Raw genomic sequence first — 52,536 nt, forward strand, 5'->3', positions numbered from 1 at the left:
TCCCCGGCAGCGGATGCGTACTTTACGCACGATCCGGGCTGAGCACAAGGGCTTTCTGGCCAGATACCGCAATTCATTCAAACACGCTCATGCTGGTACGGCATGCTCCAGCATCAGCTGCAGCGATTCTCTCCCCCGCCAGCGATTGCGCGACAGCTTGTAAGCACACTTCAGAGCGGCCCCCACGCCGAATGCCGGCGATTCCCCCGGCGACAGCGCCCGGAACCAGATCGCCTTGAGGCGTGTACGCCCGAGCGAGAGCTCAAGCGACAGATGTGTGCCATCGGCACCTACCGGTCGCAGACTCTCGACCAGGAAACTGCCCTCGAACAGCGGTGCCTCGAACTCACGCCCGAAAGGTGCCAGACGCTCGAGTTCATCCAGGGTCTCCAGGCTCAACTGCCCTTCTGCCAGTTCACCATCACTGAGAATCAAGGGGTTGAGCGCCCTTTCACCCAATTGCTCCGCGGCCGCCTGTTGCAGAGCACGAGTGAAGGTATCCTTCTCCGCCAGGGGCAAGCCCACCCCTGCCGCACCTCTGTGCCCACCGAAACGCGGCAGACACTGCGGTGCCAGGTCATGCGCTCGCTGCAACGCATCCCGAAGATGCAATCCTTCGATGGAGCGACCGGACCCGGTCAACATGCCGGGCACCGCGGCTGGTGTCAGCACGACGGTCGGACGCCCGAACTGCTGCACGAGACGTGAAGCGACGATGCCCTGCACTCCCGGGTGACCATCTTCCAGATGCACCACGATCACCTGATGCCCTTCCCGCAACGAGGCGAGCGCCAAGGCGCGCGCCGACTCCACCATCTCGGCCTCGATCGCCTTGCGCGACTGATTGTCCTGATCGAGCACCTCCAGCGCGCGCTGAGCAGCCTCATCTTCACGCGCCAGCATGAAATGCAGTGCGGCGTAAGGATCATCCAGTCGTGAGCGGGCATTGATGCGCGGCCCCATCTGGAAGGCCAGCGTCTCGGCATCGAAGGGCACGCTATCGGCCCCGAGCCGCTCTGCCATGGCTCGCCAGCAGGGCTCCTGCATGCGATTGATCAACGTCAGACCCAGATTGACCACCGCACGATTGATCGCACTGCCCCCCAGTGACACACAGTCCGCCACCGTCCCCAGCGCCACATATGACAGCCATGGCGACAACTTGGGTGCATCCCCCGGCAATCTGCCTTGCTCGATCAGCACATTGCGCGTCAATGACATGGTCAACCAGGCCACCATGCAACCGGCGATGGTCGCATCCGGATAGGCACAATCGTCACGTGTCGGATTGACGGTCGCGTAGGCGGAAGCCGGCGGCCCTTCCTGAGGCAGCGCATGGTGATCCGTCACCACGACCTCTATCCCCGCTTCCTTGAGCAGCGCCAGGCGCGCCTCATCACTGGAACCACAATCCGCGGTGACGATCAGGCTCGGGCGCGGCGACAGTGTCATGATGCGCTCGACCAGCGGCAGACTGATGCCGTAACCATCGTGGATGCGATGACCGATCAGACTGTGCACCCGGTCGTAGGGCACATCGAACAGCTCCGTCAGCGTGCGCAGCATCACCACATGCGAGGTGATGCCGTCCACGTCATAGTCCGTGAGGATGCCGATGTGCTCACCCACGGCGACAGCACGCGCGATGCGCTCTGCCGCCCGCCGGCCATCCGCCAGCCGCTCGGGATGCTCGATGTGCCGGAGCGCCGGCGTGACCAGCGCCTCCAGCGGCGCCTTGCAGCTCTCCAGCGTCAACCGCCCTGCCAGTACTCGTGCCTGCAGTTCGCTGAGCCCCGTCGCGATCCCCTGCTGGTAGAGGCGCTCATCTCTGACGCGAGGCTGGATGACCCGCGCGATGCTGGCCGCCAGCGTACGCTCATCAGGGCGCGATGCGGTGCCTTGTGCCAAGGAGGGTGACAAGGAGGGAGTGACAGACATGAAGAACTCCTGACAAACGACATGGCCGTCATTTCGACAGCGGACTGCGAAAATGACGGCCATGAAAGAAGGACGACGACTCAGCCCCGGGGGCCTGAGCCGTCGTTGATGCGATCACCCGCGGCGATTCTCGCGCACGAAGTCCTGCACGGCGGCCAGTTCGGCCGGCAGCACGCTGTAGCGCTCTTCGCGCTCCAGCAGGTCATGCAGATGTGGCGGCAGATCGACCCCCGCGAAACCAGCACGCGCCACCGCTTCGGCGAACTTGGCCGGATGCGCCGTCGCCAGCGTGATCATCGGCGTCGCGGTATCCGTCCGGCAGACTTCTGCCGCGCGATAGCCTGTCGCCGTATGCGGATCGAGGATCTCGCCGGTGCGCTGATGCGCTTCACGGATGACCTCGAGAATCGTCTCGTCGTCGACACTGTGGCTGGAGAACAGCTCCCGCAGCCTGGCCAGCGGGGCATCTGCCAGCGCCGCCGGTTCGCGCGAGAAGTGCTCGAGCAGTTCACGGATCGCCTGACCATCACGGCCATAGGCTTCGAACAGCAGACGCTCGAAGTTGGAGGACACCACGATATCCATTGACGGTGCCAGCGTCGCCTTCAGCTCCTGACGCGAGAAGTCGTTGGAGGAGATGGTGCGATGCAGGATGTCGTTGGCGTTGGTGGCGATCACCAGCTGACGTACCGGCAGCCCCATGCGCGAGGCCAGATAGCCGGCAAAGATGTTGCCGAAGTTGGCCGACGGCACCGTGAAGCTGACCTGACGCGCCGGAGCGCCCAGCGCCACACCGGCGGCCACGTAGTAGACGGTCTGGGCCATGATGCGCGCCCAGTTGATCGAGTTGACCGCGACCAGACGCGTGCCATCCAGGAAATCCTGATCGGCGAAGCTGGCCTTCACCATCGCCTGGGCATCGTCGAAGTTGCCTTCGATGGCGACGTTAAAGACATTGGGCGCCAACACGGAGGTCATCTGGCGGCGCTGTACTTCGGAGACGCGGTTGTGCGGATGCAGGATGAAGATATCCACGTGATCGCAGGCACGGCAGCCCTCGATGGCGGCAGAACCGGTATCACCGGAGGTCGCGCCCATGATCACCGCACGCTCGCCGCGCTTGGCAAGGAAGTGATCGAGCAGGCGACCCAGCAGCTGCAGCGCGACATCCTTGAAGGCCAGCGTCGGGCCGTGGAACAGCTCCAGCAGGTAATGGTTGCTGTCGAGCTGATTGAGCGGCACGACCGCATCGTGACTAAAGGTCGCGTAGGTCTCGCGCACGAGTTCACGGAAGGTCTCGTCATCGATGGCACCATCGACGAAGGGCTTCATGACACGGAAGGCGATTTCCGCATAGGACTCACCGGCCATCGCCGTCAGTTCTTCGGCGCTGAACTGCGGCAGGGTTTCCGGCACATACAGGCCACCATCGCTGGCAAGCCCCGTGAGGACCACATCTTCAAAACCGAGCGCCGGCGCCTGGCCGCGCGTGGAGATATAACGCATGTCGTGTCTTCCCGTGGCGTTCGCCACCGTTATGATTCTTGCTCTTCCGGCCTGCGCCGGCTGCCCAGCGGTACCGAGCCATCAACCTCGATGACCCGGTACCGTTTGCCCGCGATCAGGCGTTGTCGTCGAGATCCTCGACGCGAATGCGCACCACGGAACCGGCGACATCCACCAGCGCTTCCAGCTGGCGAATCGCTTCGTTCATGTGCAGTTCGCGCGCGCGGTGCGTGAGCAGAATGATCGGCACCAGCTCGCCTTCGGTGGCCTCCTTCTGGATGATCGCCTCGATGGAGATGCCCTGTTCGGAGAGAATCGACGCGACACGCGCCAGCACGCCCGGACGATCCACCGCATGCAGACGCAGGTAGCAGGCCGTCTCGATCTCTTCCATCGGCAGGATCGGCAGGGTGTCACCGTGCTGATTGATCTCGGCGAAGGCCAGATACGGCACGCGGTAGCGGTGGTCGGTGGCGATATCGCGCGCCACATCGAGCAGATCCGCCACGACGGCAGAGGCCGTCGGCTCGGCACCGGCGCCGGCACCATAGTAGAGGGTGGGGCCCACTGCATCGCCCATCACCTCGATGGCATTCTTGACGCCATGCACGTTGGCCAGCAGGCGCTCCTTGGGAATCAGCGTCGGATGCACACGCAGCTCAAGGCCCTTGGCCGTGGCGCGGGTGATCCCCAGATGCTTGATGATATAGCCCAGGTTGTCGGCCTGCTCGATGTCATCAGCCGTGATGCGCGAGATGCCTTCGGTGTAGGCCTTGTCGAACTGCAGCGGCACGCCGAAGGCAATGGAGGCCAGGATGGTCAGCTTGTGGGCAGCATCGATGCCTTCAACGTCGAAGGTCGGGTCCGCTTCGGCATAGCCCAGCGCCTGCGCCTCGGCCAGCACGTCATCGAAACTGCGGCCTTCATCGCGCATCGCGCTGAGAATGAAGTTGCCGGTGCCGTTGATGATGCCGGCCAGCCACTGGATACGGTTGGCGCCCAGGCCTTCCCGCAGGGACTTGATGACCGGGATGCCACCGGCGACCGCTGCCTCGAAGGCCACCATCACCCCTTTCTCGGCCGCGGCGCGGAAGATCTCGTTGCCGTGCACGGCGATCAGCGCCTTGTTGGCGGTCACGACATGCTTGCCGTTGGCGATCGCTTCCATCACCAACTCATAGGCCACGTCATAGCCACCGATCAGTTCGACCAGCACATCGATCTCGGGGTTGCGCGCGACCTCGAAGATGTCATGCGTGCGGCTGACGCCGGTGATATCGCAGTCAGGGTTGTCACGACGAGCGCCAACCTGTTCGACGATAATCGGGCGTCCAGCACGACGCGCAATCTCATCGGCATTGCGTACCAGCACGTTGAACGTGCCGCCGCCTACGGTACCCAGACCACAGATTCCTACTTTCACCGGTTTCAACGTCGCTTTCCTCTCTTGTTACGGTATCCAGCCTTGGAGGCCGCGCCGGAGCGCCATGGCCTTGCCGACCTGTCGTCGGTCTATTATCCAGACGGCTCGCGTCTGTGTCTTTCGTGACCACGGTAGCAAGGCAGGACGCCCTGTCAACGCGCAGCCACTCTGAGGCGTCACGCCATCAGCCATCCAGCCCCAACATGGTGGTCAGGCGATCCACCGGCAGATAGCCCGGCACCATCTTGCCATCCGGCATCACGATGGCCGGTGTGCCCTGCACGCCCATGCGCGTACCGAGCTGATACTGGCTTTCCACCGGGGCATCACAGCTGGCTTCCTGCTTGGGCGCCTGCCTCTGATTCTTGATCTGGTTCATCGCCTCGGTGCGATTCTCGGCACACCATACCTGAGCCAGTTCGCGTGCGCCCTGCGAGCGCAGACCGCCACGCGGGAAGGCCAGATAACGCACTTCGACACCACGCGCATTGAGCTCCGGCACTTCCTCATGCAGCTTGCGGCAATAGGGGCAGGTGGTGTCAGTGAAGACGCTGATCACCGCCTTGACCTCACCCGCCGGGCGGAAGATGACCATGTCGTCCTCACTGACCTCGGCCAGCAGCTTCTGGCGCTCGCCATTGGCCTTCTGCTCGCTGAGATTCACCAGCCCCTTGTCACCGTCGTTGCGGTACATTTCCCCGACGATCAGGTGCTTGCCCGTCGCATCGGTGAAGAAGGTCTCGCCGCTGGTGAGCTTCACCTCGAAGAGACCCTCGATCGGACTGGAAGCCAGCGACTCCACCGGCAACGGCTGGCCATTGACTACCAGCTTGTCACGCAGGTCATCCAGCGCGTCAGCCTGGGCGAGCGGTGCCATCACGCTCAGCAGGGTAGCAGCGCTCAACAGACGCAACGCCTGTGGCAGGCGCTGCGGGCGGCGGGTGAACTTGCTCATCAGACTCTCCTTGGCGTCCGCGGGGCGAAGTGCCTGGTATCAACCACGCGGATGATGTTCGGCGTGCAGGCGTTCCAGACGCGCCTGAGCCACATGGGTATAGATCTGGGTCGTGGATAGATCACGATGACCCAGCAACAGCTGCACGACACGCAGGTTGGCACCATGATTGAGCAGGTGCGTCGCAAAGGCGTGGCGCAGGGTATGCGGTGACAGGGGCTTGTCGATACCGGCCGTGACGGCGTGGCGCCGGATGCGGTGCCAGAAGGTCTGCCGCGTCATGGCCTTGTCATGCCGACCGGGAAACAGCGCCGGGCGCGTCTGGTCGGCCATCATCGCAGGTCGGCCAGCCGACAGCCAGCGTGACAGCCAGTCACAGGCCTCCTCGCCCAACGGCACCAGGCGCTCGCGATCGCCCTTGCCGATCACTCTGACCACACCCTGGCGCAGATTGAGCGCATCGACCCGCAGACCGACCAGTTCACTGATGCGCAATCCCGCGCCATAGAGCACCTCCAGCATGGTCCGGTCGCGCAGGCCGATGGCCGTCTCGAGATCCGGCGCCTCCAGCAGGCGCTCGACTTCCTCCTCGTCGAGCGTGCCAGGCAGGCTGGGGATTACGCGGGGAAGGCGCACCTCATGCACGGGATCCGCCTCGATCATGCCCTCGGCCAGCGCCCAGCGATAGAACCGCCGCAACGCAGACAACAGTCGCGCGGTGGAGCGCAGCGCATGCGATTCACGTCGTGAGTCACAGAATGCCTGCACCTGCACAGGGGTCGCCTCCAGCAATGGCGTGGCTTCGCCTCCGGACTCCTGCTGCTCCAGCAACCACCGCTGCCAGCTCTCGAGGTCACTTCGATAGGCACCAAGCGTGTTGTCACTGGCGCCGCGCTCCAGCCACAACGTATCGAGAAATGCCGCGACCAGCGTCTCGTCATCCTTCATGCCTGCTTCCTCCTTCCCGATGCGCGCAACCGACACCTTCCGGCGCGACGACTGCCGAATTCTACCGTGACGCCCTGACGTTGAAATGAATCCGACGGTCACTGCGGCAACTTTCCCTCATCCACAGACACAAAGACCCCGCCATGCGAGGCATGGCGGGGTCTTTGTGTGGCGGAGGAGCAAGTGGCAATTCGCTCCTCCGCCGTACTGCCGAGTTCTGCAGTCAGGGAATGCGGAGCGCTTAGCCCAGCTTTTCCTTGATGCGTGCAGACTTGCCGCTACGCTCACGGAGGTAGTACAGCTTGGCCTGACGGACGTCACCACGACGCTTGACGTCGATGGCAGCAACCTGCGGGCTGTAAGTCTGGAAAGTACGCTCGACGCCCACACCGTGGGAGATCTTGCGGACGGTGAAGGCGGAGTTCAGACCGCGGTTACGCTTGCCGATCACCACGCCTTCGAAGGCCTGCAGACGCTCGCGGGTACCTTCGACGACCTTGACCTGGACGACGATGGTGTCGCCCGGTGCAAAGGCCGGGATTTCCTTGGCCATCTGCTCGTTTTCGATCGCCTGGATCAGTTTGTTCTTGCTGCTCATCGCTAGCTCCAAATTCGTTAGCATCAACCCTGAGGCTGATGTTCGTCATGACCCCGGCACCGCAAACGGCCTTGAACACGGGGATCGACCTTGTGTGTGACGCGCCACGGGGCTCCCGCAAGATGACTCCGGGCCGTGCCGCACCTCCGCCACGGTGGCGGCCTTCTCCTGACAGCGAACGCGAGGTCCGCGAAGGTCAGGCCTTGCCTTTCCGGGCGTGCTGCGCGATGAACTCGTCGAGCAGCTTGCGCTCCTCACGAGTCAACGTGCGGCTCTCCAGCAGATCCGGACGCCTGAGCCAGGTACGTCCCAGAGACTGTTGCAACCGCCAGCGCTTGATCAGGGCATGATTGCCACTGAGCAGCACTTCCGGCACTCGCTTGCCGTCGATGACTTCGGGGCGAGTGTAGTGCGGACAATCGAGCAGGCCGTCGGTGAAGGAATCCTCCTCCGCACTGGCTTCATGCCCGAGTACGCCCGGCACCAGGCGCGCTACCGTATCGATCAGGACCATGGCTGGCAGCTCACCGCCAGACAGGACGTAATCGCCGATCGACCATTCCTCGTCGATCTCCTCTTCCACCACGCGTTCGTCAATGCCTTCGTAGCGTCCGGCCACCACGATCAGGCGCTCATTCGTCGCCAGTTCGCGGGCACCGGCCTGATCCAGCTTGCGGCCTTGCGGGGAGAGATAGATCACGCGGGCGTCGTCACCGCCAGCGGCACGGGCGTCACGAATGGCGCCTCGCAGGGTCTCGACCTTCATCAACATGCCGGGACCACCGCCGTAGGGACGATCATCGACCGTACGGTGCCTGTCGGTGGCGTAGTCACGCGGGTTCCAGAAATCGACCTCGAGCAGGCCCTTGTCGACCGCTCGGCCGGTCACGCCACTGGCGGTGATCGCCGTGAACATTTCCGGAAACAGACTTACTACACCAATCCACACAGGCGTCAGCTCTCTGTGCTTTTCATCAGAATTCGGGATCCCAATCGACGCTCATGCGTCCATTGACGAGATCCACATCGCGAACCACCTGATCGGGCAGGTACGGCACGAGCCGTTCCTTCTCATCGATGCTGTCGTCGTTCGGCTTGATCACCAGAACGTCGTTGGCACCGGTTTCCATCAGGGTGTTCACTTGTCCGAGGCGCTGGCCATCCAGCGTCACCACCTCGAGACCTTCCAGTTGATGCCAGTAGTACTCACCCACCTCGAGCTGCGGCAGTTGCTGCTTGGGCAGGAGAATCTCCGCCCCGGCCAGCGCCTGCGCCGCTTCGCGATCGTCGACACCTTCCAGCTGCGCCACCAGACCCTTGCCATGACGACGTGCCTGGGCAAGTCGCGCGGGAATCTGCTTCCCGTCAAGCTTCAGGATCCAGCCGGCGTAGTCGAAGATGCCATCGATCGGGCTGGTGTAGGAGTACACCTTGAGCCAGCCTTTCACGCCATAGGGGCTGGTAAGCTTCCCCATGACCACCACATCATCGCCATGCGAGGTGTGTGCGGTCGGCTGCGGGTTGTTCGAGTGAGTAGGCATCCTGGAAATCAAGCCTGCTGCTTGCCAGCTTCCTTGATCAGCTGAGCGACACGGTCAGAGACCTGTGCGCCCTGCTGCTGCCAGTGAGCGATGCGCTCGAGATCGATGCGCAGACGCTCTTCCTGGCCGCGAGCGACCGGGTTGAAGAAGCCGACGCGCTCGATGAAGCGGCCATCACGGGCTGTGCGGGAATCAGCTACAGCCAGGTGGTAGAAGGGACGCTTCTTGGCGCCACCACGTGCCAGACGAATGGTAACCATTGCGTAATCTGTCCTTCGTGTTGAAGTGAAAATCGTGCCACAGAACTCGGCTTCGCATGGAGGGTCCACACGAAGAGGCGACATTCTACGGAAAATGCCAAGCCTTGGAAACCTTTTTCCATGGCCATACGCGCGCCCCGCGACACGAGCCGTGTCACGGGGCGCGATTCGTGACTCTGACGCCACGAAATCCTGTCGGCGAGAACCTCAGTGCCTTGCCGGAGACTCAGCGACGCGGGAAGCGTCCGCCGCCCGGGCCACCCATGCCTCCCATCCCGCCGGGACCGCCCATGCCGCCGGGGCCACCCATGCCACCGGGACCGCCGCCGCCCATCATGCCGGACATGCCACGCATCATCTTCTGCATGCCACCTTTCTTGCCGGCCTTCTTCATCATCTTGGCCATCTGCTTGTGCTGCTTGAGCAGACGATTGAGGTCCGGCACCTGGGTACCGGAGCCCATGCAGATGCGACGCTTGCGCGAGCCATTGATGAGATCCGGGTTGCGACGCTCCTTGGGTGTCATGGAGTTGATCATCGCCTCGAGCTTGCCCAGCTCCTTCTCGCTGGCCTGGCTCTGAGCGACTTCCGCCAGCTGCCCCATGCCCGGCAGCTTGGACATCAGGCTGCCCATGCCACCCATGTTCTTGAGCTGCTGAAGCTGATCGCGGAAGTCCTCGAGATCGAAGCCCGAGCCTTTCTGGACCTTCTTGGCCAGCTGCTCGGCCTTGGTCTTGTCGACGCTGCGCTCGGCTTCCTCGATCAGCGACAGCATGTCGCCCATGCCGAGGATGCGCGAGGCGATGCGGTCCGGGTGGAAGGGCTCGAGGGCATCGACCTTCTCCCCCATCCCCATGAACTTGATCGGCTTGCCGGTGATGTGGCGAACGGACAGCGCCGCACCACCACGCGCATCACCATCGGCCTTGGTCAGCACGACACCGGTCAGCGGCAGGGCTTCATGGAAGGCCTTGGCGGTATTGGCGGCATCCTGACCGGTCATCGCATCGACGACGAACAGCGTCTCATCAGGATTGACGCTGCGATGCAGCGCCGCGATCTCGTCCATCATGTCGGCATCGACATGCAGACGGCCGGCGGTATCCACCAGCACCACGTCGTGGAACTGGATACGCGCGTGCTTCATCGCCGCTTCAGCGATGGCGACAGGCTGCTGGGAGGAGTCGGAGGGGAAGAAATCCACCTCGACTTCCCTGGCCAGCGTTTCCAGCTGGTCGATGGCGGCCGGACGATAGACGTCCGCCGAGACCACCAGCACCTTCTTCTTCTCGCGCTCACGCAGATAACGCGCCAGCTTGGCGACGGTGGTCGTCTTGCCCGCACCCTGCAGGCCCGCCATCAGAATGACGGCCGGGCTGCCCTTGAGCACCAGACCTTCATTGGCTTCGCCCATGATCGCTTCCAGCTCCTGCTGGACGATCTTGACGAACTGCTGACCCGGCGACAGGCTCTTGGACACTTCCTGACCGACGGCACGTTCGCGCACGCGGTCGATGAAGGCCTTGACCACCGGCAGTGCGACATCCGCCTCAAGCAACGCACGGCGCACTTCACGCAGCGTGTCCTTGATGTTGTCTTCCGTCAGCTTGGCCTGGCCGGTAATCGACTTCAGCGTCTGCGACAGGCGATCACTCAAACTTTGAAACATGGGCCTCTCCGGCTAGGGACGTCTGGGGGCCGCTCGCAGCGGCTCGAGAACAGTGCTGTCCTCGATTCCGGGGGTCACGGCATGACGCCCCAGCGCGTGAATGGTTCATCCTGTGGCGCATTATACGCACAGGGCGGGTCTGTCTCCATGATGGGGACACTCAAGCGCCGACCAAATCCTCTCTCGCCGGGAATTCTCTCCCCGACACGGCTCCGCCAGCCTCCTCAAAGCGCGTGGCGTGGATGCAATCACATGAGTGCATTCGGTATAGTCACATCATATAGGCAGCGTCTCGTACAGGACCTGCCTCCTCGTACATCCTCGGCACCTGGACAACAGCACATGCAGGCTCTGCCCTTTGCCTTTCTGGCCATCATCTTCTATCTCGGCGCCGGCCTGTGGCAGGGCCTGACGCTCATCCGCCGGGTACCGTCCAGACCACGTCTGGTACGCGGCCTGGCACTGGTAGCCGTCGCCTGCCATGCCGTGATCGTCTGGCTCACCATCAGCCATGGCGGCGAGCTGCACCTCGGACTGTTCGAGAGCGCCTCGCTGGTCAGCTGGGCCATCAGCCTGCTGCTGATCCTGGCCAGCATGTTCAAGCCGGTGATTGCCGGCGGTGCCGCCCTCTTCCCCGTGGCGGCCATCTGCGTCCTTGGCGTGATGAATCTTCCCAGCGCCAATACCGAGAATCCACTTTCCGCGGGGCTCATCGCCCACATCCTCACCTCGGTGGCGGCACTGGCCTTCTTCAGCATCTCGGCCATGCAGGCCGGTCTACTGTCATTGCAGCAACATGCGCTGAAGAAGCGTCACACCCGCGGCATCGTCCAGGTACTGCCCGCGCTGACCAGCATGGAGCGCGCACTGTTCGAGCTGATCTGGGCCGGAATGATCCTGCTCAGCGTGTCGATTCTCAGCGGCATGATCTACCTCGACAACCTGTTCGCCCAGCACCTCGCGCACAAGACGGTCCTGAGCTTCGGCGCCTGGGTGATCTTCGCCGTGCTGCTGTTCGGCCATCATGTCCTGGGCTGGCGCGGACAGCGCGCGGCGCGCTGGACGCTGGGCGGCTGCCTGGTGCTAGCGCTGGCCTTCTTCGGCACCAAGTTCGCCCTGCAGGTCGTGTTTTCCCACTGAGCGTCGCTGTCGTGACGGGCAGCACCCGCAGCAGCTGGTGCATTGCCGTCACGGCAGCAGTATCATGCGCGTAAATCCGCCACCGAGGACCCTTCACTCTTGAGCGACGACACCCCGCTGGGGCTGCTGTTCGGCCTGCTGGTCATCCTGATCTTCCTGTCTGCCTTCTTCTCGAGCTCCGAGACCGGCATGATGTCGATCAACCGCTATCGCCTGAGCCACCGCGAGAAGAGCGGTGAGCGCGGCGCCAAGCGCGTCACCCGCCTGCTATCTCGCCCGGACCGTCTGATCGGCGTCATCCTGATCGGCAACAACTTCGTCAACAATCTGGCAGCGTCTCTGGCCACCATCATTGCCATCCATTACTTCGGTGATGTCTCCGGCCCTGCCATCTCCACTGCCGTCCTCACCATCGTGGTGCTGATCTTCGCCGAAGTGACGCCCAAGACCATGGCCGCCGTGAATCCCGAGCGTATCGCCTATCCGGCGTCGGTGATTCTCGAACCCATGCTCAAGCTGCTCTATCCGCTGGTCTGGCTGGTCAATGGCATTTCCAATGGCCTGCTGCGCCTGTTCGGCGTTCGCGATGTCAGCGGCGGGGCCGACAGCCTGACCCGTGACGAGCTGCGCACCGTGGTCCACGAGGCTGGCAGCATGATCCCGCGCCGTCACCAGGGCATGCTGCTGTCGATCCTCGACCTCGAGAACGTCACCGTCGATGACATCATGGTGCCGCGTCAGGAAATCTTCGGTATCGACCTCGATGATGATCTCGACATCATTCTCAGTCATATCCGCGCCAGTCAGCACACGCGAGTGCCGATCTACAAGGGTGACATCAACAACATCATCGGCATCCTGCACCTGCGAAATGCGGCCCGTTTCCTGTCACTGGACGAGGTCACCAAGGCCTCCATCATCCAGGAGGCCCGCGAGCCCTACTTCATTCCGGAATCCACCCCGCTGCATACCCAGCTGCTCAATTTCCAGAAGCAGAAGCGCCGCATCGGCATCGTGGTCGACGAGTATGGCGATGTGCAGGGGCTGGCGACACTGGAGGATATCCTCGAGGAGATCGTCGGCGAGTTCACCACCGACGTGGCCGGCACCCATCAGGAAATCCATCCCCAGGACAACGGCAGCTACGTGATCGAGGGTACCGCCAACATCCGCGAGATCAACAAGGCCATCGGCTGGCAGCTGCCGACCGATGGCCCCAAGACGCTCAATGGTCTGATCCTCGAGCACCTGGAATCCTTCCCGGATGCGCCAGCCAGTCTGGCCATCGGCACGACCCGCATCGAGATCCAGCAGGTCAAGGACAACCAGATCACCTCGGCACGCTGCTGGCAGGCCTCGCGCACCACGCGTACCTGATCCAGCGCCTGCTGGGTAACGTTGCAGCGTCATGCGCGAAGGGCCCGCCATCTGGCGGGCCCTTCGCGTTCACGTCCATTGCAATGCGGTGTTGCACGCCACGGGGCGGCCAATGCCGGAGACACACGCTATCCTGTGCCTGCCCGGATCGCCGGGCCGCCGGATCGCCGGATCGCCGGATCGCCGGACCACCTTTTCCTGCACTGCCCACTACCCGCAAATGGCCCTCATGACCCAAGCCTCTTCCCCGACGACTGTCCTGCACCACCACCCCGTACGCTTCACGCTGATGCTGGCACTGATGGTGGCGCTCGCGCCTCTGGCGACCGACGCCTATCTACCCGCCATGCCTTCCATGGCAGGCGACTTCGGTGTGGACGAGCATCGCATCGGCCTGACCATCACCATGTTCTTCTTCGGCTACGCGATGGGTCAGCTGGGCGGTGGCCCGCTGTCCGACAGTCTCGGACGCCGCCCCGTCGCCCTGACTGGTTTCGTGCTGTTTCTCGTCGCCGGACTCGGTTGCGCACTGACACGAGACTTCCACTGGCTGCTGGTCTGGCGAGTGCTTCAGGGCATCGCCACCGGCATGACCGGCGGTGTCTCGCGCACCGTGGTGAGAGACGTCGCGACCGGCAAGGACGCCGCGCGCCTGATGACCAACGTGACCATGGTACTGATGACGGCGCCACTGATAGCGCCGTCCCTGGGCGCCCTGGTGATCTCGCTGAGCCACTGGACAACGATCTTTTTCACGCTGGGAGTCTACGGGCTGATAGTCGGTCTGATCATCCATCGCTGGCTGCCGGAGACCCACCCCGCCAGCGAGCGCACGCCCTTCAGACCACGCAACGTGCTGCGCAGCTATGGCGACGTCCTCACCACCCGGGGAGTCCCGGGGCACCTGATGCTGATCCTGTGCGGGCCCGGCATCATGTTCACCTTCATCACCAATGCCAGCTACCTGTATCAAGGGCTACTCGGGATGACACCACCGCAGTTCGCGCTGGCCTTCGGCGCCAATGTGGTCGCGATGTTCGTCGGCAACCGTCTCAATCACCTCGGCCTCAAGCACCTACGCACGCGCACGCTGGTCAAGCTGGCATTGAGCGTCCAGCTGACCGGCATCACCTGGCTGCTGGGACTGGGCCTCACTGGCACGATCAGCGCCGCCACCCTGATTCCCGGCATGCTGGTGGTACTTGGCGCAGGCGCCATGATCACCCCCAACGTGATGGCGGACTACCAGTCGCTGTTCACCCGCGGCCACGGGGTCGCCAACGCCATCTCGGGCACCGCGCTCTTCCTGGGCGGCGGACTCTACGGTGCGATTGCCAGCCTGTGGCTGAACGGCTCCAACATGCTGCCGGTACCGCTGGTCATGCTTGCCGCATGCCTGGTGGGCGGCATCGGCTTCTGGGTCACCCGCCACACCGCGCCATCCAATCAGCCTGCCGTCCACGGCAGCAGCTCCAGCGCCGCCGCGTAAGCGCCATCACTGTCCACAGAACGTGAACCGCATACGCAAAGACGCCGCCCGTGAAGCCACGGACGGCGTCTTTTTTTCAGGGAACGCTCTTGCGCTCACCACGTGAGGGGGCAGCCACCCTCGACCAGAGCAGCTTCACCCTGTCATTGGCAGTCCGCCAGGCGTGTCGCCTTGCGATGCAGATCGCGCACGGCCTCTTCCAGCTCCGCAGCCTTGACGTTCTCCGGCGCGAAGGTGCGACCGACGCACAACTCCACCCGACCACGCAGGCGACGCGGCCACTTGGCAAAGGCCGGCCCGCCGCCGTGGGAGAACCACGACCCCCACAAGCCCCCCAGAGCCATCGGGATCACCGGCGCCGGATCACGCGCGAGGATCAGCTCCAGCCCGCGCCGGAAGCGTCCCACTTCCCCATCTCGCGTCAGCTTGCCTTCCGGGAAGATCATGACCACCTCGCCCTCGCGCAGCGCCTTGCCGACCTCTTCCAGTGAACGACGCACACCGGCGGGGTCCTTGCGCGAGGAATCCACCGGAATGGCCCCCGCAATGCGGAAGAACCATTTGAGCCAGGGAGAGTGATAGATCTCGGCATCCATCAGAAACCGCAGTGGGCGCGGGCTGGCGCCGCCGAGTATCAGCGCATCCATGAAGCTGACGTGGTTGCACACCACCAGTGCCGCGCCTTCCGCCGGTATCCGCCAGCGCCCCTTGAGGTGCAGCCGATACATCAGGTGAATGAGGATGAAGATGATCAGCCGCAGGAAGGGCCGCGGGTCACGCAGCATGCAGATCACCGCGATCAATCCACTGATCAAGGACAGCAGCAGCAGGAAGTCCGGAATATCACGCCCCATCACGCCCAGCACCAGAATGCCGGCACCGGCCGAGAGCACCATCAGCAAGGCATTGAGCACATTGTTGGCCGCGATCATGCGCGCGCGATGGTCCTCGGGGCTGCGCAGCTGCAACAGCGTGTAGAGCGGCACGATATACAGGCCGCCCCCGAAGCCGATGACGCCGAGATCCAGCCACATGCGCCAGAATCCGGCGATGCCCAGCAGCTCGATCAGCGGCGTGGCCATCTGGGCCTCAGCCAGCGCCGGGCGCAAGGCAAGGTCCAGCCCGCCGGCAAAGATGATCAGCGCCCCGAAGGGCACAAGCCCTGTCTCGAGTCGTCCGCGCGAGACACGCTCACAGGCCAGCGACCCCAGGCCGATGCCGATGGCAAAGGCCGCCAGCAGGGCCGATGTCGCCCCTTCGGCCCCATGGACGATATCCCGCGCATACGCCGGCAATTGCGTCAGATAGCTCGCGCCGAGGAACCAGAACGCACTGATGCCGAGCAGCGCCCAGCGTAGCCGACGATTGCTCAGCCCCTCGCGCATCACCGCCACGCTGCCGGACAGCGGCCGCCAGGGCACCGGCCCCGGAGAAGCGGAAGGCGCCGGAGGAATGCGCATGGCAGCCAGTACGCCCAGCACCGCCAGCGACACCAGCGATGCCGACAGCGCCCAGCGCGCCAGCTCACCGCCCAGCGCCATCAAGGCCGCAGCCGCCAGGGTACCGACCAGAATGGCGAGGAAGGTACCCAGTTCGACCCAGGCGTTGCCACTGACCAGCTCATCGGCCTTGAGATGCTGAGGCAGGATGGCGTACTTGACCGGGCCGAACAGCGCGGACTGGGTGCCCATCATGAACAGCAGCGCCAGCAAGAGCTCCCAGGCCTCGAAGATCAAGGCACCCGCCGCCACGCTCATGGTGGCAAGCTCCAGCCACTTGAGCCTGACGATCAGCCGCTGCTTGTCGAGGCGGTCCGCCAGCAGGCCGCCCCAGGCGGAAAACAGCAGAAAAGGCAGGATGAACAATCCGGCGGCCAGATTGTTGACGACGCCGGTGTCCCAACCGCGCTGCTCGATGACCACGAAGGTCAGCAGCAGCAGCAGCGCGTTCTTGAAGAGATTGTCATTGAAGGCCCCTAGGGCCTGGGTCCAGAAGAAGGGGGCAAAGCGTGGCCGCCGCAGAAGGTCTCGACTCATCGCCCTGCTTCCGTGGCATCCCCCGAGCCTGCAGCCTCGCTGCGCACCTTGAGCCCCGCCAGCATGGTATCCAGCAGCTGGTCGAGCAGTTCCGTGACTTCCAGCGGCTGTCCTTGCCACAGACCCAGGCGTTCATTCATGCCCAGCTGGACCAGGCCATGCACGCTGCCCCACAGGGTTCGCGCCATGCGCTTGGCTTCCACTGACTCCACCTTGGGAGCGTACTCGACCAGAGCCAGCTCCACTCGCTCGAACAAGCCTTCGATCATGGCGTTCTGACGCTGATCGAGCTCCCCTTCCTGAGCCAGCGGGAAATCGAACAGCAGCTGCCAGCGATAGGGGTCGCGCTGGGCAAAGCCCCAATAGGCTCGCGCCAATGCCTTGAGACGCTGGGAGGGGCTCGGGGTCTCCTGCCCGGCAATCGCATCGCGCAGACGGTCCAGGGTCGTCAGATTGACGTGCTGGAGCAGGTTGCCAAAACTGCCGTAGAGCTTGAGCAGGGTACTGGGGGCGCAACCGACTTCGCGAGCCAGGTTGCGCAAGGACAAGGCGTGAACGGGCTGCTGCTTGAGCCATTCATCGCATGTCTCCATTACCCGCGCATGCAGCGCTTCCGGTGCATGCTGACGTGGACGGGCCATCGAATTCCTCTGGTGCTGAGATGCGTTACCGCGCAGCGAATCTGGCGCGGTGTGTGTCCGGACTGCGCGGGTTGGCAGAGAGAGTCACGATACCTGAGCATCCTGCTCTTGAAGCGCCCCGTGTCAGCCATTGAATCGAACAGTGTTTCCGTCCAGCATATCGAGACTGAGCACAAACGCAAGCGCCACCAAGGTGTGGCATGCTGGCGACTGCCGCGTGCAGCGGGGCTCTCGCGCTCATGATTGGGCAATGCGTCGCCCTGCATGTTCCCCCCCTGCCCTTCATCTCAAAGGATTTCCGTGGCCGGACGCCTGTACCTTCCCCCGTTTCCCGAAGACCTGCCGCCCAGTGAACTGTTCGGATCACTCGCGACGCCTGCCCTCACGCGTCAGCTGCGGGAGGAGCGCCTGGTGAGCGCCAATCGCGCTCCGCGCCTGCCGGTCTCGATGCTGCGCCTGGAAGGCCCGAGGCTTCGCCAGGTGCCAGCGCTCTGGGGGCTGACGCCCAGCTGGCTGGAGGTCATGGACCACGCGCCCCACGTGGCGCGCGCCGAGTCGCTGGAAACGCGACGCATGTTCCGCGAATCCTTTACCAGTCAACGGGCACTGATTCCCGTCGGTGGGGTCTATGTCTGGAAGGAACAGCCGCGCATGAAGCAGCCCTTTCTGGTCACGCACGCCACCCGCGCTCCGCTGTTGCTCGCCGCGCTGTGGACCCGCCACTTCAGCCCCCCGCTGATGGAAGGACTGCCCCCCGAGGGGCGCGACAGCTTCGCCTTGATCAGCGTGGCGTGCGCGGGTGTCACCGCACGTCTGACCGACCGCATGCCGGCAGTGATCGCACCGCATCAGGTGCGGGAATGGCTGAGCGCCGATACCCCGCTGGACAGGGTACGTGCCATGCTGACACCGGACGCCAGCCTCGCGGCCTTCCCCGTCGCTCGCCGGGTCAATGATCCCGCGCACCAGGAATGGAGCGTCGCGCACCCCACCGGCCCGATGCTGAGCTGAGAGACGCCACTCGGCGCCCGGACAGCATGCTCAGATCGGGAACGCTGAATCCAGGCCGGTCAGACACGCGTATCGCTAGAAGGGGAGCACATCCTCGGACCTGCGCTGCTTGTGAGGCGTTGCTGATCTACCTGCGCGCTTGCGACGCATGAATCGCCCTTATCGAACCACCATGCCAGTGTCATCGGTGCCGTGAACCAGGAGAGAAGATGTCCTTGCCATCAGGATTCCGTCCGCTCGCTTTGAGCGCTGCCATTGCCGCCATCGTCATCACCGGCCTGTCGCCCGGCGTCAGCCTGGCCGATTCATCCACGCCCCCCGCACCGTCCTCCATGACGTCAGCCACCTCGGCCTCTGCCATCACCCAGGCAGGCCCGGTGATCAAGAGCGCCAATGACCAGCGCGACTATCGCAGCCTGACGCTCGACAATGGCCTCAAGGTGCTGCTGGTGAGCGACCCGGCGGCTGACAAGGCTGCCGCTGCCATGGACGTGGAGGTGGGCAGCGCCCAGGACCCCGATGACGTTCCCGGACTTGCTCACTTCCTCGAGCATATGCTGTTCCTCGGCACCGATCGTTATCCAGAGCCTGATGCCTATCAGGAATTCATCACCCGTCACGGCGGACAGCACAACGCCTTCACCGCCAGCCAGGACACCAACTACTTCTTCGATATCGCACCGGATGCCTTCGCCGAGGCCCTGCCGCGCTTTGCCCGCTTCTTCGTCGCACCACAGTTCAATGCCGACTACGTCGACCGCGAGCGTCATGCCGTGCATTCCGAATATCAGGCACGCCTGCAGGATGACGGGCGGCGCGTGAATGAGGCTGTCGAGCAGGCACTCAATCCAGATCACCCCTTCAACCGCTTCAGCGTCGGCAGCCTCGAGACACTCAAGGACAGCGAGGCCGGCAGCCTGCGCCAACGCCTGGTGGACTTCTATCAGGCGCATTACGGCGCCGGCGTGATGCGCCTCACCCTGGTCGGCCCCCAATCGCTGGACACGCTGGAGTCACTGACGCGCCACAACTTCTCCGATGTCCCGAATCGCGAGCTCTCACGGCCACAGATCGACGCGCCGCTGGTCACTGCCGATGAGCTGCCCGCACGCGTGGAGGTCAAGGCACTCAAGCAGGAGCGCGAGCTCGACTTCATGTTCCCCATCGAGGACCCCGTCGCACAGTATCGCGTCAAACCGGTCAGCTACCTTGCCAATCTCATCGGACATGAAGGGGAAGGCAGCCTGCTGGCGGTGCTCAAGGACAAGGGCTGGGCGGATGGGCTCTCGGCCGGCGGCGGCCCCAGCGATGGCGAGAATGCCCTGCTCAGCATCAATGTCACCCTGACGCCCGAGGGCGCCCGGCACCAGCCGGAAATCCGCGCCGCGCTGTTCGACTATCTGGCATTGATTCGCCAGCAGGGCCTGGAGGAGTGGCGCTACAAGGAGCAGGCGGCGCTGGGCGAGCAGGAATTCCGCTTCCAGCAGCGCAGCTCTCCCGTGGACCTGGCCAGCAGCCTGGCCATGATGATGACGCGCTATCCGGTCAAGGATGTGCTGGCCGCGCCCTACCTGATGCAGGACTATGACGCCGAGCTGATCGAGTCGACCCTTGATCGCCTGACGCCAGAGAATCTGCTGGAGGTCTACTCCGGCCCTGATGTCACGGGAGAGCAACAGGGCAAATGGTTCAAGGCGCCCTATACCCTGACGCGCCTCACGGACGATGCCGTCGCCCGTGCCGGAGACGATCCCTCGCTGGCCGCCCGGCTTGCCCTTCCGGCTCCCAACCCTTATCTGGCCAGCGACTTTCAGGTCCTGAATCTGCCCGATGCGCCGCCACGTCAGCTGATCGACGAGCCCGGTGCCGAACTCTGGTATCAGGGTGATGACAGTTTCGGGGTCCCGAAGGCCGAGTGGCGCTTCGGGCTGCTCAACCCCGCCGTGAGTGCCTCGGTCGAGGATGAAGTCATGAGTCGCGTATTGGCGGCATGGCTGAACGACAGCCTGAATGCCCGCCTGTACCCGGCACGTCTGGCCGGACAGGATGCTCTGGCCTATGCCCATGGCCGCGGCATCACGCTGCAGTTCAGTGGCTGGCGCGACGGCCAGCAGCCGGAAATGCGCGAGGTGCTGGATCAACTGGTCAATGGTGACATCGACTCTCAACGACTGGCACGCATCACGCAGCGCATGACACGCAGCCTGAGCAATCGCGCCCAGGCGCCCCTGTATACGCAACTGGGCCGCAGTCTCAGTGAAGCGCTGGTCGGCCAGCCCACCACCGTCTCGCAGCAGCAGGACGTGCTGGCGCAGGTCACCAGCGAACGTCTGGACGCCTTCCGCAAGCGCTTCCTGGCACGCCTGCATGTCCAGGCCATGGTGACAGGCAACCTGAGCGACACTCAGGCACGCGAGACCGGTCAGCTGGTGATCAATGGCCTGGCCCCCCACGTCACGCGCGACGGCATCCCGGAGCTTGCCATCCACCGGGTGGACCAGCCCCTCGCGTTGCGACCGGAGAGCTCACGCGGCGATGCCGGCGCACTGCGCTACCTGCAGGGCAAGGATCGCACGCTCGAGAGTCAGGCCAGTCTGGCCGTGCTGGGCCAGCTGATCGAAGCCCCGTTCTACAGCCGGCTGCGCACCGATGAGCAACTGGGCTACATCGTCTCGGCCAGCTACTCCCCCATGCTGGATGCCCCGGGCCTGAGCCTGCTGGTCCAGTCGCCTTCCAAGGACAGCAAGACCCTGCTCTCGCGCATGGATGCCTTCTTCACGACCTTCGATGAGCGCATCACGGCGCTGGATGAGGCCACGCTCGCCAGCTATCGCAGCGCAGTGATCGATGGTCTCGAGCAGAAGCCGCGCCGCCTCTCCGAGCTTGCATCACGCAACTGGAGCGAACTGAGCTTCGGCTGGACCGACTTTGATCGCCGCCAGCAGCTGATCCACACCGTGGAGCAGGTCAGCGTCCAGGATATCCGTGACGCCTGGCAGCAGGTGACTCAGGCGGCGCCGCTGGAACTGGCCTTTGATCCCGAGATCCCCAGCGACTTCGATCAGCGCCTGCCGACGCTCGCGCTCCCCCTGCTGCCGGAGGCGCCACGTGCCGAGCACGGTGCCACCAACGCCGCTCCCTCGGCGCAACCTGCGGGCAATGCCCAGCATTGATCGCGCCACGCGTGCATGCCCGACGGCCAGGCGGGTCAGTCAGAACGCTTCCGTGAAGGACGGAGCCGTGAAGGACGGAGCCGTGAAGTGAAGGGCAGATCAGAGACGAGTGGAGCGTCAGATTTTTCTGAGAGATGAACGACACGACCCCGGCGAATTCGCCGGGGTCGTGTCGTTGTGGCTGCGAGAATTTCGAGAATCAGCCAAAGGCCTGTGGCGGCATGATGCCTTCCACATACATCGCCAGTTCTTCCAGAATCTGCACGCGCGCCGGATCCTGCTCGTTCTGGGCCAGACGCTGGATCTCGCTGACGAAGCCCTTCACGGTCAGGCTGGCGACCTGCTCGTCATTCATGCGCTCCCAGCGCCACTGCTCCCAGCGCTCCCGCTCGGCTGAATCAAGCGTGTAGCCGTAGCTGCGTGCGCGGTAGCGGAACAGCATCTCCTCGAGCCGCCCATCCTGGAAGGCGAAGGGCGTGTCATCCAGCGCCTCGGGGTGAGAGGCACGCACGCGCTCCATCTCCTTGCGGTCCGCGGGCGAGAAGAAGCCTCCCGAATAGAGCATCAGGTCCGGGTCAGCCGGGCCGGCCGGCGGCGTCTCGGCAAACACCTGGGCGACCTTCACGCCGACCCCCGCATTGTCCTTGAGCCACTTCCAGTGCTCACGACATCGTGCAGGGTCGAGCTTGAGGCGCGCGACGATCTCGCCGTATTCCCCCTGGTGAGGGCCGGAGACATCCTTGAGCGCCGTCGCCGGCATCAGCACCGGACTCTTGTTGAGATGAATGACCTTGAGGGGGATGCGCTCCTCACCTTCCGCCAGGTCATCCGCACTGGCGAACACCCGCGCCCGAATCTCCTCGGGAGTGAGATCCATCAGCGGTGCCGGGTCCACCGACAGGTCATAGACGATGACGCCATTGGCATTGGAGGGGTGCTCCGCCAGCGGCACCACCAGCGCACCGCATGCTCGCGAGGCCGGATAGCGACGTGAGATGTGCAGCATCGGCTTGCGCGCACCGATGTCCAGCAGGCTGGCGACATGACGCTTGTTGCGCAGCTTGAGCAGATACTCGAACAGCCGCGCATTGCGTGACTTGAGCAGACGCGCCAGGGCGATGGTGGCCCGCACATCGACCAGGGCATCGTGCGCGCCGGCATGCTCGATGCCATTGGCGGCCGTCAAATCTTCCAGACGGAAGCTGGGGGCTCCGTCCTCGCGCCGCGGCCACTCGATCCCCTCGGGGCGCAGCGCATGGAAGGCACGCACCACATCGATCAGGTCCCAGCGCGAATTGCCGTTCTGCCACTCACGCCCGTAGGGGTCGAGGAAGTTGCGATAGAACAGGTGACGGCTGACTTCATCATCGAAACGCAGGCTGTTGTAGCCCACCGAGCAGGTGCCCGGCACGCTCATCTCGTCGTTGATGCGCCCGGCGAACTCGGCCTCCGGCAGGCCGCGACGCTCGGCCTGCTGCGGCGTGATCCCCGTAATCAGGCACGCCATCGGATGAGGCAGGAAGTCGTCAGCGGGCTTGCAGAAGAGCGTCAGCGGCTCACCGATCTCGTTGAGCTCCGCATCAGTACGAATGGCGGCAAACTGCGATGGACGGTCGCGGCGCGGGTCGGCGCCGAAGGTCTCGTAGTCGTGCCACAGGAAGGTGGGCTCTGCCACAGGAAATCTCCACGCGGACGGTCAGAAAATGCACATGCCAGAACATCGCGCCCGAGGGGGGGCGATGTTCTGGCAGGAAAGTCGTACGAATCAGCGGTTGTCGAGTCTGCTCATGCCTCGCCGGGGCGCGGCAGAGTGACGTTCAGCTCGAGCACCGAACAATCATCCTCGCGGTCCAGCGAGATGTTGATGGCATCCTGATCGACCTGAACGTACTTGCGAATCACCTCCAGCAGCTCACGCTCCAGCATCGGCATGTAATCCGGCTGGTCACGCTGACTGCGCTGGTGAGCCACGATGATCTGCAGCCGCTCCTTGGCGACATTGGCCGTCTTCTTGCGCTCTCGCTTCAGAAAATCCAGTAATTTCACTTGCGCCCCCCTCCAAACATTCTGGCCAGCAGACCGCGCTTCTCGACTTCATGGAAGCGCAGCTGGACTTCCTCGCCCAACAGGCGGGAAACGCAGTCCACATAGGCCTGACCAGCATCGCTCTTCTGGTCGTGGGTCACCGGCACCCCCTGGTTGGAGGCGCGCAGCACGGCCTCCGACTCGGGAATCAGGCCGATCAGCGGGATCGACAGGATTTCCTGGATGTCCGTCAGATTCAGCATGTCACCCCCGGTCACGCGCGCCGGATGGTAGCGGGTGATCAGCAGGTGTTCGCGCACCGGAGAATCGCCGTTCTCGGCACGGCGTGTCTTGGAAGACAGCAGACCGATGATGCGATCGGAATCGCGCACCGAGCTGACTTCCGGGTTGGTGACCACCACCGCTTCATCCGCGAAGTACATCGCCAGCTGGGCACCGCGCTCGATACCGGCCGGGGAGTCACAGATGACGTAGTCGAATTCTTCCCGCAGGCTTTCGAGCACCTTCTCGACGCCTTCCAGCGTCAGCGCATCCTTGTCACGGGTCTGGGAGGCCGGAAGGATATGCAGGTTGTCGATGCGCTTGTCGCGGATCAGCGCCTGCTTGAGATTGGCCTCGCCCTGGATGACGTTGACGAGGTCGTAGACCACGCGCCGCTCGCAACCCATGATCAGATCCAGGTTGCGCAGACCCACATCGAAATCGATCACGACGGTCTTGTTGCCGCGCAGAGCCAGTCCGGTGGCAATGGCGGCGGCGCTGGTCGTCTTGCCGACTCCGCCCTTGCCTGACGTCACTACGATAATCTTGGCCAAAGGTATCTTCCTTGCTGAGAGTCCCCCGTGAAACGGGGATCACCGGTAAATATTGGATATCGTTCGAGGCACGCCGGCATCACTCAACCGAGGCGTGCGATACAAAGCTGGTCGTGTTCGAGCACGACTTCGACACTGGCACCCAGCAGACGATTGTCGATGTCGTCCAGGCGCTTGTAGGTTCCCGCTACCGAAAGCAGCTCGGCATGCAGTTCCTTGCAGTAGATGCTGGCGTTGCGATCGCCATGGATGCCGGCCAGCGCCCGGCCGCGAAGGGCGCCATAGATGTGCACGCTGCCGGCGGCCAGAATCTCGGCACCGGCATTCACGGCACCGATGATCACCAGATCACCCTCTGGCGCGCTGACCTGCTGCCCTGAGCGCACGGTACCACGGTAAACCTTGCTGGCATGGGCCGGCACCTCAACGACCGCGGCTTTTTCGTCCGCGACAGTCGCCTCTGGCTCGTCGGCGGGAGTCGCTTTCGCCTCAGGCTCGACAGTCGTGACCGGCGGCACGGACTCCAGCGTCCGGCCGCGATTTTCCTGGGGCGGGAACCACCCGAGACCCAATGCCCAAGCAGACTGGCGCACCGGGTCGCCACCACCGCGCACCGCCACCGGCAACAGCTTGTGGCCGCGACACACGGCGCAGATACGCTCCAGCGCCAGGTGCGGCTCGTCGAGCTTCTCGACGCTCAACACCACCGGCGTGTGCTGAAAGAAGGCGGGGGACTGGCTGAGTTTGCTGACCAGTTGGGCACGGATCTGCTCCGGGTCTCCACTGACCAGTTCCATGACCGTCATCGGCAGCATGCCGCCTTTGAAGGTGAAGGCCTGGGAGGCCCTGTCCGTACTGAGACTCATGACCTGACTCCGGGTTGCGTGAGGGAAGTGACACCCTCCGACACTCGTGAAAGAAGCTCGTGACGCTCGAGACATCCCTGGGATGGCATCCCGAAGCAGAAGGCCATCTGCCCGGCAGGCAGATACCTGCCCGACGACTCATGCGGTGAAACGCCGAGGCCGGACGCCCCATCTCCCCGCGACGCAGTGCGACTTATGCAGGAAGCGAGCTTCGTGATGACGTATCACCCGAGCGAGGAATGACCTTTCATGAACCATCGCTCTGCTGAACAAAGCTATGTGAGCTGACACGGCGCTGCAACTGATGATACGGCCAGCAGTCCACACTGTCAGGTGTCGCGAGGCCACGACGCACGAAAGAGTCATCTCATGATGACCTGACTCATCCCGCGCGAAGGCGCTCGGCATACACTCTCCCCCGGTTTCCCTGCACCGATGGGCGCGTGAGACCACACAACATGGCCTCGTGACTGATAAGATAGCGGGGTGACGAAATTCATGCGCCGTCACCCCGGTTCACCGACAGACCCGAGTGTCCTGGTCCTGTCCGAGTGACTGGCCGCTGTTGCGCCCCTCTATTTTTTTGCCTGGATAACCGCTCTCTCATGACCGGACTGCTTTCCCGCCTCACTGGCCGCCTGTTCGCCCCTCGCTGGCAGCATGCCAACCCGACCATTCGCTCCGCTGCCGCGGCCCAGCTGGACCCTGAAACGCCGGATCAGCGCCAGATACTCGAGTCTCTGATTCTCGAGGACCCTGCGCTTGAGGTGCGTCATGCCGCTCTGGCACGCATGGCGACACCGGAGCGACTGCTGCCGCTGCTGGACCGGGCCGACGGGCTGGTACGCGAGCGACTCGTCGAGCTGCTGAGCGGTGGTCAGGATGCCCCCTCCCTGCTGGATCGCGAACAGCTGGTCGCACGCCTCGATGACAATGAGCTGCTGGCCGCCATCGCGGCGCGCGGGGACAATCAACAGTTGCGTCTGGTCGCGCTGGAACGTCTCACCGATGAAGCCGCCCTGATCCATCAGGCCTGCCACAACAGCATCGCGGCGGTGCGCCATGCCGCCGCCGCTCGCATCACCAGTCAGGACGGGCTGGAGCAGCTGGTGCGCGGCGCCAGACGCGATCGTCACGTCCAGCGTCAGGCCCGCGACACGCTCGCCCAGCGCCGCGCGGATGCCCAGCAGGCAGACGCTCTCAATGCCAGCCGTGACAACCTGCTGCGCCAGATGGAGAAGCTGCCGCGTCAGGCCTGGGAAGACAGCGTGCCATCACGCTATCGCTCACTGCTGCGCGAGTGGGAGCGACTGCCGGCCGCCGACCACGACGTCCAGCAGCGTTTCGAGGAAGCGCGTCTGCAGGCGTACAAGGTCATCAGCGATCACGAAGCCCGTGAACAGGCCATCCGTGAGCATGAACGCCTGAGTGCCAACCTGAGCACCCACCTGGAAGAGATCCTCACGGCCCTGCACCAGGCGCGCGCGGACCTCCTCAGTCGCGAGTGCGTCAATGATCACGACTTCGCCAGCCTTCAGGCTCAGCGTCGTCTGCAAGGCGAACGCTGGCGCGAGCTGACCGACCAGTTCTCGGCCCCTGCCGAGCTGCTCGAACGTCATCAGCGCCTGCAGCAACAGCTGCAGGACCCGCTCGATGCCTGGTATCGCCATCAGCTGTGCCAGGGCGAGATGGACGCGGCGCTGGTCGACAATGACCTGGAACAGATGGCACGTCTCGAGCGCGAGATCGCCTGGCCAGCAGAGCTGCCGCTCACCAGAACGCTGCATGCCGTGCGCCAGGCGCTGGAGGCAGCTGCACCGCCGGCGACGACCGATGAAGAGAGTGCCGACGAGGCCGCCGCGACCGATGAGCCCGCCACGGACAGCAGCGACAAGCCCCGAACGCTTGATCTGGAAGCCATCAGCGCCGAACTGGATCAGCTGGACACCTACCTGGAAGCCGGCAAGCTCAAGCCCGCCAGTCGCCTGCATCGTTCACTGCGCGACCGCACCGAAGGCCAGCTCGACAGCGAGCGTCAGACGCGCCTTCGTCAATTGGGCGCTCGCGTCGCGGAGCTGCGTGACTGGCAGAACTTCGTCGCCGCTCCCAAGCGTGAACAGCTGCTGGAAGCCATCACCACATTGGCCGAGCGCGAGGACCTCAGTGATGAGCAGCGCGACCGCCAGCATCAGCAACTGATTCAGCAGTGGCGCAGCCTGGGCGATGCCGCTGCCAGCCGTGAGTCCAGCCAGTCCTTCCGCAGCGCCTCGGACAGCATCAAGCAACAGCTGCAGGATTACCGCGAAGCGCGCAAGCAGGCACGCGAGCACAACCTTGCCATGCGTGAGGCGCTCTGTGAGCAGCTGGAATCGCTCAATGGACACGCCATGGGCGATGCGGACCCGGACGCCCTGCGCCAGATCCGCGACCGCGCACGCGAAGAGTGGCGCCGTCACACTCCGGTACCGGCAGGCCCGGGCCGCCAGCTGTCGCATCGCTTCGGTGAAGCGCTGACCGCGCTGCAAGGCTTGATCGACCAGCGCGCCGGCGAGATCGCCGCGGCCAAGCAGGCATTGGTGGACGCCGCCGAAGCGCTGGCCGATGAAGACGCTCCGGCACGTGCGCGCGCCGAGCAGGCCAAGGCACTGCAGACCCGCTGGCGGGAACTGGGCCGTGCCCCCAAGGGCGAGGAGCAACGCCTGTGGTCTGCCTTCCGCGCCGCCTGCGACCGCATCTTCGCCGCACGTGATCAGGACCGTGAAGCGCGTGACACGCGCGAGCAGGTCCGCCTCGAACAATGGCAGGCTCTGATCGAGCGCCTCGATAGCTGGGAACCGACGACCCTGGAAGACGCCGCCCAGCTGGACGACGCCCTCAAGGAAGCCGACGCGCTGGGTGCCCTGCCGCGTGGCAAGCGCGGTGACGGCATGCGTCGGCGCTGGAATGGCATTCTCAAGCGTCGCGAACAGCGCCTGGATGAACTCCATGCCCAGCAGCTGCGCCAGGAATGGCAGCAGTGGCGCGACCTGCTGGAGCAACATGCCGTCGCCGATGCCAGTGCACGCCAGGGCAATATCGAGGATGTCGAACTCCCCGAGTCATCGGCGTTCGACGATGCCAGCCGCCAGGCCAATGCCGCGCGCAACCAGATGCGCCGTGCCGAGCCGGTCAGCGCCAACGCCGCCAATGAGCGCCTCGCGGAGCTGCGTGTCCATCTGGCGATCCTGTTCGAGGCGCCGCTAGGTGCGGAAGACGAATCGCGGCGCCTGACCGTTCAGGTGGCCCGCATCAATCAGCAACTGGGCGAGCGCCTTGAGCGTGATGAGGAACTCGACGAGGTGCTGGATGCGCTGCTGGCCAATGGTCCGCTGGACTGGGAAGCCTGGCAGGCCGAGTTGCCGCGCTTCGATGCCCTGTTCAACCACTGACGGCGTCGGGTCGGCATAGACAGTCAGCTGACCGGCACCCTACGACGACGAAGCCCCCGTCTCGAGAGAGACGGGGGCTTCGTGGTGTTCACGACAGGAAAAGTGCGCTTGCCCCTCTCCTGTCAGATCCTGGTTCCTGTGAGTGCGCTCTGCGGCCTCTTGTACGCTTGATGGCCTCTTCCGCCCTGCCGGGTTCTGCCACCCTGCGGGTACGTCGCGAGACGCCGGGGCACATGAGCACGAACGGACATCAGCCCATGAACTGGCCACCATTGATGTCCAGATTGGCACCGGTGATGAAACCGGATTTCTCGTCCGCGAGGAATGCCACCGCGCGAGCGATCTCGTCCGGCTGACCATAACGCTTGACCGGAATCGTCTCGCGGATGGATTCACGAATCTCTTCCGGAATCTTCATGATCATGTCGGTGGCGATATAGCCCGGCGACAGAGTATTGACGGTGATGCCCTTGGTCGCGGTTTCCTGTGCCAGCGCCATGGTCAGACCATGCATGCCCGCCTTGGCGGCCGAGTAGTTCACCTGACCGAACTGGCCCTTGCGGCCGTTGATGGAGGAAATGTTCACGATGCGGCCGTACTTGTGCTCCAGCATGTCATTGATGACGGCACGGCAGGTATTGAAGACGCTATCGAGGTTGCAGTTGATGACTTCGCGCCACTGCTCGTAGCTCATCTTGCGCATGGAGGTATCACGCGTGATCCCTGCGCAGTTGACGAGCACGGCCACCGGCCCGAAGCGCTCGCGAATTTCATTGACGCCTGCCTGACAGGCTTCGAAGTTGTCCAGCTCGATACCGGAAAGCGCGATGTTCTCGAACCCGGCAGCACGCTGTTCCTGCAACCAGCCTTCTGCCTTTTCCTTGTTCCTGTAACCGGCAATCACCTGGTACCCCTGGCTCGCCAGCTCACGACAGATGGCGGAACCGATGCCACCGGTGCCACCGGTGACCCATGCAACGGGTGCTGTTTGCGTCATGTTATTGTCTCTCCCTGTTCCTGGAACGTCCTGTGCCCGCAAGGGAGCACAGCATGGCATTTCGCCGTTGATCGCTCATCGACTGGCTGGCGATCTTCCGGTAACGACAAACACTGACAGGCGTCTCTGACAGCATGGCGACAACCGTGCGCTCGGTGAAGACTGTCACCGCCCTGCGCGAGGCGTGTCACTCTCAGTATGGACAGGATTCCCACGGAAAGTATGTAGCAGATCTCTCACATTGATTGAGGTCAATTCCATCACCCTTGCTCCCCCCCATCGCCTGGCCGCCTCAGGAAAGTCTTCCGGCTGATTACGGGATAACGGTTGACTCAGCACTGTATATCCTTATACTACGCCCCACGTTGATGCGGGGTGGAGCAGTCTGGTAGCTCGTCGGGCTCATAACCCGAAGGTCATCGGTTCAAATCCGGTCCCCGCTACCAGCAAGCGCCAGCAGTTTCGGCACTTGGGAAACAACGTGATGTTGCGGGATGGAGCAGTCTGGTAGCTCGTCGGGCTCATAACCCGAAGGTCATCGGTTCAAATCCGGTTCCCGCTACCAACCTCTGATACGTCAGAGTTGGAGCAAAGGCAGTACCCAGTGTTGCGGGGTGGAGCAGTCTGGTAGCTCGTCGGGCTCATAACCCGAAGGTCATCGGTTCAAATCCGGTCCCCGCTACCAAGAATTCGAAAGGCCTGATGCCCTGCATCAGGCCTTTTTCGTATGCGTGACATTCCTGTGCGAGGATATCGACGAGGCCAGCGCCCGGACCTCATTCCTCCCATTCTCCACGCCCATCACCTTCACACTCATCACGTCAGTCTCGAAGGAGTGCCTGCATGCGCCACTGGCTGGTCAAGACCGAACCCGACGCCTTCTCGCTGGAAGACCTGCGCCGCGAGTCGCCGGCACTCTGGGATGGCGTGCGCAACTACCAGGCGCGCAACTTCCTGCGCGAGATGCAGCTCGGGGATGTCGTGCTCATCCAGCACTCCAGCTGCAAGGTACCTGCAGTGGTCGGGCTGGCCGTGGTCAGCGAGCTCGCCCTGCCGGACCCGACAGCCAGCGACCCCGAGCACAAGGGCTTCGACCCTCGCCAGATGGCGGACCTCGAGGCCGGCAAGACGCCGCGCTGGGTCGCTCCGCGCCTGCGCTATCTGCGTTCGCTGCGCAGTGCACTTCCCATCGCGCGCCTGAAGGCGAAGCCCGAGCTGGCCGACAGTCACCTGGTCCGCCGTGCCCGCCTTTCCGTCATGCCATTGAGTGAGGACGAGATCCAGTGCATCGCCCGCCTGGCCGGGGACGACCTCAAGCCTTGAGACCCCCGCCCGCGCCAGATGACCCCTGCACATCTTGAACTCGCCCGCCGCGGCCCGCATCATCAGGCCAGCCGGCTCGCGTGCGAGCCTTGAATCGCAGACACTTCCGGGGCATGCATCATGATCATCGATCCCAATACCGGCCAGCCACTGACCGGCAATGACACCACCGCCGCCCAACCACAAGGCGTGGTAGGCGGAGCTGCTGCCAGCGCCCCCCGCCAGGCAGAAGACGCCAACACCTACATCATCGATGTCGACATGAGCAATCTGCAGCAGGTCCTCGAGGCCTCGCAGCAGGTACCGGTGCTGTTGGACTGCTGGTCTCCCCAGAGCGAGCATTGTCGCGTCCTGACGCCTATTCTCGAGATGCTGGCCCGTGAGTATGCCGGTGGCTTCATCCTCGCCAAGCTGAACGCCGAGGAACAGCAGGACATCGCTGCCCAGCTGGGAGTGCGCTCGGTACCCGACGTCAAGCTGGTCATCCAGGGCGGTCTGGCAGGCAACTTCACCGGCGCCCGTCCGGAAGCCGAGATTCGCCAGTTCCTCGAGCAGCACAAGGTGATGCCTGCTGCCGGTGCCGGCCCCAGCCTCGTCGAGCAGGCCGCCAGCGCACTGGAAACCGGCGATCTGGCGACCGCCAAGGCGATTTACCAGCAGCTGGCGCAGGAATCCCCCGAGACACCGGACTACCGCATCCAGCTCGCCTCGGTCCTGGTCGCCGAAGGCAACGGCGAAGAGGCCCGCCAGCTGCTGGACTCTCTCAAGCCGGAAGACCGTGATGGCCCGAAGGCGCGTGGTGTGCGTGCACGCATCGATTTCATCGCCGAGGCGCCGAGCCCGGAAGAGGTCCAGGCCATGATCGAGCGGGATGACAGCGAGGCCCGCTACCAGCGCGCCATGCGTGATCTTGCCGATGGCCACTACGAGCTGGCGCTCGATGCCCTGATCGGCCTGATGAAGACCGACCGCCAATACGGGGATGATCTGGCTCGCAAGACGCTGCTGCGTGTGTTCGATGCCCTCGGCGCGACCCATGAGCTGACCGTGCGCTTCCGCCGCCAGCTGTTCGCCCTGATGTACTGAGTCGCAGACGGCAACCACCTTCCCACGACAAGGGGCCCCGAGGACGTGAGCTGTCCTCGGGGCCCCTTGTCGCAGATAGCGGATGAATGTCGTGAAGCGTGTGCGTGCAGCAGGGTGGGAAAGGATGCGGATGAGCCCTGGATTCAGCCGCCCCGACGCGTCCACCCTTTCAGCAGTGATGGCCTCGCACGCGCTTCACGGGCGCTGAGCGGACAGCCAGGCGGGAGCTCTTCCAGCGCGGGCGTGATGGCCCCCGCCTCCTTCGCCCTGGCCAACCGGAGACTCCCGCCCCTGCAACACCATTCTCGACATGCCATCACGCCGGACGACTCAACATCGGCTCGCGCCCAACGAGATGTCTCTGCCAGCTCATGTCTCATCATCATCCCTCCTGAGGATGCCCGCTCACGATGAACGGCCTGCCCTCAGAGTTATCGATAATGATTCTCAATTCAAGGTTTCGCTCGCCACTTCCTGCCAGCATCTCATCGGCGCTTGATCCAGATCAGACATCAGACTACCCCTGCAGCGCACCTTTCAGGCGTTCATCGAGACGCTGCAATGCCTGCTCAAGCTGCTGACGTGTGGTGGCGTAGTTCAGGCGCACGAACCCCGGCCAGCCGAAGTCGGCCCCATCGGAAAGCGCGACACCGCACTCCTCCAGCAATGTCTGCTGAGGCGAATCGCCCAGGCCGGCCTCACGCATGTCCAGCCAGGCCAGATAGGTCGCCTGAGGGCGCGTCATGCGAACGCGCTCCCAGCCGGCCACATGCGCTTCGAGCAGATCGAGATTGCCGCGCAGCACCTCCAGCAGCTCCTGACGCCACGGCTCTCCCTCACGCCACGCCGCTTCCGTCGCCACCATGCCCAATACATTGGTATCCGGCATCAGGCCACGGGTCGCGGCGACGAAGCGCTGACGCAGGTCCGGATCGGTGATCACCGCACAGGCAAAGGTCAGCCCCGCCGTGTTGAAGGTCTTGGAAGGCGCCCACAGTGTCACGCAGCGCGCCGCCAGGCGCGGATTGAGGCTGGCCAGCGGGATATGCCGCGATGCGGGGTCCACCACCAGGTCGGCATGCAGCTCGTCGGACACCACCAGCAGATCATGACGCTCCACCAGTGCTGCCAGCGCCTCGAGCTCTTCCTCGCGCCAGACACGGCCGGTAGGATTGTGTGGATGGCACCACAGCAGCAGTTCCGTCTCGGGAGTGATCGCGGCTTCCAGTGCCTCGAGGTCCAGCTGCCACAGGCCACCTGGCTCGGCAGGCTCCGCCAATGGCGCCATCTGCGCGATACGCCCCGTCTTCTGCGCGACCTGCAGGAAGGGCGGGTAGATTGGCGTGGTCGTCACGACCCCCGCCCCTTCTGACGTCAATGCCAGGCTGGCGAGATGCAGTGCCGGCACCACGCCGGGCAGCCAGACGATGGCCTCACGCGGTATCTCCCAGCCATAGTGCTCACGGCTCCAGTCGCGCAGACTGTCGTCGAGCCCCTGAGAGGGCTTGGCATAGCCGTAGATCGGGTGAGCAACCCGCTCCGCCAGTGCACGCGTCACGGCCGGCGGCGCGCTGAAGTCCATGTCGGCGATCCACAGCGGCAGGACATCCGCGCCGTAGCGCTCCCACTTCTGGGAGGGATACTGACTGCGGTCAATGGGGGTGATGAAATCGTGCTCCATGTAGAATCTCTCCCGGTGCTGGCCCATGCGAGCCATGAAGACATGAGGCACCACCTGCCGCTCGAACCGCCGGCAACAGGCGGACAACCCCGTGGAATGACTACAGCATAAGGCTTTGTGCATGTCCGAAGACACCTTTTACCCGCAAGCACAACGCGGTCTCCCCGGCCTGTTGCGTGCCTGGCTGACCCATGGAAGAGGCGACAGCCAGCGCCTGGCGGTATTGCTGGCCGATACGGCCCGCGTGGCGAAGCTGGGGCAACCTGAGAGCAATCCGGAAGGCGAGCAGCTGGAACGCTGGGCCCATGACGGCGGCGCCCCACTGTGGGCTCCCAAGGCCGCCCTGTTTCTGCTGATGCAGATGCCGGCGCGCCCGCTGCCGCAGGATGAGGACGAGGCATGCGCTTGGGCGTACTGCTGGATACGCATGCGTGAGCACGAAAGTCCGGATGCCGCACTCATGGCACTGCCCGACCACCTCAGAAAGCCGCTGGCCTGGCCCATGGAAAGCGCCTGGAAGGATCTGACCCACCAGCGCCTGATCTAGCGCTTGTCCCGGTCGTCCCTTGACACATGGGCGCATGCCCTTCCCCGCTGCGACAACGACACCTTCCCCTGCCCCACCTCTGGCGCTCACCACCCGGCCACAAGCGTGGTGGGGCACTCCAGGCGAACCTCGTTGCCAGCCTGACTGGTACGGCTCGTCTCTGCGGGCACGGCTCTCCTCCACATGCCTCCTCCTGCGTGTCTGCCTGACTCCTTTCCCAGGCGCCTCCTGCCGCCCTTTTACGTTTAATCACCGTTTCATGAAGCATGATAAACGCAGGGATTTCTGCACCTGCCGAGGAGTAAAGTGCTTTCAACCGTCCAAGAACGGTAATTCAACAAGAATCCGCTGGCCGAGTCGCCGAGACACAGTGACCGGCAAGCTTCTGGAGAGCTCTCAATGACCACCTCCCTGATTGTCGGACTGGATGGAACGCCGGGCGGCGACAGTGCCATCGCACACGCCAAGCGCGTCGCGACGCTGGTCGGCCCCGAAACCCGCATCATTCTCTGCTATGTCGTCGAATGGTCGCCCTACAGCTTCAACACGCCGGAAGAGAACGCCCAGCGTGCGAGTCGCCGTGAAAGCGAGATCAAGCTGGCACGCGAGCGCGTTCTCGCGCCTGCCATCACGGAGCTCGAGAAGGAGGGGTATCAGGTGGAAGGCCGCGTTCGTCACGGTGACGCCGCCGAGATCCTGAGCCTGCTGGCGCGGGAAGTGAATGCCGAGCAGATCATCGTCGGTCGCAAGGGGGAGAGCATGCGCTCTCGTATCTTCGGCAGCGTGACCGCGCATCTGATCCAGGAAGCCTCGGTCCCCGTCACCGTCGTGCCCTGATGGATGACGCCAGGCGTCCGCAGACTGATCCCACAACAATGACAACATGCTCCCGAGGTCCCTTCTCATGAGTCGATTCCGCTCCCTTGCCCCCTGGGCTGCTGCCATGGCAGCGCTCATGGCCGCAGGCTCTGCCCGTGCCGAAGGCATGGATCAGGCCATCAGTGACATCGTCGGGCCGATCGTCAATCCGATCGTCTCCACCATCTTCTATTCCGTGCCGGTGGCAGGCACCCAGTTCCCGCTGATCGTCGGCTGGCTGATCATCGCTGCCGTCGTCTTCACGCTCTATTTCGGCTTCGTGCAGTTCCGTCTGTTCGGGCATGCCGTGCGTCTGGTCAAGGGCGACTACACCGACCCGAAGGATGAAGGCGAGGTGTCCCACTTCCAGGCACTGGCCACCGCGCTTTCCGGCACGGTCGGGCTGGGCAACATCGCCGGTGTCGCGGTCGCCGTCTCGCTGGGGGGACCGGGCGCGACCTTCTGGATGATTCTGGCCGGCCTGCTCGGCATGGCCTCCAAGTTCTGCGAATGTACCCTTGGCGTGAAGTACCGCAACGTCAATGCCGACGGCTCCATCTCCGGCGGCCCGATGTACTACCTGTCCAAGGGCTTCGCGGAGAATGGCAAGGCCGGGCTTGGCAAGATCCTGGCGATCTTCTTCGCCATCTGCGCCATCGGCGGCTCCATCGGCGGCGGCAACATGTTCCAGGCCAACCAGTCCTATCAGCAGGCCGTCAACGTCACCGGCGGTGATGCCAGCTTCCTGATCGGCTACGGCTGGCTGTTCGGTCTCGTGATGGCCGCCATCGTCGGCATGGTCATCATCGGCGGCATCAAGTCCATCGCTCGGGTCACCGAGAAGCTGGTGCCGATGATGGCGGTCATCTACGTGATCGCGGCGATCATCATCCTGGGCTTCAACTTCAGCGCGATTCCGGCGGCCTTCGGCGCCATCATCGAAGGTGCCTTCGCACCGGTCGCGGTCGGCGGCGGTATCGTCGGCGTACTGATCCAGGGCTTCAAGCGCGCCGCCTTTTCCAATGAAGCCGGTATCGGCTCCGCCGCCATCGCCCACTCTGCCGTGAAGACTTCCCAGCCGGCCACCGAAGGCATCGTCGCGCTGCTCGAACCGTTCATCGATACCGTCGTCATCTGCACCATGACCGCACTGGTCATCGTCATCACCGGCGCCTATCAGGTCGAAGGCCTCGGCGGCGTCCAGCTGACGTCCTACGCCTTCGAGACCGCCTTCCCGTGGTTCCCGTATGTGCTGGCGCTGGCGGTGCTGATGTTCGCCTTCTCCACCATGCTGTCCTGGTCCTACTACGGCCTGAAAGCCTGGACCTACCTGTTCGGTGAGAGCAAGGGTGCCGAGATCGTCTACAAGCTGATCTTCCTCGCCTTCGTGGTCATCGGCTCCTCCATGAGCCTCGGTCCGGTCATCGACTTCTCCGACGCCATGATCTTCGCCATGTCCATCGCCAACATCATCGGTCTCTACTACCTGATGCCGGTCGTGAAGCGCGAGCTGAGCCAGTACCTCGCCAAGCTGAAGTCCGGCGAGATCGCCCCGATCGACAAGGAGACCAAGCGCCAGAACGCATGACACTTCTCCCTCTCAGGCGGGTCTGACGCAGTCGTCACCCGCCGCATGACCCAAAGCCTCTGCCCTTCGGCAGGGGCTTTTTCGTTGTCGATCATGCAATTCCGTCACCAGGACGGCGGAAACCACCCAAGTCGCATTGCCGCGGCGCAGCGCAATGGGTAGGGTGTGGCGCTCACTGGCCGAACTGGCCGGAATTCGTTTCAACGAGGACGTCTCATGCTCGCTTCCATGCACGCCATGGTGCTGCGCAACCCCGGCCCGGATGCCGACTTCGAATGCACGCAATGCCCACTGCCGGAACCCGGCCCCGGACAGGTGCGCATTCGCGTCGCCGCTTCCAGCGTCAACCCGCTCGATCTCAAGCTGGCCAGCGGGCAGGTCGCCCTTCTCCCCCCCGAACCCTGCATCCTGCATGGTGATGTCGCCGGCATCGTCGATGCCGTCGGAGACGATGTGCTGACCTTCTCACCGGGCGATGAAGTGCTCGGATTTGCCGGGGGTGTCGCGTCTCACCCCGGGGCGCTGGCGGATTACATGATCGCCGATGAGCGTCTGATCACCCGCAAGCCGCGCCGCCTGAGCTTCATGGAAGCCGCGGCATTGCCTGCAGTGTTCATCACCGCCTGGCAGGCGCTGGTGGAACGTGGCCAGCTGGAGGCGGGGCAACGCGTACTGATTCACGGCGGCGCCGGCGGTGTCGGTCATGTCGCACTGCAGATCGCCCGTTGCATCGGTGCGGAAGTCGCCACGACCGTCTCCACGGATGACAAGGCGCAGCTGGCACGTGCCTGTGGCGCGGACCACGTCATTCGCTACCGCGAGGAAGCGGTGGCCGACTACGTGGAGCGCCTGACGGCTGGCCAGGGCTTTGATCTGGTCTTCGATTGCGTCGGGGGTGACAACCTGGCCGCCAGCTTCGCCGCCAGCAGGCTGGGCGGGCGCATCGTGACCATCAATGCGCGCACCACGGCAGATCTCTCGCCGCTGCATGCCGGTAGTCGCAGCCTGGAAGTGCTGTCGATCCTGCTGCCGCTCAGCGCCGGCATCGGTCACGAGCAGCAGCGTCAGGCACTGGGCAAGCTGGTGGAACTGGTCGAGGAAGGCGAGTTCAAGGTGCGCCTGGACGAGCGCCAGTTCGACTTCCGTGAAGTCGCCGAGGCACACCGACATCAGGCCTCCGGCAAGGCACTGGGCAAGATCTCCCTGCTGCGCCGCCAGTTCTGGGACGCCACTTGATGACAGCGGTACTGCATGGCGAGCTTGGCCTGCAGCTGCTCAAGCTGCTGATTTCGGTCGCGGTGGTGATCGGCCTGTCGTTGATCGCGGAGCGTCTCTCGACGCGCATGGCCGGGCTGCTGTCCGGCTATCCGCTCGGCACGGCCATCACGCTGGGCTTCATCGGGGTCGAGATTTCCCCCGAATTCGCCGGTGAGAGTGCCATCTACACGCTGGCCGGATTCTCCTCGACCCTCGCCCTGGGGGTCGGCTACTGGCTATGCGGACGTGCAGAGGGGCTGCGCGGCGTCATCAACGGTACTCTGGGTGGCCTGCTGGGCTGGCTGGCGGCCAGCGTGATCCTGGCGCAGTTCGAGTTCACCCGCGTCAGCGGCGTGATCGTGACGCTGATCGCCATCATGCTGTGCATGCGCCTGTACCGCGACGTACCGGAAACCCGCAGTCGCAAGGCCCCGTTCTCGTGGCCTTCGCTGCTGGCGCGTGCGGGCCTCGCGGCCGGCATCGTGTTCGGCATCACCGCGCTGGCCCATCTGTTGCCACCGTCCTGGGCCGGGCTGGTGGCGGCCTTCCCTGTCACCATGTATCCGCTGTTGATCATTCTGCATCTGACTCAGGGGCCGGCCGCTGTCGCCACCGTGATCAAGCACTACCCGGCGGGCCTTGGCTCGCTGCTGTGCTATTCACTGGTGGTCTCGCTCAGCTACCCGAGCATGGGGGTCGCGGCGGGCACCCTGCTGGGGTTCGTGATCGCGACGGCATGGCTGGGCGTGTTCACGCCGCTGCAACGGCGACTAGCCGCACGGCGTACAGCCAGCGTCTGAGCTTCCTGATAGGCTGAAAAGCCCGCAAGGACGCACAGGAGCGATGACATGTACTTCAAGACGCTGGAGCCGGCCTTCTTCGATACCGATGCCCTCGGACATATCAACAACACGCGCCTGCCGGCCTGGTTCGAGTGGGCGCGCAATGACCTGTTCCGCGTCTTCGTGCCGGATCTCGACCCGCGCAAATGGCCGCTGATCATGGCGCGCATCGAGGTCGACTTTCTCGCCGAGCTGCAATACGGCCAGGATGTCGAGATTCGCACCTGGCTGTCGCGGCTTGGCGGCAGCTCCTTCACCGTGACCCAGGAAGCCTGGCAGCGCGGTGTCTGCGGGGCGCGTGGCCACTGCGTGCTGGTGCAGTTCGATCATCACGCCAAGCAATCGCAGCGCATCGAAGGCGAGCTGCGCACGACCCTGCTCTCCCACCTGCACGAACACACTGACAGCGCCGAGCTGGATCTCCCTGCCCTGCGTGAGAAGGCCCGCGCGCTCGGCACGCACAGCACGGCGCCCGCCGGGAGCGTACCGGCATGACACCCGCGCTCAAGCTGCTCAAGGGCAAGCCTCACCGTACCCTGGAATATGCCCATGACCCTCGGGCGCCTGCGTATGGCGAAGAGGCTGCCCAGGCGCTGGGGCTTGAGCCGGCACGGGTCTTCAAGACACTCGTCTGTCAGCTGGAAGGCAGCAGTGCCCGCCAGTCGCTGGTGGTCGCCGTGGTGCCCGTCACCGGCACGCTGAACCTCAAGGCACTGGCGCGTGCCTGCCATGCCCGCAAGGCAGCCCTGGCCCCCCACGAGGCCGCCGAGCGCGCCACCGGCTATGTGGTCGGCGGCATCAGTCCACTGGGCCAGAAGAAGCGGCTGCCGCTGTGGGTGGACGACAGCGCCGAGGGGGTGGAGGAGATGTTCATCAGCGGTGGACGCCGAGGACTGGAGATCGGTCTCGCTCCCGCGCTACTGTGTGAACTGGGCAATGGGCAGTTCGCGCCGCTGGCGCGTGAGGACTGAGGCTCTCGCCACCTGTCACCCTGTCGCTACCTGCCGCCACGCCAGCGAGGAGGCCCGATGGGCATTCGCTACAGCAAGTGGATCTATCCGGACATGACCGAGCTGCATGCGCAGGTCGAGGCCTCGCTGGAGCAGTGGTTCGGCGAGCGCTTCGCCGACTACCCGCACATCAGCTTGCCGGGCCTTGACCCCTACGATTATGATGGCTGGTTCAATCGTCTGGCCCCGGAGCTGATGGCGCGCGGCAGTGACTACTGCGAGCGCGAGTGGCATGGCTATGTGCCGAGCCCCCAGCAGCTCAACCAGGCGTTCTTCCGGGCCGTCTCTCGGTCCAACAAGTGTGTGCTGGAGCCTGACTGCAAGCATGGTGATCCTGACCAATCATAGTCCCGACGCGCGTGAGCTCGAGATCATCGAGCGCCAGCTCGGGCGCAAGCCGCGCGGCATCCAGGCCGTGGCCGCCACCGATGGCGAGGGCACCCCGCTGGTGCTGCGCATGCATTCGCTGGTGGATGGCAAGCCCTTCCCGACCCTCTACTGGCTGTGCGACGAGCGCCTCAAGATCTCGCTGTCACGCATCGAGGCCGAAGGCGTGATCAAGGAGCTGGAAGAGAGCCTCAAGACCGACGAGGAACTGCTGGCGCGCTATCGTGCCAGTCATGAAGCCTATGTCGCCGAGCGCTGGAGCTTCATGAGCGAGGCCGAGCGCAGCGCCATCGAGTCCCAGGGCTTCGCTGAGCTGATGCGTGAGCGTGGCGTCGGCGGCATCCGCGACTGGAATCAGGTGCGCTGCCTGCACACCCAGTACGCCCAGCATCTCGCCTATGCCGAGGGCAATGCCATCGGGCACTGGGTCGATGCCCACTACGACGTGCTGTCCGAGCTGCCCTGAGCCCTGCCTGCGATCTAGCCGACACTCAGTCCCTCGAGCAGAGGCCGTCGGCCAGGAGGCACAAGACGAAGAAGCCCGCCAATTGGCGGGCTTCTTGCGTCGTGCAGGGGGCGTTTCGGCTTACAGCGAGTGCGCGAACACCAAGGCGATGCACAGCGGGCAGATCAGGCGCACGTACCACGGCCAGATCTTCCAGAACAGGCTGGACTCGATGTCCGGCGCCCCGCTCTGGATCTCCTTGAGCAGCGCATGGCGCGACATTGCCCAGCCGACCAGCAGACACATCACCAGCGCGACCAGTGGCTGGCTGTACTGGGTGGTCAACATGATCACCAGACCGAACAGCGCCCCGAAGTTGGCGGCGATGGTCAGACTGATGGCCATGATGGCGGCCCCGACGGCCAGGGTGGCGGCACGCCGTCCCAGCCAGCCACGCTCGACCACGAAGGATACCGGCACTTCCAGCATCGAGATGGAGGAGGTGATGCCCGCCACGCTCATCAGCGCGAAGAACGCCACCATCAAGACGTCTCCCGCGCCACCCATCTGACCGAACAGCGCCGGCAACGTATCGAACAGCAGCGTGTCGGAGCTCTTGAGCAGGCCGTCGGCATCGAAGATCTCGACGCCCAGATGACGCGCGGCATACATGGCCGGAATCACCAGCAGGCCGGCCAGGAAGGCGATGCCGACGTCGATCAGCGTCACCAGCACGCCGAGACGCGGCAGGTTCTGCTCCGGCCCCAGATAGGAGCCGTAGATCAGCATCGCCCCCACGCCGAGCGACAGCGAGAAGAATGCCTGGCCCATCGCGCTCAGCATCAGGTCAGCATCGAAGATGCGATCCCACTGCGGGGTCAGATAGACACTCAGGCCTTCATCGGCGCCCGGCAGGGTCAGCACGTAGCCGATCAACCCCACCAGCAGGGCCAACAGCAGCGGCATCAGACGTGTGGACCATTTCTCGATCCCGCCGCGCACGCCACCGACCACGATCGCCATGGTCAGGGCGAGGAAGACCGCCGTCAGCGAGACATTGCGCGTGAAGTCGAAGGTGGTCAGCCAGCTGGCGGCGGACGACATGCCCAGCGCCGCGCTGACCGGCGCGGCGGTATAGCCCAGCAGCCAGCCCGCGACGATGGCGTAGAAGGCCAGGATCAGGCTGGCGGTCAGCATGCCCGCCCAGCCCGCCAGCGCGCCGAAGCGCTTGGTGATGCCGCGCCCCAGACTCATGCTGGTGACGATATTGGCCTGACCATGCCGCCCGATGACCAGCTCGGCCATCAACGCCGGCCACGCCAGCAGGAAGGCCAGCACCAGATACATCACCACGAAGGCCCCGCCTCCGTTGTTGGCGGTCTGGGACGGGAAGCCCCAGACGTTGCCAAGCCCTACTGCCGAACCAGCGGCGGCCATCAAGAAGCCCAGCCGACTGGCGAAGCGTCCGCGCACCTGCGCCATCTGTCTCTCCTGCCTTGTTGTCCCGCGCCCGCCGTCAGGACGTCGCGTCATGTTGGAGTGCACCCCGATGAAAAGGCTCATGGGCGTCAGCGCCCGCCAGCCGTCGCCTGCGGGGGCGGCAAGGGTAGCAGAGCAGGCCCGTGAATGCAGGTACCACGCCGAGCATGCTCTCTCACTCTGCAAGGCAAGGTTGCGCCAAGGCGTCATGGCCCCGCCGCACAACTCGGGTAGGATGGAGACCACGACATTCTGGCGTGGCACTCGACCTTGCGTGCCACAACACACCTTCAGGAGAGCAACATGCATCGCATCTGTGTCTATCTGGGTTCCCGCGAGGGGGCCTCCCCGCATCACCGCCAGCAGGCCGAGGCACTGGGGACCGCGATCGCCGAACGTGGCTGGGGACTGGTCTATGGAGGAGCACGTGCCGGACTGATGGGCGCTTTGGCAGATGCCGCGCTGGCCGCAGGCGGTGAGGTGGTCGGCGTGATCCCGCAGGCGCTGGTGCGCAACGAGAAGGCACACACCGGGCTGACTCGGCAGATCGAAGTGGCGGACATGCATGAGCGCAAGGCCCAGATGGCCGCGCTGGCGGATGGTTTCGTGACCCTGCCGGGCGGGATCGGCACGCTGGAGGAGCTGTTCGAGACCTGGACCTGGCAATACCTGCGCTTTCACGCCAAGCCGATCGCCGTCCTCGACAGTGACGGCTTCTACGCGCCGCTGCTGGAATTTCTGGATCGCACCGTCGAGGCGGGCTTCCTCGACGCGGATACCCGCGCCCGCCTGATCAGCGAACGCGAGATCACTCCCCTGCTGGACCGCCTGGCCCCCTCGTCAGGCGAGCAGGCCTGACGGCAAGCAGCATGGGTCAAGCCTCCGTGACGGGGTGTCGTGCACCGGCCTGATCGCGACAGGCCGGCTCCCCGAGATAGCGGCTGCGCTTGCTGGCGGTGATGCGTCGGATATCGACCATCACCAGCCCATCGATGCAGTAGCCGAAATCGGCATCGACGCTGAAGTCGAGGAAGCGAGTGCCACCGGGCTCGGTGACCTCGGCGTACTGCTTGTAGAGGGTCGGCACCGTCACGCCCATCGCGTCCAGCTGGGCGCGCAGGCGACGAAAATCACCCTCGGCATCCTGACCATCGAACAGACGCTCCGCCTCATGGGCGGCACTGCCCGGTGCACTCTGCGCGACCGGTGCCCGTGCACGTGCCAGCCCCTCCTCATCCCCGTAGTAGTGGCGGTAATAGCTGACGATCAACGCCCGAGCAGCCTCCGGGTAGCTGTTGGAGAGCGTGACCGGGCCGAACAGCCAGCGAATCTCGGGGTGACGGCGCAGATAGGCACCCAGCCCCTGCCACAGGTAATCGAGACTGCGGCGCCCCCAATAGCGTGGCTGCACGAAGCTGCGCCCCAGCTCCAGGCCCTCCTGCATATGCGCGAACATCTCCGGCGTGAAGCGGAACAGGGTCGGACTGTAGAGCCCCTTCTCGCCATGCGCCGCCATGATCTTGCCCACCTCACCGATGCGATAGGCCCCGGCGATCTCGAGATCGGCGTCATCCCACAGCACCAGATGACGGTAATGCGCGTCGTAACGGTCGATGTCACGACGCTCTCCCGTCCCTTCGCCGACGCGGCGGAAGCTCAATTCGCGCAGCCGACCGATCTCGCGCATCACGCTGGAACCGGGAAAGGCATCGAACAGATAGATCTTCTTGCCGTCGCGGGTCTCACCCAGCAGCTCACACGGCGTCAGTTCCTCACGCAGCGCCTGGCGCTCCTCCGGATGACCGATGGCCTTCTCGGTCACGAACAGCCCGCGCTTGCCGCGTCCGATGCGATAGAGATGCTTGCGCAGCAGGCGTGTCTTGGCATTGGTGCTCAGGGCATCACTGTCGAGACGCGCCAGCGGAATCAGTTCCCCGATGCGCAGCTTGAGCTGACGTTCGCGCTGGCGAAACATCTCGTGGGCCAGCAGCGGCGTGCCAAGGCCACGGTTGATCGATGACAGGGTGTAGAAGAGCGTCGAGTTGCGACCACTGACGTGAATCGGCAGTACCGGCGCGTTGGTCTTGCGCGCGAAATGCAGGAAACCCGACAGCCACTTGCCGTCACGCGGCCCGGTCGGTCCTGCGCGCGAGACCTCTCCGGCCGGGAAGATGATGACGGCCTCTTCATTCATCAGTGCTTCGCAGATCTGGGTACTGCTTCTGCGATACCCGCGGCGACTGAGGTTGTCCAGCGGCAGCAGCAAGGGCGCCAGCGGCTCAACCTTCATCAGGATGTCGTTGGCGACGATCTTCACGTCACGCCGCACCTCCCCGACCAGCTTGAGCAGCGCGAGCCCGTCCAGCGAGCCCAGCGGGTGGTTGGCGACGATCACCACTCGCCCGTAGGCAGGGATGTTCTCGCGCTCCCGCGAGGAGACGGAGTAGGCGAAGGAGAAGTGATCGAGCACACGGTCGATGAAGTCGAAACCGCGCAGACCGGCATGCTCGGCGAGGAAGGCATTGATCTCGCTCTCGTGAACCAGACGCCGCAGCAGCGCCAGCGCCGGGCGACGAATCAGAGGGTGGCGCCTGGCAAAGGCGGGATACTTGGCGGCGATGACACGGGCGGTATCGATCATGCTCACTCCTTTGCGCAACGCGGTGCGTCACTCGCAGTCTGAAACAGAGGCTTGATATCACGTCAGAATCGCGCCACTTCATGACAGGTGCGTCACAGTCCCCGTACAGTGAGATGACAGACATCCGTCTGAGGACGGAGCGATCACAGCAAGGCAGCCACGATTGCCAAGCCAAGGAGATAGCGAATGTATGCGATAGCCGTCGAGAACGAGGCGCTGGTCTGGCAGGAAACCGAGGCCCCTTCAGGTATCGCCTCGGATGAGGTGCGTATCCAGGTGGCCTGGACCGGCGTCAACCGCGCGGATCTGATGCAGCGCGCCGGGCTGTATCCGCCCCCGGCCGGGGAAAGCGAGATTCTCGGTCTCGAGGTCAGCGGCACCATCCTCGAGGTGGGCAGACACGTGGAACGCTTCCAGGTGGGGGACCCGGTCTGTGCCCTGCTGGCAGGCGGGGGCTATGCCGAAGAGGTGGTGGTCAATGCCCTGCAGGTACTGCCGGTGCCGGAGGGCTTCGGCCTGCGTGAGGCGGCCGCCCTGCCGGAGATGTTCGCCACCGCCTGGCTGAACCTGTTCATCGAGGGCAACCTCAAGCACAAGGAACGCGTCCTGCTGCACGCCGGGGCCAGCGGTATCGGCACCACTGCCATCCAGCTGTGCGGCCTGTTCGGCCATCCCTGCTTCGTGACCGTCGGCAGTCAGGAGAAGCTGGACACCTGCCTGCGGCTGGGGGCCGATGCCGGCTGGAATCGCCACGATGGCAGTTTCGTCGATGCCGTGAACGAATGGGGCGGCGCCGACATGATTCTCGACCCGGTCGGCGGCGGCTACCTGTCAGGCAATCAGCAGGTTCTGAATCAGGATGGCCGCATGGTATTGATCGGCCTGATGGGCGGACGCATGGACGAGCTGGATCTGGGGCGCATGCTGATGAAGCGCCAGCGGTTGATCGGCTCGACCCTGCGTTCCCGCTCGCCCAAGGGCAAGGGCATGGTGCTGGATGCACTCTATGTCCACGTCTGGCCACGCCTGGCGCGAGGCGAGATACGTCCGCATATCGACAAGAGCTGGCCGATCCAGGACGCCGAGGCTGCGCATGCCTATGTGCAGGACAACGCCAGCACTGGCAAGGTGCTGCTGGCGGTAAGCGGGGCCTGAGTCCGTCGTCGACTGGCAGAACGCAAGAAGGCAGCCCGATGGGCTGCCTTCTGCAGGGGCTTTCACGCCGGTCATCTTTCGCCGGGCTGAACGCTCAGTCGTTGCGCTCGATGGCCTGGGCCTTCTGCCAGGTCAGTTGCAGCAGACGGGCATCATCTCCAGCGCGATGGCGCTGGATGCCGCCTTCGGCGATCACGGCTTCCTTGAGCTCGGCCCAGCGATTCAGCTGCTCCTCATCCAGCAGCCGGCGCAGCGCTTCCAGCCGGAAGTGCGGCAGCATGCCGGCATGATGGAACAGCAACGACAACCAGGTATTGTCGTAGCCCCAGCTGTCGCTGTACGCGATGCGTGTCTCGCTCAGCTCATCATTGATCCACTGCGCCACTTCCCGCACCGGGCGGCCTTCACGTGCCAATCGGGCGCGTGAAATGCCATGCAACAGCTCAGCCTTGGGATCCCAGTGCACCCACTCTTCCAGCGGCTGGATGAGGAAGGCACAGCTGCTGCCATCGGTACGCGCCAGACCGATCTCGATCGGGTAGCTGCCGCGGCCAAAGCCGGAGGCTTCAATATCGAGCAGAATAGGCAGCGTCACACGCGTCTCCCACGGTATCTCAGGCAGCCAAGGACCAGGCAAGAAGGGGTTGAATGTCTTCAGGTTACGGGAATTGCCCCCCGTTTGGCGAGTCCTGCTCATCCGGTTGGCATCAGAAGAGACGGAGACGACAGCGCCCTCACGAGGAGGGCGCTGTCAGAGGAGGCGATCGACGACGGCAGCAGCCGTCGGATTGGCTCAGTGGAGGGCGGCTTCGTCACCGCTGCGTGCATGCGCTTCCCAGTGCTCCGCCTTGTGCGGGCAGACCGCCAGCCCCAGCGAGCCTTCACGATAGGCACGTGCCAGACGCTGCGCGGCAAGCGCATGATGACGCTCTGCCGCACGTGCATACCAGGTCACGGCCTTGGCCGGGTCACTCTGGTATTGCGCGCAGCCATGCTCGTAGATGCACCCTGCCTGGTACTGGGCATGGATGTCACCCGCCTGTGCCGCCTTGACGACGAAACGGGCACCCTTGGCCTTTTCCTGCGCCGAACTGCCGCGCTGGAACAGCATGTGGCCGTACAATGACAGCGCACCGGTATGACCGGCCTTGGCGCAGTGATTGAACAGACGCATGGTCAGACGATGCTTCTGCTGAGAGCCGGAAAGCCAGGAGGCGTGGAACAGACGCTCCGCCAGGCGGTATTTCAGTCCGGTCATCAGGGTTGAGGCCTGCGGCATGACGAGTAACCTTGAAACAGATAAGAGGGATGACGCCGTATCTGGCCCTTTCCTGAGCCTGCGACGCTGTTCTCCTTGCCAACGCTGTCAGTTTGCCCATGCGGGCGGCCTCGCGAGGCTGCTCCCCTGACAACGGGGCGCCAAGCATACTCGCGCAATCAGGGGGACTCAAGCCCGCCTTGTGGGTTTTTGTTACGCTGCTAATATGTGCGCCGTCCCGCGAGTGAAACCGCCGCCGCACCTGCCCTGACACACGCAGGCGACGCACGCTCGCCTTACCCGCTTTTGCCAACCACCCGACAGGGGAATCCTGCATGCAACGTAGAGCTCTAGGCCGCACCGGCATTGACGTGAGTCTGCTGTGCCTTGGCACCATGACCTTTGGTGAGCAGAACAGCGAAGCCGATGCCCACCAGCAGCTGGATCGTGCGCTCGATGCCGGCATCGACTTCATCGATACCGCCGAGATGTACCCTGTCCCGCCCAATGGCGAGACCCAGGGCCGCACCGAGCAGTACATCGGCAGCTGGCTGGCCGCACGCGGCAACCGTGACCAGGTCAAGATCGCCACCAAGGTCACCGGCCCGGGCATGGACTACCTCCGCGGTGGTTCACGCCTGACCCGCGAGCAGATCATCGCCGCCTGTGACGACAACCTGCGCCGTCTGGGCACCGATTACATCGACCTCTATCAGCTGCATTGGCCGGATCGCAAGACCAACTTCTTCGGCAAGCTGGGTTACCAGCCGGTGGAAGACGAGGACATGACGCCGCTGGAAGAAAGCCTCTCCGCCCTTGGCGAACTGGTCACCGCGGGCAAGATTCGCGCCGTGGGTCTGTCCAACGAGACGCCCTGGGGCGTGATGCAGTGCCTGAATCTGGCCGAGCGCCTGAATCTGCCGCGCGTCGCCAGCGTCCAGAATCCCTACAATCTGGTCAACCGCAGCTTTGAGGTCGGGCTGGCCGAGTTCGCGCACCGCGAAGATGTGGGCCTGCTCGCCTATTCGCCGCTGGCCTTCGGCACCCTGTCCGGCAAGTATCTGGATGGCGCCCGTCCGGAAGGCGCGCGTCTGACCCTGTTCGAGCGCTTCCAGCGCTACAACGCGGAGCCGGCCCAGCACGTCATCGCCTGCTACGTGGATATCGCACGCCGTCATGGCCTGAACCCGGCGCAGATGGCACTCGCCTTCGTCAACACGCGTCCGTTCCTGACCAGCAACATCATCGGTGCCACCACCATGCTGCAGCTGGAGAGCAACATCAAAAGCCTCGAGGTGGAACTGAGCGACGAGGTGCTGGCCGAGATCGAGATGATCCACAACACCGCGCCGAACCCCTGCCCCTGATCTGTCCCTGACGCGCAACCCGACAGGCCGGTCGTGATGACCGGCCTGTTCGTCTCCAAGGAAACCCCATGAATCCCGCTGAACTGAGCATGATTCTCATGGCCGTGGCCGCCGGTGCCATGATGCCGATCCAGGCCGGCGTCAATTCCACGCTGGCCCTGCAGACCCACAGTTCGCTCATGGCCGCCATGGTCAGCTTCGTGATCGGCTCGATCGCCCTGATCGGTATCGTGCTGGCCATGCGATTGCCCATGCCGGGTATTGGTGCCCTGAAAGCGGCTCCCTGGTGGAGCTGGACCGGCGGTCTGCTGGGGGCCTTCTTCGTGGCAGCCAGCGTGATCCTGGTACCCAAGCTGGGCGCGGCCACCATGATGGCCACCTTCCTGGCGGGCCAGCTGACGGCTTCGGTCGTTCTGGATCACTTCGGTTGGGCAACCTTCCCGCAGCATGATCTCTCGCTGGGGCGCGTGGCGGGCGTGCTGTTGCTGTTCGCTGGCGTCTTCCTGATCCGACGCTATTGATGCCTTTGGCGTCACGCATCGCAATCTATGGCCCCGATAGTCCCGACGGACTCGGGGCCATGTTGTCTGCCTGATATACTGAGACCTTTCCCCTGTCAGGAGGTCTTCATGCTGAGTGTGATTTCGCCCGCCAAGTCGCTGGATTTCGACAGCGCCCCCGTGACCTCCCGTCATACCCAACCCGACTTTCTTGATCAGGCTCAGCCGCTGATCGATATCCTGCGCGAGCAATCACCGCAGGACATCGCAAGCCTCATGAAGCTTTCCGACAAGCTGGCCGGCCTCAATGCCGCTCGCTTTCAGGAATGGCAGCCCCCCTTCACGCCAGACAACGCCAAGCAGGCGGTACTGGCCTTTCAGGGAGATGTCTATCAGGGCATGGCGGCAGAAACGTTCAGCAAGGAAGAATTCGAGCGCGCGCAACACAGGCTGCGCATTCTCTCCGGCCTCTACGGGCTACTGCGCCCGCTGGATCTCATCCAGCCGTATCGCCTGGAGATGGGCACCCGCCTGAGCAACCCGGCCGGCAAGGACCTCTACACCTACTGGCGCAAGACGCTGACGCCGGCACTGGAGCAGGCCGTCGAAGACAGTGGCACGCCGATACTGGTCAATCTGGCCTCCAACGAGTACTTCAAGGCCATCGACGCCAAGGCATTCCGCCACCGTATCGTGACGCCGGTCTTCAAGGACGAGAAGAATGGTCAGTCCAAGATCATCAGCTTCTACGCCAAGCGTGCACGCGGCCTGATGAGCGCCTGGATGCTCAAGCACGATATCGAGACGGCCGAGGACCTCAAGGACTTCGATGTGGCCGGCTACCGCTTCTCCAATGCCGCCTCAGAGGGCGATACGCTGGTCTTCACGCGCAGTGAGGCCGACGCGGCACGCGCCTGACGCGCGCCCTGCAGGTCGCCCTTGCAGGTCGCCCAGCGACTCACCCACCCAACCCGGGGAACGCCAGGTGCTCTCCTGCCCGGGGTTTGAGATAACGGCGATGAATATCACCGAAAAGGATGTGATCCGCGCTTCCAAGCCATTCGTAAGCCACCATCTCGGCGCTGACGATACTGGCCCCCGCCGCCTCGCAGCGGGTCACTCCCAATGCTGCCTCACGCGGGCGGCGACTGGCGACACCATCAGCTACCAGCGCCACTCGATACCCCGCACCGCATAGTGACAGCACGGTCTGCATCACGCAGACATGCGCCTCGGCACCACATACCACCAGTTGATCACATCCGCTCTGCTCCAGCGCCTTTCGAAAATCCTGCGCCTCCAGCGCGCTGAAGCTGCGCTTGGTGAAGCAGCGGGTTCGCTCGCTCAGCAAGTGTGTCATGGGAGCACTTTCGCCCAGCTTGTCCGGACAGTGCTCCGTCAGCCACACGGGAATTTCCAGCGCCTGGGCGATGCCGCCCAGCCAGATGGCACTGTTGATGGCTTCGGTTCCGCCACTCAGTACCGGCATCAGGCGGGCCTGAAAGTCGATCAGCAACAACAATGACCGCCTCGCCATCAGGTGTTGAGACTTTTCGTCGTCCATTGGTCCTCCCACGTCGATTCTAGGGCTAGAATGGGGCTTCCACTTACACGCTAGCGCATCCAAGGAGATCCCACATGCGCCATCTGTTCATCATGCTGATGGTCGGCTTGCTCGGCTTCGGTCTGAGCGTCGAACACGCGGAGGCCAAGCGCCTCGGCGGCGGCAAGAGTTTCGGTAGCTACTCACGATCCGCTGACAGCGGAAAATCCTCCAGCTCACTGTTTGGCAGCAACAAGGCCACCAACAGCAGCACTGCAGCGAAGTCCAAGCCCTCCAGCGGTCTGTCCAAGTTTGCCGGCCCGCTGGCAGGTCTGCTGGCAGGTGGTCTGCTGGCATCGCTGTTCTTCGGCGGCGCCTTCGATGGTCTGCGCATGACAGACTTCCTGATCATCGCGGTGATCGCCTTCATCGCCTTCAAGTTCCTGAGCGCGCGCAAGAAGGCCGCCATGGCGAGCGGCGGGCCGGCAGGCAGCGGTAGCGCCTCCCCCCGTCACGATGATCAGCCACGTAACGTGCAGGCACGTGAAGCGCACCAGGAGCAGGGCGAGTCGCTGGCGCCTGCTGGCGGTATCGGTGCAGGGCTGGGCGGCGGAGCTCCCGTCAGTGAGCCTGCCTGGTTCGACAAGGAACAGTTCCTCGGTGGTGCCAAGGAGCACTTCATGACCCTGCAACGCGCCTGGGACAACAATGACCTGCCGCGCATCCAGGAATACGTGACGCCAGAGCTCTACAACATGCTGCGCGAAGAACGCGCTCAGCAGCCAGCCAACAACCGTACCGAAGTCGTGCGTCTGTTCGCTGAACTGGGCAGCGTGCAGGAAATCGGCAAGCAGGCGGAAGCGACAGTGCTGTTCCACGGCGTGCTCGACGAGAATGGCGAGCAGAACGAGTTCAACGAGACCTGGCACCTGGTCCGTGAGCTGCGCGATGGTGCAGACTGGTACATTCAGGGTATCGAGCAGAACAGCTAAACAGCTCCTCCCTCGCTGATGCGGTCTTCACATCGAGGACTCCATCAGATACCAGAGCGGCCGGATGATCACTCATCCGGCCGCTTTTTCATGCCTGCAAGGCAAGGAGCCAGACGGCAGACATAAAAAAACCGGCCACTGGGGAAGTGGCCGGCGGACTGGCTGCTCGACTGCAAGGCAGGAGTGCCATATCTCAAAAAGTCTGCTGATGGGATAGCACAGACAAGTTTCTAAGCAAGGGAACGTCGAAACTCACCTACTCAGAGTCTGGCATGACGCTTTAGTTCACCCTGATGAAGAAAAAGTCGAGCAACTCCGAGGTGCGAAACCCGCGACGCTTGGCGCTCGATAAAGAGAAGCCGCCATGGCACTTCCTCCGCTCTCGGAAACAACGGACTCATGCGAGCCTCACGGCGCTCACGTGCATCACCTCGACAGACACGATGTGAATACCCTGAGGAATCGTGTAGCGAGGTTTCCACACCCTCTTGCTCTCTTGCTCTCTTGCTCTCTTGCCCCCTGCGACTCCCTGGAACTCTGCTCCCCGTCTACGGTTTCCCCTGGCAAGCACGACGCAGTCCTTCCTTTGTCTCTCTTCTCTTTCGTGCCACTTTTTCCGCGCACAAAGAGAACCGCCCCTGCAGCAAGGCTACAGGGGCGGTTCGGTATAAGTGCCTGACGATGACCTACTCTCACATGGAGAAACTCCACACTACCATC

General features: G+C 63.9%; 45 protein-coding genes, 3 tRNA genes and 1 pseudogene. 26 read left to right on the forward strand and 23 right to left on the reverse strand.

Annotation, left to right across the window (positions count from 1 at the left end; genetic code table 11):
* Window positions 1–87: 87 nt before the first annotated feature.
* The 10 genes from QD228_RS16460 to ffh form a co-directional block, all read right to left on the reverse strand.
* A complete protein-coding gene (locus QD228_RS16460; RefSeq protein ID WP_279876091.1) occupies window positions 88–1,938 on the reverse strand; it encodes a DHHA1 domain-containing protein in 1,851 nt (616 codons plus the stop codon).
* A gap of 114 nt (window positions 1,939–2,052) precedes the next feature.
* Window positions 2,053–3,444: a threonine synthase gene (gene thrC, locus QD228_RS16465; RefSeq protein ID WP_084207791.1), complete on the reverse strand. Its 1,392-nt coding sequence runs from the start codon at window positions 3,442–3,444 to the stop codon at window positions 2,053–2,055.
* Window positions 3,445–3,559: 115 nt separating this feature from the next.
* Window positions 3,560–4,876, reverse strand: a complete 1,317-nt coding sequence (locus QD228_RS16470; RefSeq protein ID WP_077373629.1) for a homoserine dehydrogenase — start codon at window positions 4,874–4,876, stop codon at window positions 3,560–3,562.
* Between the two features lie 175 nt (window positions 4,877–5,051).
* Window positions 5,052–5,822, reverse strand: coding sequence for a DsbC family protein (locus tag QD228_RS16475; RefSeq protein ID WP_077373626.1), 771 nt, complete (start codon window positions 5,820–5,822; stop codon window positions 5,052–5,054).
* Window positions 5,823–5,861: 39 nt separating this feature from the next.
* Window positions 5,862–6,770 (reverse strand): site-specific tyrosine recombinase XerD, encoded by a 909-nt coding sequence (gene xerD / locus QD228_RS16480; RefSeq protein ID WP_077373623.1) that lies wholly within the window; start codon window positions 6,768–6,770, stop codon window positions 5,862–5,864.
* Window positions 6,771–7,011: 241 nt separating this feature from the next.
* Window positions 7,012–7,368: a 50S ribosomal protein L19 gene (gene rplS / locus QD228_RS16485; RefSeq protein ID WP_043336437.1), complete on the reverse strand. Its 357-nt coding sequence runs from the start codon at window positions 7,366–7,368 to the stop codon at window positions 7,012–7,014.
* Window positions 7,369–7,564: 196 nt separating this feature from the next.
* Window positions 7,565–8,317, reverse strand: a complete 753-nt coding sequence (gene trmD / locus QD228_RS16490) for a tRNA (guanosine(37)-N1)-methyltransferase TrmD (RefSeq protein ID WP_065392606.1) — start codon at window positions 8,315–8,317, stop codon at window positions 7,565–7,567.
* 25 nt (window positions 8,318–8,342) lie between these two features.
* Complete coding sequence (gene rimM, locus QD228_RS16495) at window positions 8,343–8,909, reverse strand: ribosome maturation factor RimM (protein ID WP_065392605.1); 567 nt, start codon at window positions 8,907–8,909, stop codon at window positions 8,343–8,345.
* Window positions 8,910–8,917: 8 nt separating this feature from the next.
* Window positions 8,918–9,169 (reverse strand): 30S ribosomal protein S16, encoded by a 252-nt coding sequence (rpsP, locus tag QD228_RS16500; RefSeq protein WP_065392604.1) that lies wholly within the window; start codon window positions 9,167–9,169, stop codon window positions 8,918–8,920.
* 226 nt (window positions 9,170–9,395) lie between these two features.
* Window positions 9,396–10,838 carry a signal recognition particle protein gene (gene ffh, locus QD228_RS16505; RefSeq protein ID WP_077373620.1) on the reverse strand — a complete coding sequence of 481 codons (1,443 nt, stop codon included), beginning with the start codon at window positions 10,836–10,838 and terminating at the stop codon, window positions 9,396–9,398.
* A 342-nt stretch (window positions 10,839–11,180) separates the two neighbouring features.
* Between ffh and ccsA the strand changes: the two genes are divergently transcribed.
* The 3 genes from ccsA to QD228_RS16520 all read left to right on the forward strand — a co-directional run bounded on the left by ccsA (window position 11,181) and on the right by QD228_RS16520 (window position 14,844).
* Entirely contained in the window at window positions 11,181–11,978 is a 798-nt protein-coding gene (ccsA, locus tag QD228_RS16510) for a cytochrome c biogenesis protein CcsA (RefSeq protein WP_077373617.1), read from the forward strand.
* Window positions 11,979–12,077: 99 nt separating this feature from the next.
* Window positions 12,078–13,355 carry an HlyC/CorC family transporter gene (locus QD228_RS16515; RefSeq protein ID WP_077373614.1) on the forward strand — a complete coding sequence of 426 codons (1,278 nt, stop codon included), beginning with the start codon at window positions 12,078–12,080 and terminating at the stop codon, window positions 13,353–13,355.
* Window positions 13,356–13,584: 229 nt separating this feature from the next.
* Complete coding sequence (locus QD228_RS16520; protein WP_279876092.1) at window positions 13,585–14,844, forward strand: multidrug effflux MFS transporter; 1,260 nt, start codon at window positions 13,585–13,587, stop codon at window positions 14,842–14,844.
* 143 nt (window positions 14,845–14,987) lie between these two features.
* Here the strand turns inward: QD228_RS16520 and QD228_RS16525 are convergent, their stop codons facing one another.
* Entirely contained in the window at window positions 14,988–16,880 is a 1,893-nt protein-coding gene (locus QD228_RS16525) for an MFS transporter (protein ID WP_279876093.1), read from the reverse strand.
* Window positions 16,877–17,521: a TetR-like C-terminal domain-containing protein gene (locus QD228_RS16530; RefSeq protein WP_077373605.1), complete on the reverse strand. Its 645-nt coding sequence runs from the start codon at window positions 17,519–17,521 to the stop codon at window positions 16,877–16,879. Before QD228_RS16530 ends, QD228_RS16525 begins: the two co-directional genes overlap by 4 nt.
* Window positions 17,522–17,821: 300 nt before the next feature.
* Between QD228_RS16530 and QD228_RS16535 the strand changes: the two genes are divergently transcribed.
* Complete coding sequence (locus tag QD228_RS16535) at window positions 17,822–18,532, forward strand: SOS response-associated peptidase family protein (RefSeq protein WP_077373602.1); 711 nt, start codon at window positions 17,822–17,824, stop codon at window positions 18,530–18,532.
* A gap of 209 nt (window positions 18,533–18,741) precedes the next feature.
* Window positions 18,742–21,705 (forward strand): insulinase family protein, encoded by a 2,964-nt coding sequence (locus QD228_RS16540; RefSeq protein WP_279876094.1) that lies wholly within the window; start codon window positions 18,742–18,744, stop codon window positions 21,703–21,705.
* Between the two features lie 199 nt (window positions 21,706–21,904).
* Here the strand turns inward: QD228_RS16540 and sbcB are convergent, their stop codons facing one another.
* From sbcB to minC, 4 genes are all read right to left on the reverse strand, one after another.
* Window positions 21,905–23,380 (reverse strand): exodeoxyribonuclease I, encoded by a 1,476-nt coding sequence (gene sbcB / locus QD228_RS16545; RefSeq protein WP_077373596.1) that lies wholly within the window; start codon window positions 23,378–23,380, stop codon window positions 21,905–21,907.
* A 110-nt stretch (window positions 23,381–23,490) separates the two neighbouring features.
* The gene (minE, locus tag QD228_RS16550) at window positions 23,491–23,751 is read right to left on the reverse strand and encodes a cell division topological specificity factor MinE (RefSeq protein WP_043336475.1); all 261 of its coding nucleotides are present in this window, start codon (window positions 23,749–23,751) and stop codon (window positions 23,491–23,493) included.
* Window positions 23,748–24,566 (reverse strand): septum site-determining protein MinD, encoded by an 819-nt coding sequence (minD, locus tag QD228_RS16555; protein ID WP_077373593.1) that lies wholly within the window; start codon window positions 24,564–24,566, stop codon window positions 23,748–23,750. The genes minE and minD overlap by 4 nt, the downstream gene beginning before the upstream one ends.
* 83 nt (window positions 24,567–24,649) lie before the next feature.
* Window positions 24,650–25,432, reverse strand: coding sequence for a septum site-determining protein MinC (minC, locus tag QD228_RS16560; protein WP_077373590.1), 783 nt, complete (start codon window positions 25,430–25,432; stop codon window positions 24,650–24,652).
* 605 nt (window positions 25,433–26,037) lie between these two features.
* Between minC and QD228_RS16565 the strand changes: the two genes are divergently transcribed.
* Complete coding sequence (locus tag QD228_RS16565) at window positions 26,038–28,860, forward strand: DUF349 domain-containing protein (protein WP_279876095.1); 2,823 nt, start codon at window positions 26,038–26,040, stop codon at window positions 28,858–28,860.
* A 250-nt stretch (window positions 28,861–29,110) separates the two neighbouring features.
* On the opposite strand, the gene phbB is transcribed toward QD228_RS16565, so the two are convergent.
* Window positions 29,111–29,857, reverse strand: coding sequence for an acetoacetyl-CoA reductase (phbB, locus tag QD228_RS16570; RefSeq protein WP_077373584.1), 747 nt, complete (start codon window positions 29,855–29,857; stop codon window positions 29,111–29,113).
* A gap of 369 nt (window positions 29,858–30,226) precedes the next feature.
* Between phbB and QD228_RS16575 the strand changes: the two genes are divergently transcribed.
* The 5 genes from QD228_RS16575 (at window position 30,227) to QD228_RS16595 (ending at window position 32,266) form a co-directional block, all read left to right on the forward strand.
* A tRNA-Met gene (locus QD228_RS16575) sits at window positions 30,227–30,303 on the forward strand.
* Window positions 30,304–30,345: 42 nt separating this feature from the next.
* Window positions 30,346–30,422, forward strand: a tRNA-Met gene (locus QD228_RS16580).
* A 43-nt stretch (window positions 30,423–30,465) separates the two neighbouring features.
* Window positions 30,466–30,542, forward strand: a tRNA-Met gene (locus QD228_RS16585).
* Between the two features lie 158 nt (window positions 30,543–30,700).
* On the forward strand, window positions 30,701–31,180 hold the full coding sequence (locus QD228_RS16590; protein ID WP_084207783.1) for an EVE domain-containing protein: 480 nt from the start codon (window positions 30,701–30,703) through the stop codon (window positions 31,178–31,180).
* A 120-nt stretch (window positions 31,181–31,300) separates the two neighbouring features.
* On the forward strand, window positions 31,301–32,266 hold the full coding sequence (locus tag QD228_RS16595; protein WP_338079134.1) for a tetratricopeptide repeat protein: 966 nt from the start codon (window positions 31,301–31,303) through the stop codon (window positions 32,264–32,266).
* A 517-nt stretch (window positions 32,267–32,783) separates the two neighbouring features.
* Here QD228_RS16595 and QD228_RS16600 read toward each other — a convergent pair.
* Complete coding sequence (locus QD228_RS16600; protein ID WP_176494517.1) at window positions 32,784–33,947, reverse strand: PatB family C-S lyase; 1,164 nt, start codon at window positions 33,945–33,947, stop codon at window positions 32,784–32,786.
* A 121-nt stretch (window positions 33,948–34,068) separates the two neighbouring features.
* Between QD228_RS16600 and QD228_RS16605 the strand changes: the two genes are divergently transcribed.
* From QD228_RS16605 to QD228_RS16645, 9 genes and pseudogenes are all read left to right on the forward strand, one after another.
* A complete protein-coding gene (locus tag QD228_RS16605; RefSeq protein ID WP_136939740.1) occupies window positions 34,069–34,494 on the forward strand; it encodes a hypothetical protein in 426 nt (141 codons plus the stop codon).
* A gap of 399 nt (window positions 34,495–34,893) precedes the next feature.
* Entirely contained in the window at window positions 34,894–35,331 is a 438-nt protein-coding gene (locus QD228_RS16610) for a universal stress protein (protein ID WP_077373569.1), read from the forward strand.
* 67 nt (window positions 35,332–35,398) lie between these two features.
* Window positions 35,399–36,940, forward strand: coding sequence for an alanine/glycine:cation symporter family protein (locus QD228_RS16615; RefSeq protein ID WP_279876096.1), 1,542 nt, complete (start codon window positions 35,399–35,401; stop codon window positions 36,938–36,940).
* 216 nt (window positions 36,941–37,156) lie between these two features.
* Window positions 37,157–38,176, forward strand: coding sequence for a zinc-binding dehydrogenase (locus QD228_RS16620; protein WP_205694052.1), 1,020 nt, complete (start codon window positions 37,157–37,159; stop codon window positions 38,174–38,176).
* Window positions 38,176–38,997: a hypothetical protein gene (locus tag QD228_RS16625; protein ID WP_084207779.1), complete on the forward strand. Its 822-nt coding sequence runs from the start codon at window positions 38,176–38,178 to the stop codon at window positions 38,995–38,997. Before QD228_RS16620 ends, QD228_RS16625 begins: the two co-directional genes overlap by 1 nt.
* Window positions 38,998–39,045: 48 nt before the next feature.
* A pseudogene (locus tag QD228_RS16630) lies at window positions 39,046–39,444 on the forward strand (thioesterase family protein); the annotation flags it as partial.
* A gap of 86 nt (window positions 39,445–39,530) precedes the next feature.
* Window positions 39,531–40,010: an aminoacyl-tRNA deacylase gene (locus tag QD228_RS16635; protein WP_279876097.1), complete on the forward strand. Its 480-nt coding sequence runs from the start codon at window positions 39,531–39,533 to the stop codon at window positions 40,008–40,010.
* Between the two features lie 57 nt (window positions 40,011–40,067).
* On the forward strand, window positions 40,068–40,397 hold the full coding sequence (locus QD228_RS16640; RefSeq protein ID WP_077373554.1) for a hypothetical protein: 330 nt from the start codon (window positions 40,068–40,070) through the stop codon (window positions 40,395–40,397).
* Complete coding sequence (locus tag QD228_RS16645) at window positions 40,375–40,902, forward strand: DUF501 domain-containing protein (RefSeq protein ID WP_279876098.1); 528 nt, start codon at window positions 40,375–40,377, stop codon at window positions 40,900–40,902. The genes QD228_RS16640 and QD228_RS16645 overlap by 23 nt, the downstream gene beginning before the upstream one ends.
* 120 nt (window positions 40,903–41,022) lie before the next feature.
* Here QD228_RS16645 and QD228_RS16650 read toward each other — a convergent pair whose 3' ends face one another.
* Window positions 41,023–42,363 (reverse strand): sodium-dependent transporter, encoded by a 1,341-nt coding sequence (locus tag QD228_RS16650; RefSeq protein ID WP_077373548.1) that lies wholly within the window; start codon window positions 42,361–42,363, stop codon window positions 41,023–41,025.
* Between the two features lie 300 nt (window positions 42,364–42,663).
* On the opposite strand from QD228_RS16650, the gene QD228_RS16655 reads away from it, so the two are divergent.
* Window positions 42,664–43,218, forward strand: coding sequence for a TIGR00730 family Rossman fold protein (locus tag QD228_RS16655; RefSeq protein ID WP_279876099.1), 555 nt, complete (start codon window positions 42,664–42,666; stop codon window positions 43,216–43,218).
* Window positions 43,219–43,234: 16 nt separating this feature from the next.
* On the opposite strand, the gene QD228_RS16660 is transcribed toward QD228_RS16655, so the two are convergent.
* Entirely contained in the window at window positions 43,235–45,001 is a 1,767-nt protein-coding gene (locus tag QD228_RS16660; RefSeq protein WP_176504120.1) for a lysophospholipid acyltransferase family protein, read from the reverse strand.
* 186 nt (window positions 45,002–45,187) lie between these two features.
* Between QD228_RS16660 and QD228_RS16665 the strand changes: the two genes are divergently transcribed.
* Window positions 45,188–46,156, forward strand: coding sequence for an NAD(P)H-quinone oxidoreductase (locus QD228_RS16665; RefSeq protein WP_279876100.1), 969 nt, complete (start codon window positions 45,188–45,190; stop codon window positions 46,154–46,156).
* 94 nt (window positions 46,157–46,250) lie between these two features.
* On the opposite strand, the gene QD228_RS16670 is transcribed toward QD228_RS16665, so the two are convergent.
* Window positions 46,251–46,751, reverse strand: coding sequence for a hypothetical protein (locus QD228_RS16670; RefSeq protein WP_077373537.1), 501 nt, complete (start codon window positions 46,749–46,751; stop codon window positions 46,251–46,253).
* Window positions 46,752–46,949: 198 nt separating this feature from the next.
* Window positions 46,950–47,435, reverse strand: coding sequence for a sel1 repeat family protein (locus QD228_RS16675; RefSeq protein ID WP_077373534.1), 486 nt, complete (start codon window positions 47,433–47,435; stop codon window positions 46,950–46,952).
* A 314-nt stretch (window positions 47,436–47,749) separates the two neighbouring features.
* Between QD228_RS16675 and QD228_RS16680 the strand changes: the two genes are divergently transcribed.
* From QD228_RS16680 to yaaA, 3 genes are all read left to right on the forward strand, one after another.
* A complete protein-coding gene (locus tag QD228_RS16680) occupies window positions 47,750–48,781 on the forward strand; it encodes an NADP(H)-dependent aldo-keto reductase (RefSeq protein WP_077373531.1) in 1,032 nt (343 codons plus the stop codon).
* 68 nt (window positions 48,782–48,849) lie between these two features.
* Window positions 48,850–49,302, forward strand: a complete 453-nt coding sequence (locus QD228_RS16685; protein WP_077373528.1) for a DMT family transporter — start codon at window positions 48,850–48,852, stop codon at window positions 49,300–49,302.
* Between the two features lie 108 nt (window positions 49,303–49,410).
* A complete protein-coding gene (gene yaaA / locus QD228_RS16690; protein WP_279876101.1) occupies window positions 49,411–50,199 on the forward strand; it encodes a peroxide stress protein YaaA in 789 nt (262 codons plus the stop codon).
* A 40-nt stretch (window positions 50,200–50,239) separates the two neighbouring features.
* On the opposite strand, the gene QD228_RS16695 is transcribed toward yaaA, so the two are convergent.
* Window positions 50,240–50,845: an isochorismatase family protein gene (locus QD228_RS16695; RefSeq protein WP_279876102.1), complete on the reverse strand. Its 606-nt coding sequence runs from the start codon at window positions 50,843–50,845 to the stop codon at window positions 50,240–50,242.
* A gap of 74 nt (window positions 50,846–50,919) precedes the next feature.
* Here QD228_RS16695 and QD228_RS16700 point away from each other — a divergent pair, with 74 nt between their 5' ends.
* Entirely contained in the window at window positions 50,920–51,816 is an 897-nt protein-coding gene (locus tag QD228_RS16700; RefSeq protein ID WP_077373522.1) for a Tim44-like domain-containing protein, read from the forward strand.
* Window positions 51,817–52,536 lie beyond the last annotated feature (720 nt).

The sequence above is a fragment of the Cobetia sp. 3AK genome (assembly GCF_029846335.1).
GTDB classification, from domain to species: Bacteria; Pseudomonadota; Gammaproteobacteria; order Pseudomonadales; family Halomonadaceae; genus Cobetia; species Cobetia marina.

Bases quoted from the DNA above. Each gene is read 5' to 3' on its own strand.
- QD228_RS16590 (WP_084207783.1), top strand. From the start codon at position 30,701: ATGCGCCACTGGCTGGTCAAGACCGAACCCGACGCCTTCTCGCTGGAA.
- rimM (WP_065392605.1), bottom strand. From the start codon at position 8,909: ATGCCTACTCACTCGAACAACCCGCAGCCGACCGCACACACCTCGCAT.
- QD228_RS16640 (WP_077373554.1), top strand. From the start codon at position 40,068: ATGGGCATTCGCTACAGCAAGTGGATCTATCCGGACATGACCGAGCTG.
- QD228_RS16525 (WP_279876093.1), bottom strand. From the start codon at position 16,880: ATGAGTCGAGACCTTCTGCGGCGGCCACGCTTTGCCCCCTTCTTCTGG.
- thrC (WP_084207791.1), bottom strand. From the start codon at position 3,444: ATGCGTTATATCTCCACGCGCGGCCAGGCGCCGGCGCTCGGTTTTGAA.
- rpsP (WP_065392604.1), bottom strand. From the start codon at position 9,169: ATGGTTACCATTCGTCTGGCACGTGGTGGCGCCAAGAAGCGTCCCTTC.
- phbB (WP_077373584.1), bottom strand. From the start codon at position 29,857: ATGACGCAAACAGCACCCGTTGCATGGGTCACCGGTGGCACCGGTGGC.
- QD228_RS16650 (WP_077373548.1), bottom strand. From the start codon at position 42,363: ATGGCGCAGGTGCGCGGACGCTTCGCCAGTCGGCTGGGCTTCTTGATG.
- minC (WP_077373590.1), bottom strand. From the start codon at position 25,432: ATGAGTCTCAGTACGGACAGGGCCTCCCAGGCCTTCACCTTCAAAGGC.
- QD228_RS16460 (WP_279876091.1), bottom strand. From the start codon at position 1,938: ATGTCTGTCACTCCCTCCTTGTCACCCTCCTTGGCACAAGGCACCGCA.
- QD228_RS16695 (WP_279876102.1), bottom strand. From the start codon at position 50,845: ATGGACGACGAAAAGTCTCAACACCTGATGGCGAGGCGGTCATTGTTG.
- QD228_RS16530 (WP_077373605.1), bottom strand. From the start codon at position 17,521: ATGGCCCGTCCACGTCAGCATGCACCGGAAGCGCTGCATGCGCGGGTA.
- yaaA (WP_279876101.1), top strand. From the start codon at position 49,411: ATGCTGAGTGTGATTTCGCCCGCCAAGTCGCTGGATTTCGACAGCGCC.
- QD228_RS16635 (WP_279876097.1), top strand. From the start codon at position 39,531: ATGACACCCGCGCTCAAGCTGCTCAAGGGCAAGCCTCACCGTACCCTG.
- QD228_RS16520 (WP_279876092.1), top strand. From the start codon at position 13,585: ATGACCCAAGCCTCTTCCCCGACGACTGTCCTGCACCACCACCCCGTA.
- QD228_RS16565 (WP_279876095.1), top strand. From the start codon at position 26,038: ATGACCGGACTGCTTTCCCGCCTCACTGGCCGCCTGTTCGCCCCTCGC.
- QD228_RS16540 (WP_279876094.1), top strand. From the start codon at position 18,742: ATGTCCTTGCCATCAGGATTCCGTCCGCTCGCTTTGAGCGCTGCCATT.
- QD228_RS16620 (WP_205694052.1), top strand. From the start codon at position 37,157: ATGCTCGCTTCCATGCACGCCATGGTGCTGCGCAACCCCGGCCCGGAT.
- ffh (WP_077373620.1), bottom strand. From the start codon at position 10,838: ATGTTTCAAAGTTTGAGTGATCGCCTGTCGCAGACGCTGAAGTCGATT.
- QD228_RS16610 (WP_077373569.1), top strand. From the start codon at position 34,894: ATGACCACCTCCCTGATTGTCGGACTGGATGGAACGCCGGGCGGCGAC.
- QD228_RS16600 (WP_176494517.1), bottom strand. From the start codon at position 33,947: ATGGAGCACGATTTCATCACCCCCATTGACCGCAGTCAGTATCCCTCC.
- ccsA (WP_077373617.1), top strand. From the start codon at position 11,181: ATGCAGGCTCTGCCCTTTGCCTTTCTGGCCATCATCTTCTATCTCGGC.
- QD228_RS16680 (WP_077373531.1), top strand. From the start codon at position 47,750: ATGCAACGTAGAGCTCTAGGCCGCACCGGCATTGACGTGAGTCTGCTG.
- QD228_RS16700 (WP_077373522.1), top strand. From the start codon at position 50,920: ATGCGCCATCTGTTCATCATGCTGATGGTCGGCTTGCTCGGCTTCGGT.
- QD228_RS16605 (WP_136939740.1), top strand. From the start codon at position 34,069: ATGTCCGAAGACACCTTTTACCCGCAAGCACAACGCGGTCTCCCCGGC.
- rplS (WP_043336437.1), bottom strand. From the start codon at position 7,368: ATGAGCAGCAAGAACAAACTGATCCAGGCGATCGAAAACGAGCAGATG.
- QD228_RS16685 (WP_077373528.1), top strand. From the start codon at position 48,850: ATGAATCCCGCTGAACTGAGCATGATTCTCATGGCCGTGGCCGCCGGT.
- QD228_RS16595 (WP_338079134.1), top strand. From the start codon at position 31,301: ATGATCATCGATCCCAATACCGGCCAGCCACTGACCGGCAATGACACC.
- QD228_RS16625 (WP_084207779.1), top strand. From the start codon at position 38,176: ATGACAGCGGTACTGCATGGCGAGCTTGGCCTGCAGCTGCTCAAGCTG.
- QD228_RS16665 (WP_279876100.1), top strand. From the start codon at position 45,188: ATGTATGCGATAGCCGTCGAGAACGAGGCGCTGGTCTGGCAGGAAACC.
- QD228_RS16615 (WP_279876096.1), top strand. From the start codon at position 35,399: ATGAGTCGATTCCGCTCCCTTGCCCCCTGGGCTGCTGCCATGGCAGCG.
- QD228_RS16645 (WP_279876098.1), top strand. From the start codon at position 40,375: ATGGTGATCCTGACCAATCATAGTCCCGACGCGCGTGAGCTCGAGATC.
- QD228_RS16655 (WP_279876099.1), top strand. From the start codon at position 42,664: ATGCATCGCATCTGTGTCTATCTGGGTTCCCGCGAGGGGGCCTCCCCG.
- xerD (WP_077373623.1), bottom strand. From the start codon at position 6,770: ATGAAGGATGACGAGACGCTGGTCGCGGCATTTCTCGATACGTTGTGG.
- QD228_RS16675 (WP_077373534.1), bottom strand. From the start codon at position 47,435: ATGCCGCAGGCCTCAACCCTGATGACCGGACTGAAATACCGCCTGGCG.
- QD228_RS16475 (WP_077373626.1), bottom strand. From the start codon at position 5,822: ATGAGCAAGTTCACCCGCCGCCCGCAGCGCCTGCCACAGGCGTTGCGT.
- QD228_RS16660 (WP_176504120.1), bottom strand. From the start codon at position 45,001: ATGATCGATACCGCCCGTGTCATCGCCGCCAAGTATCCCGCCTTTGCC.